This is a genomic window from Mycoplasma sp. 773 (assembly GCF_053851515.1).
This window is the reverse complement of record NZ_JBSQAV010000006.1, coordinates 1-57671: the sequence shown is the minus strand read 5'-3', so window position 1 is coordinate 57671 and position 57671 is coordinate 1. Positions and strand designations below refer to the sequence as shown.

General features: G+C 28.3%; 38 protein-coding genes and 8 tRNA genes (1 of these 46 running past the window's edge). 42 read left to right on the top strand and 4 right to left on the bottom strand.

The genetic code is table 4. The features are described from left to right. The 4 genes from rsmG to ACWXVJ_RS02060 all read left to right on the top strand — a co-directional run. Positions 1-539, top strand: the 3' portion of a protein-coding gene (rsmG, locus tag ACWXVJ_RS02075; protein ID WP_438340348.1) for a 16S rRNA (guanine(527)-N(7))-methyltransferase RsmG. It extends 166 nt beyond the left edge of the window; the window shows 539 of its 705 coding nt (coding positions 167-705); its start codon lies off the left edge, out of view; the stop codon is at positions 537-539. A gap of 124 nt (positions 540-663) precedes the next feature. Continuing rightward, positions 664-9030 (top strand): ABC transporter permease, encoded by an 8367-nt coding sequence (locus ACWXVJ_RS02070; RefSeq protein ID WP_455966372.1) that lies wholly within the window; start codon positions 664-666, stop codon positions 9028-9030. Next, positions 9030-9944, top strand: a complete 915-nt coding sequence (locus ACWXVJ_RS02065) for an ABC transporter ATP-binding protein (protein WP_444704803.1) — start codon at positions 9030-9032, stop codon at positions 9942-9944. The genes ACWXVJ_RS02070 and ACWXVJ_RS02065 overlap by 1 nt, the downstream gene beginning before the upstream one ends. A gap of 1 nt (position 9945) precedes the next feature. After that, positions 9946-10239, top strand: a complete 294-nt coding sequence (locus ACWXVJ_RS02060; protein ID WP_455966370.1) for a hypothetical protein — start codon at positions 9946-9948, stop codon at positions 10237-10239. A gap of 79 nt (positions 10240-10318) precedes the next feature. On the opposite strand, the gene ACWXVJ_RS02055 is transcribed toward ACWXVJ_RS02060, so the two are convergent. Further along, the gene (locus ACWXVJ_RS02055) at positions 10319-11080 is read right to left on the bottom strand and encodes a hypothetical protein (RefSeq protein WP_455966368.1); all 762 of its coding nucleotides are present in this window, start codon (positions 11078-11080) and stop codon (positions 10319-10321) included. A gap of 209 nt (positions 11081-11289) precedes the next feature. On the opposite strand from ACWXVJ_RS02055, the gene ACWXVJ_RS02050 reads away from it, so the two are divergent. The 27 genes from ACWXVJ_RS02050 (at position 11290) to ACWXVJ_RS01920 (ending at position 36574) form a co-directional block, all read left to right on the top strand. After that, complete coding sequence (locus ACWXVJ_RS02050; RefSeq protein WP_455966366.1) at positions 11290-13443, top strand: HinT-interacting membrane complex protein P80; 2154 nt, start codon at positions 11290-11292, stop codon at positions 13441-13443. Positions 13444-13470: 27 nt separating this feature from the next. Then, the gene (locus tag ACWXVJ_RS02045) at positions 13471-15201 is read left to right on the top strand and encodes a HinT-interacting membrane complex lipoprotein P60 (protein WP_455966364.1); all 1731 of its coding nucleotides are present in this window, start codon (positions 13471-13473) and stop codon (positions 15199-15201) included. A gap of 13 nt (positions 15202-15214) precedes the next feature. After that, positions 15215-15538, top strand: coding sequence for a histidine triad protein HinT (hinT, locus tag ACWXVJ_RS02040; protein ID WP_438340342.1), 324 nt, complete (start codon positions 15215-15217; stop codon positions 15536-15538). Between the two features lie 29 nt (positions 15539-15567). Next, positions 15568-17034 (top strand): lysine--tRNA ligase, encoded by a 1467-nt coding sequence (gene lysS, locus ACWXVJ_RS02035; protein ID WP_438340341.1) that lies wholly within the window; start codon positions 15568-15570, stop codon positions 17032-17034. Between the two features lie 83 nt (positions 17035-17117). After that, a complete protein-coding gene (gene whiA, locus ACWXVJ_RS02030; protein WP_438340340.1) occupies positions 17118-17972 on the top strand; it encodes a DNA-binding protein WhiA in 855 nt (284 codons plus the stop codon). Positions 17973-18221: 249 nt separating this feature from the next. Beyond that, positions 18222-20345, top strand: coding sequence for a P68 family surface lipoprotein (locus ACWXVJ_RS02025; RefSeq protein ID WP_455966362.1), 2124 nt, complete (start codon positions 18222-18224; stop codon positions 20343-20345). Positions 20346-20398: 53 nt separating this feature from the next. Further along, a complete protein-coding gene (locus ACWXVJ_RS02020) occupies positions 20399-21367 on the top strand; it encodes a thermonuclease family protein (RefSeq protein ID WP_455966360.1) in 969 nt (322 codons plus the stop codon). Then, positions 21368-23323: an ATP-binding cassette domain-containing protein gene (locus ACWXVJ_RS02015; RefSeq protein ID WP_455966358.1), complete on the top strand. Its 1956-nt coding sequence runs from the start codon at positions 21368-21370 to the stop codon at positions 23321-23323. Then, positions 23323-24333 (top strand): carbohydrate ABC transporter permease, encoded by a 1011-nt coding sequence (locus tag ACWXVJ_RS02010; RefSeq protein ID WP_438340336.1) that lies wholly within the window; start codon positions 23323-23325, stop codon positions 24331-24333. Before ACWXVJ_RS02015 ends, ACWXVJ_RS02010 begins: the two co-directional genes overlap by 1 nt. Continuing rightward, positions 24275-25309, top strand: coding sequence for a carbohydrate ABC transporter permease (locus ACWXVJ_RS02005; protein WP_455966356.1), 1035 nt, complete (start codon positions 24275-24277; stop codon positions 25307-25309). Before ACWXVJ_RS02010 ends, ACWXVJ_RS02005 begins: the two co-directional genes overlap by 59 nt. A 3-nt stretch (positions 25310-25312) precedes the next feature. Next, the gene (locus ACWXVJ_RS02000; RefSeq protein ID WP_438340334.1) at positions 25313-25504 is read left to right on the top strand and encodes a hypothetical protein; all 192 of its coding nucleotides are present in this window, start codon (positions 25313-25315) and stop codon (positions 25502-25504) included. Positions 25505-25599: 95 nt separating this feature from the next. Continuing rightward, positions 25600-28188 carry a preprotein translocase subunit SecA gene (secA, locus tag ACWXVJ_RS01995; RefSeq protein ID WP_455966354.1) on the top strand — a complete coding sequence of 863 codons (2589 nt, stop codon included), beginning with the start codon at positions 25600-25602 and terminating at the stop codon, positions 28186-28188. A 302-nt stretch (positions 28189-28490) separates the two neighbouring features. Further along, the gene (locus ACWXVJ_RS01990; RefSeq protein WP_455966352.1) at positions 28491-29273 is read left to right on the top strand and encodes a hypothetical protein; all 783 of its coding nucleotides are present in this window, start codon (positions 28491-28493) and stop codon (positions 29271-29273) included. Positions 29274-29476: 203 nt separating this feature from the next. Next, positions 29477-30274: a tRNA1(Val) (adenine(37)-N6)-methyltransferase gene (locus ACWXVJ_RS01985; RefSeq protein ID WP_444704791.1), complete on the top strand. Its 798-nt coding sequence runs from the start codon at positions 29477-29479 to the stop codon at positions 30272-30274. Further along, positions 30267-31832, top strand: coding sequence for a methionine--tRNA ligase (gene metG, locus ACWXVJ_RS01980; RefSeq protein ID WP_455966350.1), 1566 nt, complete (start codon positions 30267-30269; stop codon positions 31830-31832). The genes ACWXVJ_RS01985 and metG overlap by 8 nt, the downstream gene beginning before the upstream one ends. A gap of 102 nt (positions 31833-31934) precedes the next feature. Continuing rightward, a complete protein-coding gene (locus ACWXVJ_RS01975) occupies positions 31935-32969 on the top strand; it encodes a hypothetical protein (protein WP_455966348.1) in 1035 nt (344 codons plus the stop codon). 111 nt (positions 32970-33080) lie between these two features. Beyond that, complete coding sequence (gene obgE, locus ACWXVJ_RS01970; protein ID WP_438340328.1) at positions 33081-34352, top strand: GTPase ObgE; 1272 nt, start codon at positions 33081-33083, stop codon at positions 34350-34352. A gap of 65 nt (positions 34353-34417) precedes the next feature. After that, positions 34418-34494 (top strand) — tRNA-Pro (locus tag ACWXVJ_RS01965). 5 nt (positions 34495-34499) lie between these two features. Then, positions 34500-34576, top strand: a tRNA-Ala gene (locus ACWXVJ_RS01960). 4 nt (positions 34577-34580) lie between these two features. Continuing rightward, a tRNA-Met gene (locus tag ACWXVJ_RS01955) sits at positions 34581-34657 on the top strand. Positions 34658-34684: 27 nt separating this feature from the next. Then, a tRNA-Ile gene (locus ACWXVJ_RS01950) sits at positions 34685-34760 on the top strand. A gap of 1 nt (position 34761) precedes the next feature. After that, a tRNA-Ser gene (locus ACWXVJ_RS01945) sits at positions 34762-34852 on the top strand. 6 nt (positions 34853-34858) lie between these two features. After that, positions 34859-34934 (top strand) — tRNA-Met (locus ACWXVJ_RS01940). Between the two features lies 1 nt (position 34935). Beyond that, a tRNA-Asp gene (locus tag ACWXVJ_RS01935) sits at positions 34936-35012 on the top strand. A gap of 1 nt (position 35013) precedes the next feature. Beyond that, positions 35014-35089 (top strand) — tRNA-Phe (locus tag ACWXVJ_RS01930). A 185-nt stretch (positions 35090-35274) separates the two neighbouring features. Continuing rightward, complete coding sequence (locus ACWXVJ_RS01925; RefSeq protein ID WP_455966346.1) at positions 35275-36078, top strand: SemiSWEET family transporter; 804 nt, start codon at positions 35275-35277, stop codon at positions 36076-36078. Positions 36079-36313: 235 nt separating this feature from the next. Continuing rightward, entirely contained in the window at positions 36314-36574 is a 261-nt protein-coding gene (locus ACWXVJ_RS01920; protein ID WP_438340326.1) for a hypothetical protein, read from the top strand. 392 nt (positions 36575-36966) lie between these two features. Here the strand turns inward: ACWXVJ_RS01920 and ACWXVJ_RS01915 are convergent, their stop codons facing one another. Beyond that, positions 36967-39561: a hypothetical protein gene (locus ACWXVJ_RS01915; RefSeq protein ID WP_455966344.1), complete on the bottom strand. Its 2595-nt coding sequence runs from the start codon at positions 39559-39561 to the stop codon at positions 36967-36969. 880 nt (positions 39562-40441) lie between these two features. Then, complete coding sequence (locus ACWXVJ_RS01910; protein ID WP_455966342.1) at positions 40442-40789, bottom strand: YigZ family protein; 348 nt, start codon at positions 40787-40789, stop codon at positions 40442-40444. Positions 40790-40824: 35 nt separating this feature from the next. Here ACWXVJ_RS01910 and ACWXVJ_RS01905 point away from each other — a divergent pair, with 35 nt between their 5' ends. From ACWXVJ_RS01905 to ACWXVJ_RS01855, 11 genes are all read left to right on the top strand, one after another. Next, the gene (locus ACWXVJ_RS01905) at positions 40825-41721 is read left to right on the top strand and encodes an RluA family pseudouridine synthase (protein ID WP_438340323.1); all 897 of its coding nucleotides are present in this window, start codon (positions 40825-40827) and stop codon (positions 41719-41721) included. A gap of 67 nt (positions 41722-41788) precedes the next feature. After that, positions 41789-42745 (top strand): hypothetical protein, encoded by a 957-nt coding sequence (locus ACWXVJ_RS01900; protein WP_455966341.1) that lies wholly within the window; start codon positions 41789-41791, stop codon positions 42743-42745. 14 nt (positions 42746-42759) lie between these two features. Then, positions 42760-43935 (top strand): hypothetical protein, encoded by a 1176-nt coding sequence (locus ACWXVJ_RS01895; protein WP_455966339.1) that lies wholly within the window; start codon positions 42760-42762, stop codon positions 43933-43935. Positions 43936-43947: 12 nt separating this feature from the next. Next, positions 43948-44526: a hypothetical protein gene (locus ACWXVJ_RS01890; protein WP_438340320.1), complete on the top strand. Its 579-nt coding sequence runs from the start codon at positions 43948-43950 to the stop codon at positions 44524-44526. A 150-nt stretch (positions 44527-44676) separates the two neighbouring features. After that, positions 44677-45093, top strand: a complete 417-nt coding sequence (gene rpsL / locus ACWXVJ_RS01885; RefSeq protein ID WP_438340319.1) for a 30S ribosomal protein S12 — start codon at positions 44677-44679, stop codon at positions 45091-45093. Positions 45094-45121: 28 nt separating this feature from the next. After that, complete coding sequence (gene rpsG / locus ACWXVJ_RS01880; RefSeq protein ID WP_438340318.1) at positions 45122-45592, top strand: 30S ribosomal protein S7; 471 nt, start codon at positions 45122-45124, stop codon at positions 45590-45592. Between the two features lie 44 nt (positions 45593-45636). Beyond that, positions 45637-47730 carry an elongation factor G gene (fusA, locus tag ACWXVJ_RS01875; protein ID WP_438340317.1) on the top strand — a complete coding sequence of 698 codons (2094 nt, stop codon included), beginning with the start codon at positions 45637-45639 and terminating at the stop codon, positions 47728-47730. 336 nt (positions 47731-48066) lie between these two features. Then, a complete protein-coding gene (locus ACWXVJ_RS01870) occupies positions 48067-50421 on the top strand; it encodes a putative immunoglobulin-blocking virulence protein (protein WP_438340316.1) in 2355 nt (784 codons plus the stop codon). A gap of 32 nt (positions 50422-50453) precedes the next feature. Continuing rightward, on the top strand, positions 50454-53249 hold the full coding sequence (mip, locus tag ACWXVJ_RS01865; RefSeq protein ID WP_455966336.1) for an Ig-specific serine endopeptidase MIP: 2796 nt from the start codon (positions 50454-50456) through the stop codon (positions 53247-53249). Between the two features lie 557 nt (positions 53250-53806). Then, positions 53807-54751, top strand: a complete 945-nt coding sequence (locus ACWXVJ_RS01860) for a putative cysteine peptidase (protein ID WP_455966334.1) — start codon at positions 53807-53809, stop codon at positions 54749-54751. Positions 54752-54821: 70 nt separating this feature from the next. Next, positions 54822-55658 (top strand): hypothetical protein, encoded by an 837-nt coding sequence (locus tag ACWXVJ_RS01855; RefSeq protein WP_455966332.1) that lies wholly within the window; start codon positions 54822-54824, stop codon positions 55656-55658. Between the two features lie 172 nt (positions 55659-55830). Here ACWXVJ_RS01855 and ACWXVJ_RS01850 read toward each other — a convergent pair whose 3' ends face one another. Then, entirely contained in the window at positions 55831-57201 is a 1371-nt protein-coding gene (locus ACWXVJ_RS01850) for an amino acid permease (RefSeq protein WP_438340311.1), read from the bottom strand. Between the last annotated feature and the right edge of the window lie 470 nt (positions 57202-57671).

Genomic DNA, 57671 nt, shown 5'->3' with positions numbered 1-57671 from the left:
TTCTTATTTTTAAAAATATAAATAAAAATATTGCAAATCTATGTAATAAGGAGGTTCTTGACATTGGCTCAGGAGCAGGTTTTCCTATTATCCCTTATTTAATATATAGTCAAAATTTTAATCTTACAATTTATGAGCCGATGCAAAAAAGGGTAAATTTTTTATGGCTTGTAGTCAAAAAATGTAATTTAAAAAATGTAAGGATTCTTAAAATAAGATCAGAAGAATCATTAGAAAAGGAAAGATTTGATTTTATAAGCGCAAGAGCAGTTTCAGAATTAAAGAATCTTGTTGAAATATCTCATCATGTTGGAAAAATAGGCTCAATTTTTTGTTTTTTAAAATCAACTAATTTTCAAAAGGAAATTGATAATTCTAGAAATATTAAGAATATATTAAAAATTAAATTTAATACTTTATGTTTAAATAAATTTTTTACTATCGATAATGTCTTGGTTTATTATGAAAAAAAAATTCCTACCCCTAATTTTATCCCAAGAAAATGGTCGATAATTATTAAAGAAAATTCCAAAAAATAAATTTAAATTTTCTGCTCATTATGTACATGAGCAGAATTTTTTGTTGCATATTTAAAAAAATTTATTAAATAATAATTTAATAAACTATATAATTAACATTACAAAGTTTGGGAAGGGGTGAGAGATGAAGAGATTATTTAAAGAAGTTTTTAGGTCACTTGCTAAAAACAAAGTTACATTAATTTGTTTAACAATCTTAATTTTCTTAACAACATTTTTATTTACTTTGTTAAATGATGTTAAGACTTCATATTCACGAACAATAAATGCATATGATAAGGTTTCTAAATTGCATGATTTAACTGTTGATTTAGATATTAATCCTTCAGGAGTCATCCCTAGCCATGGATATAATCAAATTGATAAGGATAATCATAGTGTTATTACTTCGCCAATAAAATTCGAATCATCTAAAAATGGTTCGGATGTTTCTTATACGATTAATTTGCCGGGAAGCGAGCACAATTTTATTAACATAAAAGATACTATTGAAAATTGAAACACCAATCCTAAATATTATTTGAAGACTGAAGACTTTTTAAAATTATATTATGAACAACTTTCAGGTCAAGTTTCAAGTGTCAGATTCGAGATTAATAAAGAAAACCCTAATCCCCAAAAGATTAGAGAATTTACTTTTTCAGGTGAAAATAGAAAATTTAAAGTTTATCAAAAAGAGGGAAATAAATATTCTTTGGTAACTAAAGTAAACAGAGTTAATACCGATGACTTAATAAGATTTAAAACAAAAGTAAAATTAGGTGATATTTTAACTATATCATATGGTCCCAAAGGACCTTTTAATCAACAAACAATTAAAGATAGCGTTGTAGAATCCTCGCCTCTTTATATCAATACCGTAACTAAGCAAGCATCATTTTTGACCCAAGATTATGATGAATGAAAAGCAGAAGGTGTTTTATATGTTATTGAATCTAATAAAGTCCTTGAATTAATGGGATTTGAAAAAAAATCAAATGATCAAAAGTGATATTTTAATGAAGAAAAAGCTAAAAATGCAAAAATTAAAATTGCTGGCAACCAAAAAACAACACAATGAAATATTATTAATGATGATATCCTTGTTGATGATTTTAAATTCGGGACATTTGCAAATGTAAATAAAATAGTTTCTAATTCTCCTCTATATATCGAACTAGCTTCTAATAATACTTATAAAATTCCGGAAGGATGAATAAGAAGAGCTGAGCGAATGGTTTCATATAATTGATATCGTTACATTTTAAATTGAAATGAAAGCAATCAAGAAGATAAGTCCAATTGAAAAGGATCGTACTTTAAATTTATTGAGCAATTTAGCAAAAATCAACCCAAAGAATATGAGCAGCATTTATATTTCTCTTATTGAGATAAGACCATAACCACTGCCTATAGTATTGGAAATAAATATAAACAAACCTTTGTGCAAACGGTTCCAATTGATAAAAATGATATTGATGTTACCTTTAAACAGCCGTGAAGTGGAGGGAAAGAAAATACACGAATTCCTAAAAATAAGCAAAACCTTGATGCCTTTAATTTATGAAATATTAAGCAAGTAGAATTTAATAAATTAGGATCGCAGCCATTAAGTGATGAAGAATTTCAAGATGTATCAAATGTTGGCAAGCTTAATGTAGCTCAAAATTTTATTCGTAATAATGCTTTAAGTTTTGCTCGTTCTTCAATACTAGAAGATATTAAAAAAACTGTTGGTAAAGATAATTTAGGTATTAGAAAAACCATCACTGTTGAAACAGTTAATGAAGGCAATGCAAAAAAGAATGTATTTCATTTTGTTAATATTGGTGATAAGGATAAAAAAATACTAGGATTTGAAAATAATGTCGGTAAGTTATATAACGAAAGTCTTAATCCATCTATTTTGCATTCAAGTATTTCAAATGAAAATGTTGATAAATTCTTATTAAAGCCAGATAAAAATAGCAATCTTATAACTAAAATTCCTGCTGTTTATACTAGGTCGTTAGTTGAAACTATTTTTCGTAATTTTACGCCAAATAATGAATATTTTAATGCGGATATAAGATTTGAAAAGTACTATGATTTTCTTGAAAACACAAAAATTCCAACCCTAGTTGATGGAAAAATATTGGTTTTAACTACTGCTACGCCAGAAATAAAGCGCCCCGGAGGATCTACTGTCGTTGGGGCAATTGCAATGCCTAGACCAAATAAATATATATTTTTAGTTCAAAGCAATATTGATGGTTTTACAGATGATATCGTGTGAAATAAGGTTTTAGTTAATGACAAGGAATATTTAAGCTTGGATGAAGTTTATAATTACCTTGTTCAACAAGATTATACTGTTCGTGGTGAAATAGGTGCAAACGGTTGAGCCGTTGTTAATCCTCAATTTAGAAACGCAATAAGTTTACCAATATCATTCGGATCAATTTCACCAGATTTAACTCTTGAAATTACACAAAAAAATACAATTAAAACCTTAGTTGATAGATTGCGTTCAGTTCTTTTAGATACAGATTTTGGAAAATTATTTGATCGCCGTGATGTATATCGTATTTTCAAAGCTGTCACCGATTCTGTTGAAAGCAATGGGTTACATACATTGCTTGCCATCGGAAAAACTAACCGTTTTATTTTAGAAAAAACAATTTTAGATATTATTAAATTTTTAGTTAAACCTCTGCCGCAAGATAATAACCAAAATCTTGAATACATAAATATAAATGCAAATGCTTTCATTCATAATTTCTTTGCAAAGATATTTTTATATTTTAAAAAACAATATTTACTATCGGCTAAAACTAATGAAGAAAGGGAAAACTATCTTGTTTCACAAATAAATAATCTAAGCGGAATTTTAAATTTTTCTAATTTATACATTATTCCACAACTCAAGATTTCATTAAAAGATCTATTTGTTTATATAAGAGATAAAGAAAAAATTTTCGATATTTTAACCGAAATATTTTCATCAATTGATTTTGTTAAATTTTCAGCAATAATAAACGATTGATACGATCGCCATCCATATAAACCGTTTACTGCGGTAAATGATACATATTGAACAATGTCTCATGAACGGATGATTATTTCTTTATTAAGTTCATTGAATGAAGAAAAATTCAAAAAATCCATTAAGAACCTTTTTAATTTAGTAGATTTTAGCAAAATACTTGATCCAGAGCAAAAAAGCAGCTACTACCAAAAATGAGTTCAAGCATATAAAAATATAAATCAAGACTTAGATAAAAATACGAAGGATGAGGCTAAAAAATTCTTTAAAGCCTTAGACGCTAATAAAGATGGCTCATATAAGAATATTAACGAAGGACTATTTAGTATTTTTTCAAATATAAATATTGAACAATTCACTAATTCACTTAATAAATTAATTAAGATTAATAAATATCCAATTACAGCTAATAATAAAATTTATAACGATTACAATACTGAATATTTAAATCAATCTGATTATTTGGCAGCATTTATGTCCTCTCTAAACCTTGTTGGCGAAAATGAAATTTCAGCAAGCAAAATTATTCAAATTCAAAATGCGATTATTAAAATTTTTAACTTTTCAAACAAAACAGAAAGTTTGGTTAAAGAATTAAATATTTCTATTCCAACCAAAGAAGAAGGAAAAATTTCATTACTAGATTTGGCTATTTTGCCTAAATTAGCATTGCCAAATAATTTGTCTAGCAATTTTTCTATTCCTTCGTCATATAATGTTCCTATTAATGAATTTGATTTAGTTGATATCAAAAAGATTATTGCGAAGGTAAAACAAGCAATAAATTCTAAAACTTTATTAAAATTGACTAAATCTGAGTTTGATTTTGTTAAACAGCAAGCACTTGTTAATGATATTGAGCTAAATAATCTATCAAAATTACTTGCTAAACTTGAAAAATATTTTAATTTTGTATCTCTTTTAAAACTCAAATCTCTTAAACCAAGGGATAATAAGTTCGACTTTATATTAGAAGACAAAAACCAAAAGCCTGAATCATATGCTGATTTAGCCTATTTATCAGCAATTATTGATTCAAATGCTAAAGATAAAAAATCACAAATAGAAATTCTAAAAACCTTGCATAATTTTCTAGCTAAATATCTAGGTTCATCATTTCTTGCGAATGGTGAGGAATCAATTATTAAAAATATGTTTGTTTTATATAGCATATGGATTAAGATAGCTTATTTTTTGAATAGAATTGAGCGTATTGAAGATAAAATATCTATTGATCAAAATACTGGACAAAAGATTATTGAAAAGCAATATGCTAAAAAACTTTCTTATGCACAAATTAAACTTGTTCTAAATGAAATCTATAAACTAGCGCTAAATCCTGAATTTGTTAAGGCAATGCAAAACTTCGATAAAGTTATTAATCCAATTCCTAGTTTGGGAATATTGGGAAGCGATAATAAGTATCAAGCAACACTTTTAAAAATTCCTTATGCTCATGCACATACTAATTTAGCAAATCGTGAACTTATTTCTTTATTGAAAAAATCGCAAGGTATTAATTTATTTAAATCTAATTTAATTAATGCTGGAATTGACACTAAAACTATTGATAAAATAATTGACCTTTTAATTAAGAATTCAAATGAACTTACTTATAACTTTGGTTACATTGCAACAGCCTCGCAAATTCCAACTTATTACAATAATTCATTAAAAATGTTTCTTGATTCATTCCTTGAAACTAATGACAAAACTCCTATAAAACCGTTAATTAAAGATGATTATGAACTAGATTTGGCATTCAAAAAGGTTATTGAAAATTCAAGACTTAATAATCATTTATCATTGTTAAATATTCCTAATAATCTATTAAATCCTTTGACACTACTAAGCTTTCCTCAAATTCCTTTATATTATATTTTAAGTCCAAATCCAAACGAAGGCAATATTGCTTATATTGTTAAAAAAGTTTTAAATAATCTTAAGTCTTCGAATGTTAAGGATATATTTTATCAAATTGAAGCAATTACACAAAATTTTGAAAATTCTGCTTATTATGTTGAATCAAAAAACGATACTTCTATTGATTTAGACCTATCTAGATTTAATTATATTTTTAATCAAAAATTAAGAAATAGTAATGGTAAGGGACTTGATTTATTTGGTATTAACATTACCTCATCTTTAGAAAAATCAGTATATAAAATCATAGAACCTATTAAAATATCAAATTTAATTTCTTATTCAGATTCAGGCTCATATGTTGCTAAAGTTAATTATGGTTATGCATCTAAAAACGGTAAAGAAGTCTATAAAGGTGATATAAGCAAATATCTATCGAACCCTTATGCTATGCAATTATTTATTTCTTCATTAGATGAAAAGTACAAGGTTAAAGTTAATACGCAGGAGTATTTAATCATTGGTATTGATTCAACTGTTGATTATTTATATCCTGTTATTAATGAAGAAAATATTCAAGTAGATACTAATACCCAAGCAATTATTTATGTTAATTCAAAGGGTTTTGACCGTATAAATTCAGCATATCCAACTTTTGCTGTTAAGACTTATGCATTAGTTAAAGCGCCTGTTGATGAGAATGGAAAATATTTACATAATAAATCGCCAAAGGAATTGCAGGAGCAATTTAATAATGATATTAATCTTATTAATCCTAATTCATTTAACAAAAAGGTTTATTTAAAAGATGAATTAGACAATATAAATCCTGAAAGAAAGATAAGAATTGTAACCATTAGAACTATTGTTAATTCAATCAAAAATGCCACATTCTATTTAATTTCTGTTTTAACTATCTTAGTTGCATTCATCATATACTTTATTATGAAGAGATATATTGAAGCCAGAAATAAAGTTGTTGGAATATTGCGTGCTCAGGGTTATAAAACCTCAAAAATAGCATTTGCATTTTGTGCTTTTGGTTGAATCCCTGCTTTTGTTGGTGGTTTACTTGGTTATATTGTTGGTTTTGCCTTACAGGGAACAGCAATGAATGTTTTGTCTTCATACTGGACACTTGAAAATAATATAATTCCTATTCACACCTCCGCCATCCTTGGTACAATAATTGCACCGTTGTTATTTGTTAGTTTCTTAATTTTTATAATAACAGCAATTTCTGTTAGAAAAAAACCTATTGAGTTAATGAGTGGTCTTGTTGAGGTTAAGGTTGGGAATTTTGCTCAAAGAATTTCAGCAATGTTTAGAAAACTGCCAGTTAAAGCAAGATTTATCGCCTCTATGGCACTAAATAATTTCTGAAAAATGTTCTCGCTATTCTTAGCATTTTCAACCACATCGTTGATTTCTATGTTCTTTTTATCGTCAAACAACATTTTTAATAAGGCTATAACAAAAACATATAAAGATAGACTCTATAAATTTAAGCTTGATCTTGAAAGCCCGACAACTGAAGGTGGGCCTTATGTTACTTATAATAAATCTGATATAAATTCATTATTATATGTTCCTAATGATTTAGCTGGATCATCTTCATCAAATGGTAGTCAACTTGATTATGCCAACCCGAATTTCTTAAGACCAGGCAGTTCATTTAATACTGATGTCCCACATATTCCGTATGCACCAACAGTATTGACTAAATCATCACTTGATATCTTGATTGATTTATCGGTTGAATTAAGCCCTTGAGATATTACTTATGCTAGTTTGCCTGAAACGCAAAGAGCTAGAGTCGCGCAAATATTTAAGCGTGTATCAAAAGAAATGCAAGCTACCCAATATTTAATTGATATTTCTAAGTTAAAAACCGGTAAGGATTATTTAAATGTTGAAGATAGTGACATATCAAATATTATTGCCGTTACTGATTTGGAAAAATTTCAAAAAGATCTTGCCAATAATAAGCCAGAAGATATAAAAAATCGTACGAGCTTCTTTTATTTCACTTCGTCGTCTTTATATCAAAACAATCAATCCAACGGAAGAATTAGCGAACAGTTTAAATTTATTGAATGAGATCCCATTAATGAAACATACTTTAAACCAAAATCTGTTTCAACATCGAGATATAGACAGGAATATCGTAATTTCTTGGTTAATGCCTACCGTCGTATTGAAGGTCTTGATTTCTTTGTATCATTTGGTGGTATTTATTGAAATGATGTAACTAATGAAAAATATACTTATGCTAAAACACTATATAATAATAAAGAAATAAAGATTTATGGATATTATGGTGATAGTAGATTCATTTCAATGCACAATGCTAATAATGAAGATTTACAACAAAAATTAGCTAACTATCAATATAATGAAAATACTACAATCCCATTGATTGTCAATACTGTTGCCCAAAAAAGATACAATCTTTCTATTGGTTCAAAAATTGAATTTGATTTATTAAACCATGTTGATCGCTTTAGTTATCGTGCGTTAAATCAAAAGCCACCAAGAACTAAATATACCTTTGAAGTTATTGATATATCCGAAACATACATTAATAGTGAATTTATTACAAGAAAGGACATCTTAGACAAAATTTTGGGTTATGACACCTTGACTACTCGTTTGCAAAACGCACGTAAACAAGAACTAGAAAATGCTATATTCTTAAACCCACAAAATAAACAAAAAATTACTAGAGACTTTAGACGAAAATATGAAGCATTTAATGGTATTTTATCTAGTGATACAACACCAGTCCAAACAATCGATACCTTAACTACTTATTCATCAACCGGTTTTTGAGGCGCGACCTCTTCATTTGAAGTTGAAGGTGCAAGCGATCAAACTGTTTGAGAATTCTTTAAACGCATATTTATATCTAATAAAGATCTCAATTATATATCTGTTTATGAACACAATATTGATTCCTATAATGAAGCACACCCTGGAGCTAAATTAAGATATAAAGACGTATTATTTAGACTTCTTAATATAAATGAATCTCAATATGAAAAGATTGTAAAACAAGCTAATTCAAATGAAGAATTTAAAGGTTTAGCACGCAGTATTCTTACGAAATTTTATGGAATACAACCCGATACTATTTATGGTAAAAATATTATGTATGGTGCCTCATTTAACGTTAATAGTAAAGATATTGAAGCAGGTTTTATAGCTGATATTTCTGAAACTGTAAATGTTATTCTAATAGCCTTTATTGTTATGTCGCTATTGATTTCCATTATAATATTAATTGTTATCACTAATATTATGATTGCCTCAAATCAAAGAGCAATAGCTACGTTTTCAGTTTTAGGTTATACTAATCGTGAAAAGATTTCACTATTCTTTGCTAACTTTGTTCCGACTATAATATTTGCTTGTTTATTAATGATACCTGCAACATTACTATTGATTTCGGTATTTAATGCATTTATGATGGCTACATCTCAAATTGTCTTGCCACTTGTTTTACACTATTCAACAATTATTATCTCAGCAGCAATTTGCTTAACAGTGTTTATTCTGACCTCGATGGCTACTTGAAAGAGTTTAAATAAAATTAAGGCCATTGACACCTTGAAAGGAAAATAATGTGAAGAAGAAATAAAAAAGTTGAATCTAAAAATGAAGATTTAAATGTTTCCATGAATAATAAAAAAGAGACATCAATAGCTTCGAATGCTGATGGAATATCAGGACATCCATTAGATAGTGCAACGCTAAAAAAATATAAATTAGCAAATAATAAACCTCGAAAAAAAGATGGATTAGAAAAGGAAAAGAATAGCGATGGCAATATTGTTGAAGTTTTTGATGTTAAGAAAACTTATTTATCAGGAAACGTTGCAACCGATGTTCTAAAAGGTGTATCTTTAACCATAAAAAAGGGCGAAATTGCAATATTGTATGGTAAATCAGGGTCAGGAAAATCGACGCTTTTAAATATAATAAGTGCACTAGATAGACCAACTAGTGGTAAGGTTATTGTTAATAATATAAATTTGCCTTATCTAAATGAATCCAGACAAACGCTATTTAGACGTGATAATATTTCATTTATTTTTCAAAACTATAATTTATTGCAAAATCTAAATAGCTATGATAATGTTGAGACCGGCGCTTATTTGCAGAAGGACAAGTCAAAACATTTGGATATTAAGAAATTATTTAAGGATTTCGACCTTGAAGAATGTATGTTTAAATACCCTTCACAAATGTCGGGTGGTCAACAACAACGTGTTTCTATCCTAAGAGCAATAGCTAAAAATTCTGATATTCTTGTTGCTGATGAGCCAACCGGCGCTCTTGATGAGAAAACAGGATGAATTGTTTTAAAAATTCTTCAAGAAATCAACCGCGATTATGGAACTACGATAATTATTGTTTCACATGATGCTGATGTTGCACAAATTGCGGATAAAGTTATTTATCTTGAATTAGGACATATTAAGGATATAAAACATCAAGAACGAAAATGATTAATAAAAAAGGAAAAAGAAAATTAAAATGATTATAACTATATTATTTATTATATTTGGATTAATACTATCAACTGCTATTATTACTCTATCAGCATTTTTGCTATCAAAGAAAATTAAAAAATCTTACATAGTATCCTCATATTGCATGTTATCATCGTGTTTACCAATATGGATCGCTTTATTTATCTCTGCATTCACATTGACGAAAATAGTATTACTTGTATTCATATGTATTACGCTAATATTAATAATTGTTTCAGCAATTGTATTTGGTATTGCTAGAATAAAAGTTGCTACTCAAACCAAAAAAGAAGAATAGCTGAAAAAAGAGCGTAATTAGTTGAAGAAAAAAAGCCAGTAATAAACTGGTTTTTTATTTTAATTTAAGAAAATCTTAATTATTTATCATCGTTGTTAGAAACACTTTTTATAATGTCGATACATGAGCCAAAGTGATATGGAACTGCAATTTCTTTAATGTTTTTTCAATCACTTCCAAAGATGTTTCTTAAATAATTTTGATATTCACTTATAACATGAAGTTTTAGCCCATCTTTTTCAAAAATACGAATATTATAGTTAGTATTTGTTAATCATTTTGTTAGAAAAAAATGATTAATTATTGGTGATGTTATAACAAAACCTTCATACATATCATCGTTTAGATCATTTACTAAATCCTTATAGTTTATCGATTTTTTTAAAGCCTTTAGGAATTTAGAAATAATAATTTTGTTTTTAATTTTAGGAATATTTGAATAATTCATAGTGGCATAATATTGTATAAAGCTTTTACTTTTATTAGAAAATTTATACATCTTTTTTATTTTCTTAATTGTTGTGGGAATGATTAAATTAATATCAACAAAAGGGCAATCATTGTATATATTTTTACTATCTTCAACAAATTTATTTTGTAACGAATAATAGTCAGAGTGTTTGACCGAATCAATTACCTTGTGTGGATATAATTGTCTTAGTTTTTCATATGATTCAAAAGTCATCATTACTTCATAATGATCAGTTTCATTTCAATATTTCAGGTTATTAACCACTGCTAAAAGACTATTAAAATCAAGACTATATCAGAGCTCATGCTTACTACAAATATTAATAAATTCTTTCAAGATGTCAAGTTTATGGTTAAAAATTTTAGTCATATTTTAAAATTATAATTTAAATTTATTTTTACCTTAATTTATTTAATTTGCTAATTCTCTACTAAATATTGCTTAAGCTGCCTGTGTTAACTTGGTTTTGTTGTTAGCAAAATATATGTAAAAAGTGGTAAAATTTTGTTATCTTATTTAATTAATTAAATATGAATATTTTTATTTGTACATTACTATATTCAGAATGAAAGGCAAATATGTCAGAAAAATTTAAAAAACAAATAACCACTGAACAAAAAGCTAAGAGAAAAAAGGTCATTTGAGGAACTTTTTGAGCAACCGCCATTTCAGCTGTTTTAGCAGCTGGTATTTCTATTCCACTTGTTCAAGCTTCGAAGGCCCTACCTGCTCCAACTCCGATATTGGATGAAAAAAGCTCAATTATTAAAATCATTCAACCAGATGGTTCTATTAAAACTTTAACGTATGGCGAGCTAGACAAAAATCCTACTCTAACAAATAAAAACAAAAATATTTTTGATTCTATTGAAAAAAACATTGCCAAATATCTTTATGAGAAAGAGTATGAGGCTTCTTTATGATATCAAGCAGTTTATAATGCCGACAAAGCAAAAACAGATGAAAAATCTTTTGCCCTAGATTCGATTGATAAAATTAAAGAAAAAGTGCAAAAAGAAATTGATGATTTAAAAAGACAGTATCAAAAGCAATACGGCCTTGAACAAAAATGAGAAGAAAAATTCTTAGAAGAGATTTCGAAGCCATCATGAGGATCATCAAAAAATGAGAAACAAGCTTTGGAATACCGAGTTAATTTAGAAATCAACAAAAATGCTTATCGTAGATATAAAACCGAAGTTAATACTGATTGAACATATAATGAATTAAAAAATGGTATCCTAGCCAATAAAGATGTTTTTTATGAATACAATGGCAAAAAAGTTGAAATAGCTAAAAAAGGCCAAAAAATATTTTTGCCTTTTGCTCATGAAAACAAAAATTATGTATTGCCAGCAGAGGATTCGATTGAGTCACAAACAAATTCACAAGCTTCAATCAAAATTCCGATGTTTGTTACAACATCATTTGTTAAGGAATTTAGAAATCCTGAAAGATTTATCAAGCCATGAATCGACAGAAAACAAGCCATTTTATCAGAATTTTCATTATCTGCTCATCAAGATACAACTGGTGCTGAAAAACCATGGGTTGTAACAAAGGCTGAAATAATTAATCTTCTTAAGTTTTCAGCATATCCGCAAGATAATACGCACAATAAATTAAAACTTGCAATTGATGCATTAAATGATTTTAGAGGATTTAGCACATTAATAAAAAATGATAACATTACTTCAGATGATGAAAGACATGCAAAAAATGACCAGACATTAATTGAATATTTATCAGCCGATAAGGCAAATGCTTCAAAATTTGGATCAAAGGGTTTTGTTAATTTAAAACAAGCAATTTCTTCAAGTGAACCATCTTCATACTTTGGGCTACTATCAATTTTACTAGGTGACGCACAAACTGATAAAGGTATTTATAAATATACTGAAAAGAATGATTTGTTTAAGGATTTAAAGAAAAAGCTAATTGAGGTTTTAAAATCGCTTAGTGGTTATAGTAATCTTGAAACAGAATTTAAGTCAAAACTTGAGAATGCATTGAATGCAGATCCTGCTTCAAAAGAAAAAAAAGCTGATTATGTTGAAGAATATGCTAAGTATAATAACGAGGTTGAAAAAATAATTAATAACCTTGAAGATAAGGAATTTAACAAATTATTTGGTAATGCATTTAAAGATGTATTTGTTGAAGGTAATAAGGACAATAAAATTAACGCTATTTACAAGGTTGGTGAAAATTTTGTTTCAGTATCTCCAAAAGGTATATTAATTCAAAATTTACACAAGTTTGATACAGTGGAAGCCGTTCAAAAATTAATTGTTAAAGATTTAGCAATTAAATCAAAAGCAAATTACAAAAATACATTTACTAGTGAATTATTTAATTTAAATACTATTTTTGCGAATATATTAGATACTACATATCAAATCAACGATCTTCTTTCACAAGATACATTCAAAAAATATTTAAAACAACAAAAATTTACTCCTATTGATTCGGATAAAGAAAAAAACTTTGATGATGCAGATATTAAAGGAGCTTTAAACTATATTTCAACACTAGAGCAAACAAATAAGGCAACTATTGTAAATAAAAAATATGGTCAAATAAAAGATTTTATTAAGAAACAAATTAATGATAATCTTGTAGCTGACTTCGAATATGATACAAATACAAATAAATTTATAATTAAACCACATGATAATAAAGATATTATTTCTTATTTATTTGACATCATAGTTAAATATGTTTTAGAATAGAAAAATTTTTATAAGGAAAGGAAAAAAATGAAAAAACTTTCAAAAGTATTGCTTAGTTTATCACCTCTAATATTTTCTGGTGTTCCATTACTAGTATCATGTGCAAATAATAAATCACAAAATAATGCTGAAACCCCGGGTTATCAATCAGGTTTTTTAAAACAGCAAACATCAAAGAATCAAATGATTTTATCAGTTGTTGATACATATCTTGAAAAATTTTATGTTAATGATTTAAAAAATATTAATCAAAAAGACAAAATTGCTTTTGCGATTGAAAATAAAAATAATCAGCTTCATAAAGATTTATATGACTTATTTAAATATTATGCTTCTGTTTCACTAAATACTGATGCTCAAAAGTTTTGAAATCTAAAACATGATTTTATTCGATTAAATATTGATACTAGCGCCTATAATCCAGCCCCTGAAAATATTCCTAGCGAAGATGAATTTATATTTTTAATGAAGAATTCTAAGTTCTTGCAGGAAAATCTTAGATTAGAGTTAGAAAAAATGCTAGTTTCTAAAATTTATCTATTAAAATCAAGAGATGAGTTTAAAAAACTATCCGTTAATCAAAATGGCCTAGATAAATATCAAGTAAGTCTCGAAGAGGAAATAAAGAAAGATTCAACTACATTGTTAAAAAAAGATATTTATGATGCCCTTGATTTTTCAAGTAATAATCTTTATTTAATTAAGTATCTTCTTGAAAACCCCCTTATCCAAAGATGATCATTTACTGATACAAAAGATATGAATTTAAGAATTGGTAAGGCAAATATTTCAACCTTTAACGATTTTAACAATCTAGCATCATATAATCCTAAAAAAACTCAACAGTATGATTACAATCCGGTTGCCAAACATCCCGAATATATTTTAAAAACTGGTGCTTCAGAAGGATTTGAACTTAAAACATTAAGAGCATTTAACGGAATTGTTGCTAATTCAGAAACAACAGGCGATTTATCAAACTCATTTTACACAGCCAAAAAATTTACTTCACCTGTTTTTGGTTTTGTAGATCCAAAAACTAAAAAAGTATTAGACCAGGACTATTTTAAATTAGCAAAAATTCTTGCTCAAGAAAAGAAGTTACCAAAAATTAAGGCCACAGCATCGCTTCAATCTAAACAAGATAAGGAAGAAAATTTAAAAGTATTTAATGCTAAGGATATTGAATTCGAAGGCCTTACAAGACAAAATGATAATGAAAAAGTATTTACTAAAGAAATAACTTTAGAAAACAAAAAATATACCCTTATGTTTGAATTAAAAGACTCGATAACTTTTAGTGGTCAAATTCTAAGAGCACCAATGAGATTAAGTATTAAGGAACTTGGATCGAGACATTATTATGATTTTAGTGCTGAATTAGAATATAAGGATAAGAAATTTATAGACCAAACTAATGCAAATGATTATAACCTAGATAAGTATCCAACATTTATCGATGTTATTAATGATAAAAAAATTGATGCTTCATATGTAATTAAATTAGCACCATTATATTTATCTAAAAAAGTAAAAAATCTAAAAAATGAAATTGTTGATAAGAAAATTTTTACTTTTGAAAATACCCCATGAAATGATGCAACGCAACAAAGTATTATTGCTAACTATATTGTTGTCTCAAAAGGAAACACTTTGTTTAGAGAGGCTAATAAATACATAATAGACAATCTAGGATTTAAGTTAACAGAGCTAAACCCGATTGTTTTAGAATTATTTAAAGTGGAAGGATTAATTTAAAAAAAAGAAAATTATGGAAAAAGATACATTCCAGAGAATTATTGATAGAGAAATACCCGCAACAATTATTTATGAGGATGCTGATGTTATTGCTTTTCTAGATATTGATCCAGTAGAAAAAGGCCATTTCTTGGTTGTACCAAAAGAGTTTTCACAAAACTTATATGATATCGAAGAGGAAGACTTGGTTAAATTGGTTAAAAAAGCTAGAAAATTAGCTTTATTACAAACAGATAAGCTTAATGCTTCTGGTTTCAAATTAGTTATAAATAATAATGAAGCTGCTGGACAAGCAATTTTTAGAACACATATTCACATCATTCCTTATTACGATTAGGATATTATTTTGAAAGATTATATAAATTTATGGAAAGAAAATATTCAGAACAAGAACAAATAAGAAGAAACAAAATTTCAATCTTAGCGCAAAAAAATATTAGAGCATTTAATTCAACTATTAGACCAACAATTTCATCGCAAGAAATAATGAAATTGTATGAAAGTAAAACAAGAGAAGCAATTGATGCTGAAAATAAATTTGTTGTTTTTAATGGTAGGGTTGTCGCTCAACGTGGTCCTTTTTTAGTATTACAGGACCGCAATGGTAAAATGCAAATTTATATTGATAAAAAAATATTAGATGAATTTTCTCAAGAAGTTTTAAAACAATTAGATCTAGGTGACATTATTAGTGTTGAGGGATTTATCTCTAAAACCCATACTGAAGCATTAATGATCAAGGCCTCAAAACTTGTTTTATTAACAAAGTCATTAAAGCCATTACCTGATAAATACCATGGTTTAGTTGATGCAGAAGAAAGACGTAGACATCGTTATGTTGATACAATAGTTAATGAAGAATCAAAAAATACTTTTATCTTAAGAACCAAAATTATTAAAGGTGTACGTGAATTTTTTGATAATTTAGATTATCTCGAAGTTGACACTCCTGTATTGCAACCAATATTGGGTGGAGCTGCAGCTAGACCTTTTAAAACATTTTATAATGCTTTAAACCGTGAATTCTATTTAAGAATAGCCACAGAATTGCCATTAAAAAAATGTATTGTTGGTGGTCTGGAAAGAGTTTATGAAATTGGACGTATTTTCCGTAACGAAGGGGTTGATAGTACACACAATCCTGAATTTACCTCAATTGAATTTTATGAAGCATATTCAGATATGTGAGGAATGATGGAAAGAACGGAAGGCGTATTTAAACACTTAACCACAAAGTTAAATATTAAAAATGTTAAATTTAACGGCTATGAAATAGAATTTAAATACCCTTTTGCAAAGATTAATATGGTTGATGCCGTTTCACAAAAAATAGGAATTAATGTCCGCAATTTAAGTGATGCTCAGGCCCTTGAATTAGCTAAACAACATGGAATCAAGACGCAAAAATATTATAAGTTAGGTCACGTTATTAATGAACTATTTGAGAAATATATCGAAGAAACATTAATACAACCTACATTTGTTTATGGTCATCCCATTGAGATTAGCCCCTTAGCATTTAAAGAATTAGATGATGACCGTTTTACACAAAGAGCAGAATTATTTATTGGAACCAAAGAATTTGCTAATATGTTTACTGAGCTTTCAGATCCTATCGATCAGCTAGAAAGATTTGAGTCCCAACTTGAAGAAAGAGAAAACGGTAATGAAGAAGCAAACGAAATTGATTGAGATTTTGTTAACGCTTTAGAATATGGTCTTCCGCCAACAGGTGGCTGCGGAATTGGGATCGACCGTTTGGTAATGCTTCTAACTCAAAATGATTCAATTAGAGATATTCTCTTATTTCCACAATTAAAAGAAATAAAATAATTTTAAATAAAATATGTTCCACAATAAAGGACATATTTTATTTATTTAAAAATGTGTTAATATAATATAACTAAAATAAACTTATGGGAAATAAAACGTTTACTCAAACAATCAAAGAAGAAATTATAAATAGACCATTAAAAAAACAAGATAAATTAAACTTGTTAAGTGGTGTTTTTGCTACGTCAAAAATAGAAGAAAATGCTTTTAAATTAATCATTAATAATAAAATAATATTTGAATTTATTAAGCAGCTTTTAGTAGAACAATCAATTCCTTATTTTTTAGAGAGAAAAAATGAATTTGTTATTGAAATTGCAGATTTTTATAACGGAAAATTAAAATATGAACGTGAATATTTTTCTGGCATCTTTTTGGCATCGGGCTCAGTCTCAAATTTTGAGAGTTCTTCAAATCATCTTGAATTGAAGTTTTATAATTTTGATAACGCTTTACAATGTTTGACTATACTAAATAAATATAATCTTGAATTTAAATTATTAAAAAGAGAAAATAAATTTTTAATTTATTTAAAAAAAATTGAACATATTTGTGATTTTTTAAAAGCCATTGAAACGGTTAATTCATATTATCAACTTGAAGAATATAAAATTGAACGAGATTATTTTAATAATATAAATCGCATTACAAACTTTGATATATATAATCAACAACGAATTGCTAATGCTAATATCCAGTTTTTAGAAAACTATGATTTTGTGCAAAAAAATAACCTAACATTCCTTTTTACTAAGCAGGAATTAGCTTTTTTTAAAATTAAAAAAAATAATCTTGATAGTAGTCTATCTAACCTGGTGGAACTATTGGCTAATAAAAAAATTTATAAGTCAAGATCATCATTAAATCATTCGTTAATAAAATTAAGAACATTTGTAAAGAAATATAGTTCAAAAAATGTTAAACTAGCTAAAACCTAGAAAATATAATATATTTTAAAATTAATTTGCATAAGTTTCTTAGCAATTTAAATGCTATTTTTAGGTCTAAAATCGAATGAATTGATAAAAATCCGTCGCTTTTATTAAATTAATAAAATTTAAAAAGTAGTAAAATTTATATTGTGAATTACACAAATCAAAACTCACATTTCACAACTGAACAATAACGATTAGTTTTCTGATCGTTATTGTTTTTTGTTTTTAAGTAAAAAAATGAAAGGATAAATAATGAAAAGAAGTAATAAAATTTTATTCTCATTAAGTGGTTTATCACTTTTTGCAGTCCCTATGTTTTTGGCATCATGTGGTCCTTCACATTCTAGTGCTAGATATGACCAAGTTTATGATGGCAAATTAAAAATTGCTACTGGTTTTTCTGAAAATAATGTTCAAGGTATTGGATTAAAAACCATTGTTAGTGAATTTAACAAATGATTAAAATCTGGTTCAGCTGAAGAACAAGCTAAAAAGACTGAAAAAGGTTATTTACCTGTTGAAATCGTTTTTACACCAAATGGTTATTCAACAAATGCCTTAGAAACTAAATTAAGTGCAAAAGAAACAAAAGAATTTTGAAATATAATGATTAACTACCCAACTGCTGCATCTATATTGGCAAAGTTGGACATGAATTTGGCTTTACCAAATGATGTTTATGAAAATTTGAATATTGCCGAAGCATTTAAGCATGTTAATGATGAAATTGGCGGTAATCTAGAATCAAAAGAAAAATGAGTAGTTCCATTTTCAAGATCTTCTGAAATGCAATCAGTTAATAAAGTTCTTTTAGGTAAATTATTAAAAGAATTAAAAGAAGCTGGTGTAAAAATGGGCGAAGATGCTTCAACTACAAAAGTTAAAGAATATATTGATTATTATGGAAAGACATCGCAGAGTGATGCTAAATATGTAGACGCTGAGTGAGCAAAGAGCAAAGCTACTGATATGGAAGCTGCTAAAAAAAGTATCTTAGAACTAAATTTAACACTAGATGACTCAATTTTTCAAGAATATGATAAGTTAATTAATTTTGCTATTGCTGCCAAAAAATTATATCCAAGTGATTTAAATAAACCTATTTTAGGCATTGACTCATTAGCATCAGCTGTTAATGTTATGAATGTTGCTATCACTAAAGGCAATGCAAGTGCACAATATATTAATCCTTCATCAGGTCATGATCTTACTGGTGGGTATGATTATGAATCATTTAAACAAAATGGTACATTCCAAAATGAATTATTTAAAAAAATAACAAAAACTATTTTTGATGGCATTAAATCTGGAGCAGTTTGAATTGGCGGTGGTGGATCTTTTGGTTCAAGCTTATTAACTAAACATAATATGGCAATAAGCATTGGTTCAACAGCCGGATACTCACATACATATATAAGTGGTGATACAGAAACAATAAATTATATTAAGGATCAAAAAAATAAAGTTGAAAAATTATATGAACTTGTAAATAAAGGCGATAAAGATGGCAATGATGTTGTATTAAAATTCAAATCAGGAAAACATATAAATAGTATCTATGCAAATAAATTATCACAAGGTACTACTGTTAGCCAATATGATAAACAATTAGTATCTGATGAAGTCGGGATAAAATTAGCTGATGAATTTAAGAAAAATAATAATTATCGCTTATTAGCCGGAAGCGTTGAAAACAATAACCTAGTTTTATCAAGTACACTAAAAATTGCACTTAGTGCTGAAGAAATAAAGAAAGTAGTTCCATTAGGTACAACATTTGTTAATGATGGAAGTTCATATGTATTAGTTGATAAAACTTTAATTTCACAATTAGAATTGAGCGCTGATAAATTATTGAATTTTAAAGATGCTGATTGAATTAGTACTCCATTGGTTAAAGATGCTTCTAAAGATAAAAAATCAGTATTTATTCAAGGACCTTCACTTGTTTTGATTCATGCTAATGAAAAAGAAGATAATGCAACCCAATTATTTGTGCAATGATTGTTTAATACAAAATTAACATCAATAAGTTTTACAAATAAAGGCAAACCTACTGAATACAAAGATGTTAAGCCAATTGAAGCATTTAATTACTTTAGTAGCTATATTTCGCCAACTGCAGATTACATTAATCAAGATGTAAAAAAAATTAGAGGTTTAAATAAAGCATCAAAAATTGCATTTGAAAACTTCAAAAAAATCCAAACAAACAGCAATGAATACCAACCAGCAGAAGACGTTTATTCAACATCTTCTGATAAACTAAGAGAATCAATTGGTTCCGCTGGTAGAGCTATTGTTAACAAGGTTTTAAATAAAAAACCAGTTAAATTCGAAGATTTTATTAATGAAATTCTTAAATTATTTGCATAATATCAAAATAAAAAAATACAAAATTTTTGTGTTTTTTTAACAAAAGGGAAGAAATGAAAAAAATAAAATTATTTTTATTAGCACCAATTTTTACCTTTCCACTATTGTCCGTTTCTTGTCAAAATGAAAAAACAAAAGAATACTATGATAATTTAAAATTAAATGCTACTTTTTTATTTGAACCTAGCAATTATCACAGTGTTGGAAAAACATTAGATAATGTTATTGAAACTGAAATTATTGATGATGTGGAAAAAGGGACAACTAAAAAAATCGCTTTATCATTATGAGAAAACTTTGGGGCTGTTGAGGGGCAAGTAACTCAAGTATTTGATGGTGATACTATCGAAGTTACAATCAAAAAAAATCTGACCTCAAAAACAACCTTTGAGAATGGACAAAAAATTAAGATTAGAATTCCATTAATTGATACTTTAGAGCAAAATACTAAGGGTACAACAGAGCGTGAAAGAAAATTATCAAATCTTGATAGTGCTTATGTTGAGAATATTCTTCAAGGTAAAAATGTAAGACTAGTATCTGATAATTGGTCTAATAATTCATATAGTAGATACGTTGCATATGTATTCTTTGGCGATTCATTTGAAAAAAACTTTAGTATTGAAATGTTGGCTAATGGTTGGACATTACCAAGAATTGACGCTTTAGATTTTAAAACATTTGTTAATGATTATGAAAAAACCGAAAAGAGCGCAGTATTGTCTTATTTATTACCTTATGCTGCAAGGGCTTTTAATGACGGATATTTCAACAATAAAGGATTTTATGCTAAAGAAGGTGTTAATATTTCTGTTGGCGGTCAAGACCTTAACCTTAAATTTAAATTGCCAGTTGATTTGTCAAAAGAATATCAAGCTCATGGCTCTGATTTGATTAATGATGCATATCAATTTATGTATCCATTTAATATTGAGAAAAAAAATAAACAAAAATTTGTTAATCCACAAAATAATATTTTTGAATTTTTAGGAACTAAACAATCAAAGAAAGAAGTAAAATAAATGAAAAAGGAAAATAAAAAAATAACGCAAAGCCATATTCACGGTTTTTCTCAAGAACGTTATCAGGCTAAAAAATTAGTTCCTGCGATCGAAGTCAAGGATTTAGTCATTGACTTTGGTGAATCACTAGCTGTTGATAATGCTTCTTTTGCGATTGAAAAAGGAGAGTTAGTTACATTACTAGGCCCTTCAGGTTCAGGTAAAACTACTACTCTGAATGCCATTTCTGGATTATTGCGTCCTACAAGTGGAAAGTTATTTTTCTCTGGTGTAGATGTTACAAAGTTTTCACCTCAACAAAGAGAATTGGGGTTAGTGTTCCAAAATTACGCTTTATACCCTCATATGACTGTTTATGATAACATAGCATTTCCACTATTGAATGATAAACACTGAAAAGAAGAAATTATTGAAAAATCAAAATTAGCTCAACAAAAAATATTTGAACTAATATTTAAGTTCTATGGTGTTTCTGAAGAACTTATTTCTGAAACAAGAACAAAACTATACCACACTATTGATAATCCGCGCGAAACAAGAAATTATTTAACTGAGTTAAAAACACAATATAACAATATTATTGATAATGAAGTAAATAACTATAATTTCATTGTTACTAAAAAAACAGCTATCTTATCTAATCTAACTAAAAAAGTTTTAAAAGATATTAAAGATGTTAGGGAAGAAACAAATAAGTTACTTAATGACTTAGAAATTGAACGCGCTGCAAGAATAAGTGAAATTAAAGAACAAATTGAAATTATGATGGTTAGAGATAAGTCAGGGTGTGGCGACTTATTTGAAAAGCAAAAGAGTATTATAGTTGAATTTTCTAACAAAAGAAAAGAAATTAAACAACATCTTAAAGAAAAAATTAAGAATCTTAAAAATGAGTATGTTAAAAGATATAATGAAAGCAGACTTGAATATACTCAAAAGGTCAATGAAGCAAAACAAATTTTGAGAGAAAAAATTGTTGTTCAAAAGATCGATCCTATCGGAATGCAAATTAAGCAAATTAAGGAACGTTTAAAACATACGAAGATTGAGACGGAAACAGTATACAAAGAAGCTATTCGTTCTTTAATTATTCCAATTTTAGAAAGCAATAATATAAAAACAAGAAATTTAAAGAAGTCATTAAATGAATTAATTGCTTTATTGCCAGACGATTTACAAAAAGAAATTAGAATTTTAGGCAAAGATGTTTTAACAATAGAAGAAGCAATTATTAGAGATGTTTTAGATGTTGCTCAAAGAGTTGAAATTACTAAAAATTTACGTAAGAGACCAACGCAGTTATCAGGTGGGCAACAACAACGTGTTGCTATTGCTAGAGCTATTGTTAAGAAACCAAAGATTCTTCTATTGGATGAACCTTTATCAAACCTTGATGCTAAGCTACGTGTTTCTACAAGAAAATGGATACGTTCTATTCAACAAGAACTTGGAATTACAACAGTCTTTGTTACCCACGATCAAGAAGAAGCTATGTCTATTAGTGACAAAATTATTTGCATGTCTACTGCCAAAGTTCAACAAATTGGCGCTCCAATGGAACTTTATTTAACGCCTAAAAATGAATTTGTTGCTAAATTCCTTGGTGTTCCTGAAATGACTATTTTTGAAACACCAATTAAAGATGGATATGTATATTACGAAGGACAAAAATTAATTAAAGCCCCTGAAAATTACAAAAAAGCAACTATTGACTTAGGATTTCGCGGTGAATCGTTGGTTGAAGACGAAAACGGAATTATTACTGGTGATATTAAATTAGTTGAATATCTAGGAAAAGAAATCCAAGCCCAAATTTATATAAAATCAATTGATAAGATTGCTAATGTTTTCCTTTCAGCTAAAACAAAATATGAAATTGGTGAAAACGTTAGATTAAGTATTAAAAGAAAAGAATTGTACCATTTGTTTGATGTTGATACAAAGGAAAGAGTTTAATGAACACTTACTTTTGAAAAAAATATCGTATCAAAAAGACAGGGGAAGCTCTAAGTATATTAAATACTAAAACACCATTTTGAAAACCATTTTTATTGATGTTGCCTTCCTTAATTGCCTTGGCGTTTATGATTATTATTCCATTTATTCTTGTTATTATTGTATCATTCCGTGCCCCAACATCATTTAGAGGATTCGGATGATCAATAGCAAATTATTATCAAACAAAAGGAAAAGCAGGGGTTTTTAATGATCCTAAATTTGATGTAGCAGTTGTTAATTCATTGCTATATGCCGTTGTAGCTCTACCAATAGGGCTTTCAATATCAATATTAATAAGTTCTGCTATTACAACAGTAATTAGAAGATATGCACGTAGTTTTTGACAAACTGTTTTCTTCTTACCATACATGACTGGTGCTGTAGCTGTTTCGCTAACATTCTCAGCTATTTTTGGTAAAACAAGTGAAGGTGCTATCTTTCCGCTGTTGTATGGTTCAGGTAATAGATGAAATCCCTTTATAGTGATCTTGATCCGTGGGATTTGAGGAGGATTAGCCTTTCAAGTGTTAATTCTAACCACATCAATGTTATCAGTTAATCCTGACTTATATAAATCGTCAGCAATTGATGGCGCAAGTAGTGGGTCTCAATTCTTTAAAATTACCCTACCTTCAATTCAAAAAACAATTTCATTCTTATTTACGATAGGAATTATTAATGGTATTAAGGTCTTTCCGTTGGCCTTATATAATAACGATGCCTCAGCTTCTATTACAGAAAATGGTAGTACGTTATTGCTTTACATTTTTCAAGCAACAAAATCTGGAGAATTCGGAAGAACCGCTGCTGCTTCAGTGTTCTTATTTATACTAGGTACCTTAGTTTCATTTACATTGAAGAAATCAGTATCATCAATTTTTAAACTAAAAACTAAATTGGGAGAAAGAAATGTTATCAACAAGCTTAAAGCTGAGATACAAAAGAGAAAAATCAGCTTTAAAATCTAAACAAGAATTAATGTCCAAGCCTTATTCAACAACAAATGTATGAGGCAAAATATTCTCTTGATCATTTAAAATTACTATATTAACATTCTTTAGTTTCTTAGTTGTTCTTCCGTTTTACTTTATGATTGAGCAATCGCTTGTTGACCCAAGATTTTATGGCCAACCAGGTTCAAAGATTGCTTGATGACCATTTGATTATGAAAAATTCTTGTCAAATGGTAAAGAGTTTGGCGGCAATTTGGGAACTAGTTTTTACTTTAGTAATTTCCTACAATCACTACAGGAAGGTTATCTACAAGCACTAGTATTCACAGCTGGATTTACAGCTTTATCTGTTGTTGTCAGATTATTCTTTGCAACTACACTTGGTTATGCATTATCTCTTAGAAATTGAAGAGGAAAAAATGCATTTTTCGGAATGCTATTATCATTGTTAGTTATTCCTGAAATTACTTTATTGTCTTTACAATATACGTTAGTTTCTAAAGCCGGTTGAATCGGTACTAAAAATCCATTAATTATTATTTCAATGGTTGTCCCATTTGCTACATCAATTTTTAATGCATATATGTATAAAAACGCTTTTGAAGCTATTCCAAATTCAGTTAAGGAATCATCAATGCTTGACGGGGCAAGTGGAATTAAGTACTTCTTTAATGTAGCTTTACCTATGGTTAAAGCCACAACATGAACAGTTATTATTTTGACCGCTCTTGCTTCATGGAATTCATATACATGACCTGCATTATTGTGAGATGCAGCACCTGGTAAAACTGCTGGTTATTATGCACCAATTAACTTATGATTATTTACAACCGGTAGAGTTGAAGTAGATGGTGGCGAAGCACAAATAATTTTATCGGTAAGAATGGCTGCTACAATTTTAGCTATTTTGCCTATGATGATTGTGTACTTTGTTTTAAGAAAGAGAATTATGGCTGCTATTTCTAGACAAGGAAATGCAACAAAAGGATAAACTATGGATTATAAAAATTACAGTATTATAAATGATCAACAAAAAACAAAAAAAGTTGGAAAAAGAGTTTTGAGTTTTGTAGGAATTTTAACAGTTGTTGTTGCTGGTTTAGTTATACTAGGATTCATAATCTATGGTTTAATTGTTGGTGTAACTAATATATTCACTCAAGACACATTAAGATTATTGAGTTAAAATAGAATATACAAAATCTAATTAAAACAGATCTTTATAATAGGTCTGTTTTAATTTGTCTATTTTTTGCTAAATTTAATATAAAATATTAAATTATGAAATTTTTTAAATTCAAATCAACTGAAATGCGTATTGCAGAGCAAACATTAAAAAAAGTTAATCAATTAGAAGAAAGTATTGCCAAATTAAGCGATGAGGAACTGAAAAATAAAACAATTGAATTTCGCGAAAGAATTAGGTTAGGCGAGAGTCAGGATGATATTAGACCTGAAGTTTTTGCCGTTTCACGTGAAGCAACAAAAAGAATTTTAGGCAAAAGACCTTATGATGTGCAAATGATAGGTGGTATTATTCTTGACTTAGGTTCTGTTGCAGAAATGAAAACAGGTGAGGGAAAAACTATTACATCTATCGCCCCCGTTTATTTAAATGCTATTGGCGGCAATAGTGTTATTGTTTCAACAGTTAATGAGTATTTAGCAGAACGTGATGCTGAGGAAATGGGGCAAGTTTTTAAATTTCTCGGTTTAAGTGTTGGTATTAATAAAGCACAAATGCATACTAATTTAAAAAGAGAAGCTTATGCATGTGATGTTGTTTATTCGGTTCATTCAGAATTGGGTTTTGACTATCTAAGAGATAATATGGTTATGTCAAAAGAAGAAAAAGTTCAGAGAGGGCTTGATTATATTTTATTGGATGAGGTTGATTCTATTCTAATTGATGAAGCTAAAACACCATTGATTATATCCGGTGGTGATCATGAAGAAAGTACAATGTATACTATTGCAGATTTATTTGTAAGAACATTAAACCAAAATGATTACTTTATTGACGAAGAAACAAAATCTGTTTATCTTACTGATGAAGGAATTGAAAAAGCAAATAAATATTTTAATTTAAGAAATCTATATGATCTTGAAAATTCGGAGCTTGTTCATAGAATTCAAAATTCATTAAGAGCTCATAAAGTTATGAAGCTTGACGTTGAATATATTGTTAGAAATGATAAGATCGAACTCGTAGATTCGTTTACTGGTCGTATTATGGAAGGGCGCGCCTATTCCGAAGGTTTGCAGCAAGCAATTCAAGCGAAGGAAAGAGTTGAGATTGAATCAGAAACAAAGACACTTGCTACTATTACATATCAAAATTTCTTTAGATTATTTAAAAAAATTAGCGGTATGACTGGTACTGCCAAAACGGAAGAAAAGGAATTTATTGATATCTATAATATGCGTGTTAATGTTGTTCCAACAAATAAACCAGTTATTAGAAAAGATGAAAAAGATGAAATTTATGTTGATATGCATTCTAAATGAATGGCCGTTGTTAAAGAAGTAAAAAGAGCCTTTCAGCGTAAACAACCTATTTTGATTGGAACAGCACAAGTCGAAGATTCTGAGGTTCTGCATGAATATTTATTGCAAGAAGGCATACCACATACTGTTTTAAACGCAAAACAGGATGCTAGCGAAGCTGAAATAATTTCAAAGGCTGGCCAAGCAAGTGCTGTAACTATTGCTACTAATATGGCAGGACGTGGAACGGATATTAAGCCAACAAAAGAAGCTATTGAACATGGCGGTTTATACGTTCTAGGAACAGAAAAAGCCGAATCACGTCGTATTGATAATCAACTTAAGGGTCGTTCTGGCCGTCAAGGGGATATAGGTTATACTAAATTCTTTTTATCGTTAGATGACCAATTAATTTTGAGATTTTCTGTTCAAGATAGATGAAAGGAAATATTTAAGGAATATGGTTCAAATCCTATTCCTGGTGAATTAATTCGTTCAGCATTTTTAAAAGCGCAAAAGAAAATTGAGGGTTTTAACTATGATAGTCGTAAAAGTGTTTTAAATTTTGACGACGTTATTAGACAACAACGTGACCTAATATATGAACAACGCGACTTAATTTTGGAACGAGACGATTTGGGTTCAATTATATACAAGATGTTTAATGTGGCTGTTAAGCAAATTGTTAATAATCCTTATTTTGTTAAGAAAAATGACACAATGGATTTTGACAATTTTGCCGAATATCTAAATCGTAATTTTATGCTATTAACTCAGCATCAATTTGAACCAGGTGAAATTATAAAAATGGATCGTGAAGAGTTAAAAAATTATATAACAAATATCTGAAAAAAGGAATATGACCGTTTAAGACAAAACATAATTGAAAAATATGGTTTAACTTCATTAGTAAAATCAGAAAGAAATATTATCCTAAATGTTTTTGATTCAGGATGGCAAGACCATATTAATGTTATGGATAAATTGCGTCGTAGCACTCATTTAGTTCAGTATGCTCAAAAAAACCCATATCAAATTTACACTAAATTAGGTTCAAAAAAATTTAAGGAACTTACTGATAGAATAGCAATGGAATGTAGTATTAACTTATTGAATAACTATGAGGCGTTGCCTTCCTCAAATAGCCAAATTGATTTTCCTTGATTGGCAAATAATATTAATCCAAACAATATTCAAGAAAGCATTAATGCTGCAAATGAATTTATTAACTTTTTACTTGAATCAGAAAGAAAACGGCTAGTTTCTGAAGGAAAAAGTGCAGAAGAAATAGTTGAAATTCTTAATAATCAAAAGAATGAAGTTTTGCGTGAATTTAAACTAAAATTAGAGGGTTTTGATTCCACAACAAAAAGAACAAATTAAATTAATTTGTTCAAAAAAGTGGCTGTTTTGCCATTTTTTTATTTCTTAGTTTAATGATTGAATAACGAATTAAATAAAACTAATTTATGTTAGTGATATTTTCGCAATAAATATATTTTTATTAGATCAATGACGTAAATTAGAATAATGTTAAGTAGTAAAAAGTGCCTTCATAAATGCCTTGGTTTTGTCTAAATTTTGGTCATAATTAGAGCATTAATCGCGAAATTATGCCAAAACAAAAAAAAAAAAAAAATACTATAAAATATGCTTTATAAACTCAATTAAACATAAGGAGAAAAATGAAAAAAAGCAAATTACTTTTTCTAGGATTTTTACCTGTTTTGGCAACACCAGTTATAGCTCTATCATGTGCAAATCCTGCTAAACCAGAAAACCCAGAAAAACCAGCTGAACCAAAGAAACCAGAAAACCCAGAAACAAAGAAGCCAGAAACTCCAAATAAAGATAAAAATCAACAGTTTGGCGATAATATTAAAATTGTTTATGAAGATTTAAAGAAACATCATTCAAAAGAAGTTCTTACAGACTTAATAAAACAAAATAAACCAATTAAGGATCTATTAATTAAAAATGCAATTAAACTAGACTCAGTTGATTCAATCAATACTAACAATAATCTTATAAATAATATAAAAAATGAAGCACCAAAAATTGAAATTGATTTTGGTGATCCAACTAATGAAGAAATTAAGAATGTAATTGAAAACTTCTATTACAAGAATTTATATAAAGAATACGACAAAACTAAGGATGATGGCAATCATGGATTTGATTTTCCATTAGATGATGCATCTTATGGTGATTTAGATATTTTTTCAAAAAATAATGAAAAAGAACATAATGAACCATGGTACGAAGATGATGAACCTGGTATAGCAAAACCAATGCAATCCTTACCAAAAGCGCAATCTAAACAAGAACAAAAAAGTGATTCTAAACCGAAAGTTCAAGATTTAAGTGGGCCATCAAAATGAGATAATCTTTATGATCTTTTCTCAGGCGGAATTAAGGGTAAAGGTCCGATTATTGATATATATGACATCCCCGGTGAAAAAAAATAGAAATTCAAACTAAAAACCAGGTTCATTCTGGTTTTTAATTTGCTTAAGGAAAATATTTGTTTTTTTGATAACTAGTTTGTTGTTATTTATCATTATGTATAAGGCTTTTATAAATTATGAGGTTTTAAACATTTTATTAAAACAAAAAGATTAATCTAACTTAATGCAGTATCAAAAAAAATATTAATTTATAATTAGTTATTATGAAAAAAATCGGTGTTTTTAAAAATAACTTAGGATATGGTAATGACCTCTTTGTTTATCAAGATAAAGAGATGTTTAATTATTCAGTTGATACAATTTTATTAGGTAATTTCGTTTCAATTAATCGCAATGTATCGAATATGCTCGAGGTTGGTACAAATAATGGAGCATTATCAATCTTTATGGCCGCTAGATCCAAGAAAATAAAAATTGACGCAGTTGAAATTCAACCAAAAGCAGTTTTGTTGGCTAAGCAAAATGTATGTTTAAATAATTTGGAAGACCAAATAAAAATTTTTGAAGCTGATTTTAAAGAATATGCAAAAGATTATGCTTTTAAATGTGGGAATAATCTTGCTAAGAAATACTCTTCAATTGTTGCTAACCCACCCTACTACAATGAAAACTATAATCAAGTTAGAAAAACTGGTACATATGCGCAAAAACTGGCTACACATGAAATTAATTTAGATTTAGAAACACTTATTTCTTTATCTTCTAAAATAATTGAGCAAAAAGGTTATTTTAGTGTTGTGCTTCCAATTGCTAGATATATTGATTTAATATCATTATTGCGCAAATATAATTTTGAACCAAAAAGAGTACAACTAGTTTTCACTAGAATCAATTCTCAACCTAAATTTTGTTTAGTTGAATCACGATTTAACTCGGGTTGAGGCACGTATTTTGAACCAAATATTTATCTTCATAATGATGATAAAAACGATCATTCATATCGCCTAGAAACGCAAAAACTTTATATCCCAATGAAACAAAAAGGAGAAAAACATGAATAATTCAAAAAAAACATTTTATATAACTACTCCAATATATTATCCTAGCGGAAATTTACATATTGGTCATGTCTTAACAACGACACTGGCATGAGTTTTTGCAAATTATAAAAAAACTCAAGGATATGAAACTTTATTTGTGACCGGTATTGATGAACATGGTCAAAAAATTCAAAAAAAAGCTGAGGAATATAATTTGTCCCCTCAAGAATATGTTGATATTCAATCTCGGAAATTTATTGATTTATGAGGTTTATTGAAAATTAACTATGATTTCTACAGTCGTACTACAAGTAAACAACATGAACAAGCAATTATTAAAATTTTCGAAAAAATGTACGAAAAGGGATTTATTTTTAAAGATAAGTATGTAGGTCTTTATTCGGTTAGCGATGAAGAATTTTTTACTAAAACACAAGCTATCTATAAAGACGGAAGATATTACCACCCGACGTCAGGTCATGAGCTTCAAGAAATTAAAGAAGAAAGCTATTTCTTTGATATGAAAAAGTTGGAACCTTGAATAAATGAATTTTTTGATATAAATTCTAACTTTTTAACTAATAAAAATATTGCCAAGGAGCTAAAGAGTAATTTTCTTTCCAAAGGAATTGAAGATCTATCAATTACTCGGGTTTCCTTTGATTGAGGAATCAATGTACCTAAACAAAAAAATAATGATGAAAAGCAACATGTTATTTATGTTTGATTAGATGCATTATTCAGCTATTTAACTGCTTTGGGATATGAAACAAATAACGATGATAATTATCATAAATTTTGGCGTAATGGTAATGAACGTGTTCACGTTTTAGCGAAGGAAATTTCGCGTTTTCACTCAATTTACTGACCAATATTTTTAAAATCACTTGATATCAATCTACCGACAAAAGAAGTTGTTCATTCATGAATTATTACTCCCGAGGGTAAAATGTCAAAATCAAAAGGAAACATTGTGGAACCAATTCCCTTAATTAACAAATACGGAGCTGAGGAAATTAAATATTTCTTTTGTTCGCAGGTTAATATCGATAATGACTTTTCTTTTAGTGAGGAACTTTTAATTAACGTCCTAAATGCAGATTTGGCAAATAATTTTGGTAATCTTGTTAATCGTACTATCAAAATGGTTAATCAAAACTTTGCAAACGGTACATTCTTTGATAAGAATAATTTGCTTGAAATCGATCAAAAAATATTAGACTCATTAAGTGTTTATTATGAGGAATATAAAAAAGAATTTGATCAATTTCATGCTGATAAGGCAATTAAAAATGCTATTAATTTGTCTTCAAAATTAAATGAATATATAGATTTAACAAAACCATGATTGTTGAAGGAAGATTTAGAGAGACTTAATTGCGTTTTAAATACCTTGCTTAACGGGATTTATAGCATAGCCTTAATGTTATCTGTTGTCATGCCTCAAAAGATGAAAAAAATATTTAGTTTTATTAAGATAGATTTGATTAATTACGAACAAATAACTAATTTTGCCAAATTTGATAATTTGTATCCTGAGGCTAACGAGATCTTATTTGCAAGAGTTATTAAGAAATAAGACCATTTTTCATTTATAATATAATTGAAATTATGGAATATCTATAAAAGCAAAAAAGATTCTTTTTTATCAAAATAAGGAATTTAACAATAAGGAGAACAAGTGAAAAAATCAAATAAATTGCTATTAGCATTGACATCTATTTCGTTACCAGTCATTACAGGAGCTGCGTTGGTTTCGTGTTCAAATCCATCTAACCCAGGGCCTAAAAAACCAGAAAAACCAGCTGAACCAAGCAATCCGCATAGTCCCGGCAAACCTGGCGATCAAGGCAACCCTGAAAATAAGCCAAAAGAAAAACAACCTGGTAAGCATGAGACACCAGATCAAGGAAGTAATACTACTCCTCCAATAGTGAATCCCCAAAATCCCGGCGAAGGAAAGCAAGAAGATCAGTCAAGTAAAAATCCTCAACAAGATAATCCAAAACATGACAATAAAAAAGAAGAAAAAAATCCCCAAAAACCTGAACAAAAACCTGAACAAACACCCCTCCCAAATGATCCTATGGATAAACATGATGATAAACCAGAAAAGAATGATCAATCAAATATCAAAAAAGAAGATGATAATATACCAAATGATAAAAATGGCATTATAAAAAAATTTGAAGAGTTACTTGCCTATTATGAAAAAAAATGAAATGATGTTAATAAAAAGATTGATGATTTACAATCTAAACTTAATGGAGATGAAATAAATAAACTAACTAGAGAAAAAGTAGCTCAAGATAAAACAGAACTTTCCTTCTTGCTTAATTTAGCTAACGAAATAAATCTAAAAATTAATAGTAGATTCTCGGAACTTAAAGAAGAAAAAAGTATGCATAAAGATGTTGATGAAGAACTTCTTAGAAAAATAAAAGAACTTATAACGGAATTTTCAGAAAAAAAAGGCGATAAGTTAATTGAAGAATTTTCACAAAAAGCAAGAGCCAAAGCAGAAGAAACATGAACTAAGAACCTTGCAAAGCAGAAAGAATTATATGAAAAACTAACTAAGCTTCTAGAAAAAATAACGGATTCAGAAGCAAAAGAAGATTGGAAGAAAAATATCGAAGATCTTTATAAAAAATTGTCACTAACAGATGAATTATTGCAACAATTAAATAAAACCATTGAATCACAAAAAAAGTAAATTAAATAATAGAAAAGCAGCCTTGTTAATTTTGAAAAAGGTTGCTTTTAATGTATTTAATAATTACTCATAATGGCTAAATTTATCTAAATTTTTGATAAAATAAAACACATGAAATTTATAGATGAAGTTGATATTTTGGTTATTGCCGGAAAAGGCGGTGATGGGATCATTAGTTTTCGTCGTGAGGCTAATGTTGATAAAGGCGGTCCGGACGGCGGCGATGGAGGAAATGGAGGTTCAATATATTTTCAGGGCGATCCTGGGCAAAATACATTATTGCCATTTTACTACCAAAAAAAGATTGTTGCTAATGATGGAGAAAACGGCAAACCTAAAAATGCTTTTGGTAGAGGTGCTGATGATTTAATTGTTAAGGTGCCATTGGGTACTATGGTTTATAATGATGGCAAGTTAGTTGCTGATATTGTTACAGAAGAAAAATATCTGATTGCTAAAGGTGGTAAAGGTGGTAAGGGCAATTTAAGATTTAAATCATCAAGAAATACTGCTCCAAGAATTTGTGAAAACGGAACATTAGGTGAAAGATTTAATTTGCATCTAACATTAAAAGTTTTAGCTGATGTGGGCTTTGTTGGAAAACCAAGCGCAGGGAAAAGCACAATCTTATCTCAAATTTCTAATGCTAAACCCAAAATAGCCGATTATGATTTTACAACACTTGTTCCACAATTAGGTTTAGTTAAATTTTATGAAAATACTTTTGTAGTCGCAGATTTGCCTGGATTGATAGAAAAAGCTTCGGAGGGCAAAGGCCTTGGGATTCAATTTTTAAAGCATATTGAGCGTTGTAGGGTTATATGCCACATTATTGATTTTGGTGATTCAAATAAAAACCCAATTTTGGATTATGAAATTATTAATAATGAACTAAGATCTTATAATCTTAGACTTGAAAAATTACCACAGATTGTTGTAGCTAACAAATCTGATCTCGAATCATATCAAACTCATTTAGAAAAATTTAAAAGTAAGTACCCTAATATTAAATTAATAGAAAATTCATCATTGTTTGACTCGCATATAGAAGAAATAAAAAAGGTATTATGAGAAACTCTACAAGAAGCCAAAATTAATATTGTTAATGAATTAAAAGAATCTGAAGAAGTTGTTGTTATTTCGCTAGATAAAAAGAAAATAGAAATTATCAAACTGTCTGATGATACTTATGAAATTGTTGGCAGTGATATTTATAAGGTTTATGAAAAAATTCCTGTTATTTCTATTGATAATTTATGAAGATTTAATTACAAATTAAAATCATTAGGTGTATTTGATTTAATTAAAAATTCAGATATTAAAGATGGTGATACTATTAAAATTAAGGATTATGAGTTTATTTGAAACAACGAAGATTTTTAAAAAAATTAATAACTAACATAAAAAATAATATATAATAATAAAGCATTTAGCAAAAATTTCTGTGTGGAGAAGTAGCTCAGCTTGGTAGAGCACTTGACTTGGGCTCAAGCGGTCGCAGGTTCGAATCCTGTCTTCTTCACCATTTATGGGGGGGTAGCTCACCTGGCCAGAGCGCCTGCCTTGCACGCAGGAGGTAGAGGGTTCGAGTCCCTTCCTCTCCACCATTATGGCACTGTAGCTCAGTTGGTTAGAGCGTCCGGTTCATACCCGGAAGGTCAAGAGTTCGACTCTCTTCGGTGCTACCAAATGTAAAACCCAATAGTGAAATTTTAGGACCCATAGCTCAATGGTTAGAGCAACCGGCTCATAACCGGTCGGTTACAGGTTCGAGTCCTGTTGGGTCCACCATGGGCAATTACCCAAGAGGCTGAAGGGAGCAGTCTTGAAAACTGCCAGGGGCTTCACGGCCCGCGGGGGTTCAAATCCCTCATTGCCCGCCATAATATAGCGGAGTAGAGCAGGCGGCAGCTCGTTGGGCTCATAACCCAAAGGTCATTGGTTCGATTCCAATCTCCGCAACCACGGTCCAGTGGTAAAGTGGTTTAATACGCTTCCCTGTCACGGAAGAGATCGCGGGTTCAATTCCCGTCTGGACCGCCATGGCTCTGTAGCTCAGTTGGTAGAGCAACGGACTGAAGCTCCGTGTGTCGCTGGTTCGATTCCTGCCGGAGCCACCATTTCAGAAATGACTTAACACCAAATTGGTGTTTTTTTTTTTTTTTTTTGAACGTTCTAATTTTACATAGCAAAATTTAGATGATTTTTATAATAATTTTTAATAATATGTTTTTGCTATAAAAAAATATTAAAAACTAGGCAATATTATGTTTATAAATTAGTATTAATGTATAATTTTTTAGTTATGACAGCATTAGAAATATCTATTCAGTTTTTTGGAGCATTAGGAGCGATAGCGACAATTCTTTTAGGTGTTCCTCAACTAGTTAGGGTTGTTAAAACCAAAAAAGCTGAAAACATAAATTATTATTCATTTTGAATTTTTTATATTGGAATTATTATTTGGTTAATTTATGGTGTATTTACAGGTGATGAAAACGGTTGATACATTTTTTTAGCAAACTTAATTTGTTCTTTTATATATGCTTTTACAATGTATTTTTTATATCACTATAATAAAGCAATTACCAAAAATCAAAAAAAATTTGCAACGGCAGCTATAGTTTTAGTAGAATTATTTGCAACTTCGATATTCGCTGTATTTATAGTATTAGTATTTCAAAAGATTAATACTGGTTATTTTTATCCAATTGTTGGGAATAGAATTGCGGTATTTGATAAAGTTACATCACTTATTATTGGTTTAATTACGCCTGCGGGAACAACCTTAGCTTTTATGCCTCAATTAATAAAAGGATTAAAAACAAGAAACTTTAAATCAATAAGTCCTTGAATGCTATTTATTTTTATTTTAAATAACTTATGATGAATTATTTTCTTTATTTTGAGTATTGTAGATAAAAATATCAAAGGTGAGGAAGCTGCCTTGAATGGTTTAATCGGGGCTCTTGTATGGCAAATTGTATCATTAATTGTTTATACAGTGCAATTTTCATTTGTTATATCATATGAAGTGAAAATGAAAAAGTGCGAGGTTTTGCATAAAAGAACTATGATGATACAAGATGATGCAATGGAACAAAAATAAGATTCTATATTTTTAGAGGCCTTGACTTGAAATATATCGAAGTCTCTTTTTTATTTATTTTATAAAAAACCTGTTTTAATTTAATAGTGGACAATACAAAAAAAATTAAACAAAGCTTCAAAAACTATTTATTGTTTGTATGCTACTTCTAAAATATGTGCATGATGAACTGGCCAAAAAAAAGTTTATCATTTAAAAAACATATATAATTATTTTAAGATTGAAAGGAAAAAATATGGGTCATAAAATTGGTTGGGTAATATGTTTGATAATAAGCTTCCCAATACTTGTTGTTTCATCAATAATTGCTTCTATTACATTTAGTAATGAAGCATTATTATCAAATGCTACTACACCGCTCGGAAAACTAGTGTTTAAACTAAACGGCTTTTTGAAACTTGGTGATATAAGAATTATATCTTATGTTGGTATAGCGATAGCTGCGATATTTGGTATATTGTCACTAATATCATTAATAAGATTGATAAAAAAATAATGTGGTAGTGTAGATAATTTTGTGTAAATTTATCTCTGGCTTATTTTTAGTAAGAGATTTGAGAATAGCAACCACACAAATCTAAATTTATTATACAAAAACAACCAAGCAACATTATGTTGTTTGGTTGTTTTAATTATTTATTTTTTTCAAAAATAATTTGTAATCGATTAAAAACAGGCCCCAATTAGGAACAAACTTTATTTCATTTTTCTAACTGATTTTGGGTTGTGAAATAAACTCTTATTAAAGAGCTATCAAAAAGAAATAAGTTTTTTAAAAAAATTGCACAAAATTATTTATGGTAACACTTTTTTGCTTTTTATTAGCTAAAAATTGTCAACAAAAAAGTCTAAAACCTCATAAGAGATTCAAGACTTTCTTATTTTGACCTAATTTTTGTTTATTTCTTTTCTTTTTTGAATCTTATGACGTTTAACTGCATATCAAGTCCCAACACTTGCGCCAGCTAATGCTAGTATTACCACAAGAGGCCCTACAATCGCTGCTACATTTATCTTTGATTTGCCTTCTTTTTTAGATTTTGTTTCTTGCTCAGTAATTGCTTTTTGAATCTTCAATTTAATAATTCTTAATTCTTTTATATTTTGGGCGTTTTCTATCAATTTTTCTAACTCTTTTTTTGTATTTGAATTTATTAGCTTGTTTAGTTCTTCTTTTGTAGAATTAAGTTCCATATTAAATTCTTGTGTTGCTTTAGCTGCAATATCTTTTATTTTATTAGTATTTTCTTTGTTGCTGCTTAATTCCCTACCTAGTTGTTTTTTTAATTCAGAACCTTCTAGTCTGTCAATAGCATCATTCGCCTCTTTTTTTATTTGGGCATTTTCTTGAAGTATTTTTTCTTGAGTTATTTCTTTTAATAGAATTTTTAGATTCTTTATATTATTTGCATTATTAATTTTTGTTTGATAATCCTTTTTATCTAACAATTTGTTAAACGTATCTAATATTTTTTGCTTTTCTATGTTATAAATTTCTTCAGCTTTTTCTGCTACATTAGTAAGTTTAACAACATCATTTTTTGCATTGGCGAACAACGTTTTAAATTCTTCAAATCTTTCTGAACCTTCAGTTTGATCAACAGCTTTTTGCGCTCTTTTTATTAATTTGTTTAAATCTTGTTCTTTTATTTGATTCAATAGGGCTTCATTTAATTTATTTAATTTTTGAATATTATCAGCTTCTTCTAGCGCTTGTTCGAATCCTGTTTTATCATCTAAACTTTTTAGATTTTTTTCAACTTCATTTCTTTTTAATTTGTATTCAGCATTTATTTTTTCCGCTAACTTAGTTAGTTTGTTAATATCATCTTGCGCTTCACTATGTTGTTTTTTATATTCTTCATAATTCACTGAACCTTCAATTTTTTTCAGTGCTTTTGTAGCTTCTTCCCTTGCTTTTGTTAAATCTTCTACATTCTTAATTTTTTGTGCCTCTACTATTAATTTTTGTAGATCTTCAATGTTTTTTGCTTTTTTTAATTCTTCAAGTTTTTTAGTTCTTTGGTCTACTGAGTTGATGCTATTTATAAGCAATTTTGTTTTGTTGTTTTCATCAGAAAACAAATTAGTTGATTTATCATTAAGATCATTAAATTGTTCAATAGTAATCCTTTGGTTTTCTATTTGACTTGATAATTTAGTATTAAGTTCATCTTTTTCTTTTTTAATATCAATATTAATTTTAGTATGGTTACGGCCAAAATCTTTTCATTTTTTATCAAAAGCTTCTATTGCAACTTTTCTTTGTTCAATTTGCTGCTCATTTTTTTCTTTTATGGTACTAAATGTTCTCATAAAATCATCATACATGCTAGAACCCTTTGTTTTTTCAATTAATATCATTACATCGTTTTGATATTCCTGTATTTTTTTAGCCATAATATCAGCATAAAGTTCTCTTAAAATTCCTACATTACGTACTTTATTAATTTTTTCTTTAATATTAGGGTCTTTGTTTCTTAAATCTTCAAATGCCATATCGACTTTTTGTTTTTCACTAAGATAAATATTGTTAGCGGAATTTTTAAGATTTTCCAAAAATTCCATTGTGCTAGAATTTGAAACTAGTTTAACTAATGGTTTAATTTTTTCATCGTATTCGATAGAACCGTATGATTTTTGTGCCGAAATTAATGCATCATACATTAACTTATCATGTGAAAATTCTGATTCAACTTCTTTTATGATTTCTTCAATAATACTATCATTCGCTTCTTTCTTAATTTTTTCGAGAATTGGCAATGAATCTTTTAAGGTATTTAAATAAGCAGGATCTGCAGAATTAATGCCACTTTGCACCTTGAATAGATCTTTTATCAAATTTTTAATATTTGAATTTTCTTTGTGTTTAATCAATAAATTAATGGCTTCAAAATGAGCAATAATAGTTTGAACTATATAAATATCACTAATTTTTGATGAAAATTTTCCAGAAGTTACATTTGATCTTAAATCATCTGCAACCTTATAAACACTATCAATGTTTAATTTTTTGTATTCATTAAGCAAGAAAACATTATAGTCAAAATTAACATCTGATCATAATCTAATAAAGGTTCCCCAATGTAAAAAATTATGGTCATAAAAAAAGTATTCATTGTTAAAATTATCAAAAACACCATCAGGAAAAATCTTAAATTCCATTAATTTTTCTTTATATGGAAGTATGTCTAATTTCTCACCTTGAAAATTAATTAATTTTTTTAGTACTCTATATGCAAATAACATTTTGTAATGAGTTTTAAAAGCTTCAGTCTTTCAGTAAATGTTATAACTTTCAACATCATTATAGTCATCATTTGTGGGTATCGATATTGCCTCGGTTGCATAAACGCTAACATTATTGCTAGAATTTTTTTCCTCTTTATCGATATTGTTGGCCATATTGTTTTGAGCACTAATTACTAATGGTGTTGCAGCTATTATAACTGCACTTAACAATGGGCTTAACTTAAACTTCATATTACTCCTTTTAATGAAAAAATTTACTATAAATCAATTTATTATTATGCTATTTTAGGTATAAAATATATCTTATTATTATATTAATAAATATGCCAGATTAATAGAACAAAAAAATAGTTTTATTTCAAGAAAAAATAGGCAAATTAGTGTTTATAGTTTCTTAATAATCGCTAAATCTAAATAAATAAAAAATTATATATAAATAATTCATAATTTTTGAACATTGGGTGAAAATAGCATTTTTTGAAACTATTGTTATTTTAGTTGGGTTCTAAGTTTTTTAACACAAAATAAAATTAAAATCTAAGGATACAAAACAAATTAGAATTCAAAATTAGGAAAAATTTTATATTATTATATCTTTAAAAGGGGATTTTTTATCTTTCTCATTATTTCTTGGATTTGCAATTTTGGTTTTTTCTATACTAGTTTGTTAGTTATTTTTTTAGGATCTCAAGATGGAGTTTTGTTTTAATTTATTAAATAATTTTAATTCAAAGGATTGACTTAAAAGGTTCGAAAGAATTAGAAAAAGTATATTTGGGTTTTTCTTAGTTTTTATAATTGCTTTTTACTTTCTTTCATGTTACATTGATTTGTTTTGTTTAATATCTTAAAGATAGAATAGGTTATAACCATTGATAGTTTGGTAACTATAAAAAAACACTAATAAAACTAGTTATTATACAAGGATATGATTGATGTTAATTTTAAAAAAACATGTAGTTTCAACTAAATCTAAAAATAAATTCCTTAAATTTTTACTCCATTATTTTTGCTAAATTTCAATCTAGTGTAATGATAGATCTTTTAAATATTAAAATATTTAAAACATTAATTCTAAAAAACGATACTTATATTTGAATTTGAATCTTATTTACTCATTAAAAAGTAGTTTGGCTGCTTGCAAGTAAGCTCTTAATAAATTACTTCTTCCTAATTCAATACCACCGAAATAACGAATAACAACTAATAATTTATTTTTTAAATTTTTACTATTTAAATAGCTATAAAGAGGAATCCCAGCCACACCTTTTGGTTCACGGTCATCAGTATATCCATTGATAATAACATTATTGTCTTTTATAATATAAGCATAAACGATGTGCTTTGCTTTTTTATGTTCTTTTCAAAGAGATTCAATATTTTTTCTTACATCTTCTTTTGAATTGATATTAAATAAAATGGGGATAAATTTTGATTTTTTGATTTCCAAAAACTTCATGCTATTATTATAACATTTGTTATAATTTAAAAATTATGTTGAAACTTGTTGCAAACTATTCTGAAAGAATTGATAAATATATAGCAAATAATTCTTCAATAACTAGAAATGATATTCAAGAATTAATTAAAGAGGGGGCTGTTTTTGTTAATGGAATTAAAATTAATAAAAACAAATTTGTTATCAAAAACAATGATGAAATAGAAATTGTTAGAGTCATCGATAAACAAATAAAGATTGAGGAACAAGAAATCAGCCTTGACATTGTATATGAAAATGAAGATTATTTGGTTATAAATAAACCTTCGGGTTTAGTAGTTCATCCGGCCCCCGGCCACAGGAATAATACTTTGGTCAACGGCTTAATGTACCACTTTAAAAATAATTTAAGTAATGTTAATGGGCTTTTAAGACTTGGCATAGTTCATAGGATAGATAAAGATACTAGCGGGCTATTGATTATTGCTAAAAATAATTCAACTCACAATTATTTTGCTTCTTTGCTTAAAGAACATAAGATTAACAGGACATATATTGCTATAGTTGATGGAAGAATAGCTAACAAAAAAATGCATATTAATTTGCCCATTGGAAGAGATATAAAAAATCGTCAAAAATTTGCTGTTAGCGATCAAAACTCGAAAAATGCATATACAATGATTGAATGTCTTGAATATTTGAAAATTGATAATAAAGATAAAACATTAGTAAAATGTAATTTAAAGACAGGACGAACTCATCAAATAAGAGTGCATTTAGGATATATTAAGCATCCAGTTTATGGGGACCCTGTTTATAATAAAAGAATTGATTCTTTTAATCAAAGGCTTCACGCTGCACAACTAGATTTTATTGATAATAAGGGAAGAAACATACATCTTGAGGCCCCTATTCCCGAACTAATGCAAAGAGAAATCGAGCAAGGTAGATAAAATTTAGTTATAATTCTAATATATTTTAAAATTAAGTAAACTCATTAAAACCAAAAAGGAGGTGTTTATGAAAAATATTGATATAAATAAATACAACTCAATTGATGAACTTTACAAACACAACAAAAAGGCAATTTTAGTAAAATCAATATTATTTACAGCATTTTTAGTTGTGATGTTTTTATCATTAATGGCCATATTTATTGAGTATGCAGTTAGAAAACAAGTCTATTTATTGAATTATAAAGAAGCATTTGCAAATGCAAATCCTAGTTATGAGATATCTACCATTAATGCTTCAGTTGAAGATTTGTTTATAAGAAAATTTGCATTTTCTATCGTTGTGGCATTATTCTCTGGAGCTGTATTGATTTGACATATCGTTTCTTTGACACTTTCACTAAAAGAAAAAGATTTCACAAAATATTCGCCTTGGTTACTGACTTTATATAGCATGACTGTTATGATTATATTTATTAATTTATTTTTCTCAGCCGGTGGTATTTTTCGAATTAAACCATGGGATATAAACCAAATTTTAAATCTTATTGTTACAATCATATTTTTAATAGGATATTTCACAATATATTGGCCGTTTTCAAGAATTGTAAAATTATTTAGAATTGTAAGAATCAACAATGAACAAGGTAGAATAAATGAAATTTTTGGGCAAAAGTTTTCACAAACTAATCAACAAACTTATTCTACACAACCTTCTATATTTGATAATAATGAACAAAAAAACAATGATGAGATTATTGGCGAAAAAAATAATAAATCATATAGCTCACAATTAGAAACATTAAGCGATGAAAAACTAATAATTATGGCGCAAAAATTAAATATATTTGGTGCTAGCGAATTAAAGCGTAAGCAATTAATTGAAAAAATCAGTGCCATATTTGAAAATAATAATAGTCATAACGAAAAAGCTAATATGAGTAACAATGAAAATAATAAAGAAAATGAATCTGATAATGCCAAAGAAATAAAAGATATTGAGAATAATAATGATTATGATTAATTTTAGGAGGTAAAATGAGTCAGCTGTTTTTACAAGGACAGAATTCAAAGGTTCCCAATAATTCTGAAAGTGTCGGTTCTAATCCTTTTCTAATTTATGGTTTAATATTGACACTTTTGGCAATAGTTAATTTATATTTAATAATTAAGTTTTTTATTAATTTTAAGCGTAGCATTAATAAAACAAAAGCAGTACTAGATGGGTTTTTATTTAAAAAATATATACAAGGGTTAAATATAAAAAGTACCGCGTTTTATAATATAGTTACAATTTTAGTTATTCTAGTTATCCAAATTATTTTTTCATCTGTATCATTGTCAAAAGTATATTCATATATGGGAACTGCAACCCAGAAATTTAATTCAGGTCTTGTTACAGAAATGAAGTATCTAGAATATAAAGACACCATTGCCTCATATATTCCTTTATTTATAACATTTATTTCTTTTGCTATTGTTCTTTTGATTTCGTTTGGTATCGCATTTGTTGTGATTTATTACATAAGTTTTAACTATCCTCAATATAAGCATAAAAATGAGGCAGTGTATAATGAAATTATTTCCCTTAAGGAATTAAAAAAACAAGAATTAGCCAAATATCCTGAAAAAATTAATATAGAGTTTGATAAGTTAAAATCTTCTAATCTTTTATTATCCAATGTGTTATTAAGATGAATGAAATTTTATAATAATATGGATCAAATAAAATTCGAGAAACAATATAACTTATTTTTAAATCAATTATTTAAAGTAGAGTATTTTGCAGAAGTCCAAAACGAAATTAAAAGTAATGCTCAAAAAATTTCTGATATTGCGGAATTTGCTACACCAATTCACAATCAAGATTTATCTAAGATTGAACAGGAAATTATTTGGATGGATAAAATGGACAAAAAGGCTAAAATTCTTAACGAAACCAAGGAATTAGCAGCAATGTCAAAAGCTGAATTTAATAAAAAATATGAGGAATATGTATACACGGCTCGTGCTAATGATCCTTTATATCAAAGCGCCACTAAAAATTCATGATTATTTTATCGTGATAATGAAGTTGAAGATTTATTCTTTAATCCACATTCGAATGTTTCATATTATTATGAAGATTCAAATATTTTTTATGAAAAAGAACTTATTGATTTTATGCATGAATATAAACAATTTTTAATTTCAAAATTTTTAGCAACTAAATAATTTGCTTTTGCTATGGCTAAAAAAATAAAATTAGTACTAGGTTTTTTGCCAGTTATTACTATTGCACCCCTTGTTGCTTCATGTAGTCAAAATCTCGAAAAGTTAAAATATAATGTAATTAACTCGCTTAAGAATGATATTATAAATTTATTAGCAAATGTTGATGCGTTATTTGGAAGTTCTAAGAATGAAGAAGTTATTAAATTAAAGGATGAAATTAGCAATCTTCTAAGGTCTCTAAAAGAAGAAAAGATAACTCATGAAAATAATATTGACGTTTTTATAAATAAGGCTAAACAAAAATTTAAAAACTTAGTGCAGAAATTTGTGGATATGTACAATAATAATACTCGCCTTGTTTCTGAATTTTTTGAAGAACTAAGTAATTTTTCACAATGAACACTAGATAATTTGATTAATGTTAAATACACGCCCTTGATTTTAAAAATTAAGAAATATTTGCAAGATCATGTATTTAGATATGATTGAAATATTAGTCAAATCACCAAAGAAATAAGCAAACTTAAGGCATTTGAACAACAAATAAAGAAAGAAAAAGAGCAAATTGATATTATTACCAAGAAATTTTAGTAGCCTAATTATATCTGGCTGCTTTTTTATTAATAAAAAACATAAAAAAGTAAAAACACTGGTTTAGTTGTTGTATAATAATTTAGTATTTTTAAAATAAGAGTTAAAAATATCTGAAAATATGTAAAACAATGTTAAGAAAGGAAAAAAATGCCTACAGTTGCGCAATTAGTTAAACAAGGCCGTAAAGATAAGACAACTAAATCTAAAGCCCCTGCTTTATTAAAGATGTACAACTCTTTACAAAAAAAAGAAAAAGCAATTCCAGCCCCATTTAAACGTGGTGTATGTACTCGGGTTGCTACAATGACTCCTAAGAAACCTAACTCAGCTATTCGTAAATACGCCCGTGTTAGATTATCTAATGGACAAGAAGTTACTGCTTATATTCCTGGTGAAGGGCACAATTTACAAGAACACTCAGTTGTATTAATCCGTGGAGGTAAAGTTAAAGATTTACCTGGGGTTAGATATACTATCATCCGTGGTACTCAGGATGCCGCTGGGGTAAACAATAGAAAACAAGGTCGTTCTCTATATGGAACAAAAAAACCAAAAAGTAATTAATTAGAAAGTTAAATAGAAAGGAAAGAATATGTCAAGAAAGCATAAAGCACCTGTGAGAGATGTCTTAGCAGATCCAGTTTTTAACTCAAAAATTATTACCAAATTAATTAACACAATTATGCTAGATGGTAAAAAATCTGTTGCCGAGAATATTTTATACAGTGCCTTTGAAATTATTAAAAACAAAACTGGTAAAGAACCAATGGAAGTATTCAATTCTGCACTAGAAAATGTAAGTCCACAACTTGAAGTTCGTTCAAGAAGAGTTGGTGGTTCTAATTACCAAGTTCCATGTGAAGTTAGTGCTAAAAGAAAACAAACATTAGCACTAAGATGAATTATTCAATATGCCAGATTAAGAAATGACAAAACAATGGAAGAAAAGTTAGCACATGAAATCATTGATGCAGCAAATAAAATGGGTGGAGCTATCAAAAAGCGTGACGATACCCACAAGATGGCTGAATCAAACAAGGCATTTGCTCACTTTAGATGATAATTACCTATTTTTATTTAAATTATTTATTTTATTAGGAACAAAGTATGTCAAGAGAATATAAATTAGAAGATTATCGTAACATCGGAATTATGGCTCATATTGATGCAGGTAAAACTACAACTACAGAAAGAGTTTTATACCACACAGGAAAAATTCATAAAATCGGTGAAACACATGAAGGTGCTTCACAAATGGATTGAATGGTTCAAGAACAAGAACGTGGTATTACTATTACTTCCGCAGCTACAACTGCATATTGAAAGAATAAAAGATTAAATATTATTGACACACCTGGACACGTTGATTTTACTATTGAAGTTGAGCGTTCGTTGCGTGTTTTAGATGGTGCTGTCGCTGTTCTAGATGCTCAATCAGGTGTTGAACCTCAAACAGAAACTGTTTGGAGACAAGCAACCAACTATAAGGTTCCAAGAATTGTTTATGTTAACAAAATGGATAAAATGGGTGCTAATTTCAAAGCATCTGTTGAGTCACTAAGAAAGCTATTAGGTGCTAATGCACATGCTATCCAACTTAATATTGGTGAAGAATCACAATTTAATGGAATTATTGATTTAGTAACCATGAAAGCCTATGAATTTGATGGTGGTGTCGACGAAAATATGAAGGAAATCGAAATTCCTGACTATCTAAGGGACGAAGCAAATTTAATGCGTGCTTCTCTTGCTGAATCACTAGCAGATTTTGATGAAGAAATTACTGAATTAATCCTAACGGAACAAGAAGTTTCGGCTGAATTAATGAAAAAAGCTATTAGAAAGGCTACTTTAACTTCAACATATTTCCCAGTTGTTTGCGGAACTTCGTTTAAGAATAAAGGTGTTAAGTTAATGCTTGATGCTATTGTTGAATATTTACCTTCACCATTGGATATTACCGCAATGAAGGCATACAAAGGTGAACAAGAAATTTCAATTCCTGCTTCTGATGATGAATTTTTCTCAGCATTAGCATTTAAAGTTATGAATGACCCATTTGTTGGTAATTTAACCTTCTTTAGAGTATATAGTGGGGTTATCTCAAAAGGCTCATATGTAATAAATTCAACAAAAGGTGAAAAAGAAAGATTTAGTAGAATTTTATTAATGCATGCTAATTCAAGAACTGATATTGATGAGGTTAGAACTGGTGATATAGGTGCTGCTGTTGGGTTAAAATACACAACAACTGGTGACACACTTATCGATGAAAAACATAAAGAAATTGTTTTGGAAAATATGAATTTTCCTGAGCCAGTTATTTCGCAAGCAATTGAACCTAAAACAAAAGATGCTTCTGAGAAACTTTCATTAGCTCTACAACGTTTAGGAGCAGAAGATCCTACATTTAAATACTATACAGACGAAGAAACTGGGCAAACTATTATTGCTGGTATGGGTGAACTTCATTTAGACATTATTGTTGATAGACTAAAACGTGAGTTTAAGGTTGAAGTAAGTGTTGGGGCTCCACAAGTATCATATCGTGAAACAATTACTAAGTCAGCAGAAGTTGAAGGTATTCATAAGAAGCAATCTGGTGGTAAGGGACAATACGGACACGTGTGAATTAAATACGAACCAAACCCTGATGGTGGATTTGAATTTATTGATAAAATTGTCGGTGGTAAAATCCCTAAAGAGTACATTAAATCGATCGAAAAAGGTCTTAAAGAAAAAATGGAAATTGGTATTCTTGCCGGTTATCCAATGATCGATATTAAGGCAACTCTATTTGATGGTTCCTACCATGAAGTCGATTCATCAGAACTTGCTTATAAAATTGCTGCTTCAAAATCATTGACCAAAGGCCGTGAACAATTGGGGACTGTTTTATTAGAACCAATTATGGATGTTGCTGTTGTTGTGCCAGAAGATTTCTTTGGTGATGTTATGGGAGATATCTCTCGTAGAAGAGGTCAAGTTAGAGATAATGAAACTCGAAACGATGGAGCGCATGTTATTAAAGCATACATTCCATTAAACGAAATGTTTGGATATGCAACTCAATTAAGATCAATGACAACTGGACGTGGTACATATCAAATGTGATTTGATCATTATGAAAAATTACCTCGCAATTTAGCTGACGAAATTATTAAGAAACGTGGCGGAAAAGTTTCGGTTGACGAAGATTAATTTAAATAAATTTTAAAAATAATAAAAAGGTCTAGGGCAAAATTGCCTAGGCATTTTTATTATACTTGTATATTCTTAGTATATTTGCAAATTAACAAGCCTATCTTATTTGCAATATAAAATATGATAGGAATTAAAAATAAAAAAACACCTTAAATTAAGTAGTAAAATCTCTTTTTATTATTTTAGACTAACTATTGTTAGTTTGGAGAAAATAGATAGTAGTTAACTTATGCTTATTTTTGTGTATTATTATATAAATTTTAGTATAATGTAGGTTAAATTAAAGGTTCATAAGATTTTTTTTATGAATTGAAATTATTTTAAGGAGAAAATATGAAGCTTTTAAAGAGTAAAAAGAATAAGATCGTTTTATTTACCTTAGGATCAACAATATTAGGTTCAGCAATTATAGGTAATGCTATTTTTGCTGCTAACCAAAAGAATAAAAATGGTATAGAATTTAACAATATTTATGGTGAAAACTCTGAAATATTTCACAAAGGTACACCCGATGTAACTAAAGCTGATGTGTCTATAACTGATAAGAATTTAAAAGAAATTCCAAAACCTCCTGTTGTTGTGCCTCCACAACCCAAACCCGAACCAGAACCTATCCCAGTTCCTCCACAACCCAAACCCGAACCAAAACCTGAACCCAAACCACAACCAAAACCCGAACCAAAACCCGAACCAAAAACAAACCCAGTCCCCCTTCCACAACCCAAACCAAAACCTAAACCTATCCCAGTTCCGCCGAAACCTGTTCCGGTTCCACCGAAACCAAAACCAACTCCCAAACCAGCGCCAAAGCCTGCCCCTGCCCCTAAGCCTGCCCCTACACCTAGAAGTGAAAGAATTACTATTACAATTAATGGTGTTCAGGTTCTAGCTGAAGTAACACCACCTCCAACTAGACCATTAGACCCTCGTGATGTTGCTGCAGGAATTACTAATAAAAATCCTTATGTAAATGAAATTGTTGGAAATGTTAAAAGTGTTGAAGTAACAGAAGAGTTAAGAAAAGCAACTCTTAAACAACTTATTAATAATAATGCAGATGGACTACAAAACTATTTCCCAAGCCTTATCGATGATGTACTACTTGAAGAAACTGAATTATTTGACCCTGATAGATATATTGAATTAAATAGTCAAGTATGAACTCAATTAATTGATAAATTCAGACGTCTTTTAGATAGCCCTAATGTTGTTAATTTCTTAAAAGAGGATGCAAAAAAACAATATCCTAATAAACAATTTAAGAGTAAAAATGTTAAATATGCTTGATTAATTAAAAATTTAGATTATACAAAATTTACAAAATTAGGTAAAGGAGCAGAAGAATATCTAAAACAAGGTTATACTGCTTCTCCTAATAATGCATATATTAATGAAAATGGAGAAATCGACTCATATAGCTATTCACCAGCTCCTGGTTATAACGGCGAGATAGCTAGACGTGAAAGAGATAATCGTGACCGTCGTGCTTTTGGCATTGAGGGATATTTTGGTCGAAACCCAGAACAAATTCAAAATGGTGTATATCCAGGATGAAATAAAAAAGATGTTACCCAATCTGAACAATTTAAACAATTTAATGTCGGAAATAATGATGGTATAACCATAACTGAATTAACAAGACAAAAACCACAAGAAGGTAAGTTAAATAAAGGCTACATTGTGGAAATTGATGCTGCTAACTATGATGGTTATGAGAAAACTAAGAATTTAATTGAATCATTAAAGAATAAAGGTATTGAAATTACTTCATATCGTATAAAAAATATGGGTAAAAAAGATCCTAACCAAAAATTCAAAGATATTTTAAGAGCCTTACCTGATAACTTGCCGCAATTAGAACTTTTCTTTGATCATAGAGCAACTAATACATCAGCATTAGTCGAATTAGAAAAGAAAAACATTAAGGAACTAGCGTTATTTACCTTAGGTAATTCTCTACTTGATGATTGATCGATTAACCCATGAGCATTGCGTAATGTTGAGTGAATTAATACTATTGATTACAATGTTAGTTGAGATACAAGACCCGGAGCCGAAATTGCTTCAAGAATTACATTTAACACCTTAGCATTTGAAGAGTCTGATTTACTAAAAGATGAATCGGATCCGCAAAAGAAATATGAAAGAATTAACAATGGTTTAAGAATGGCTTATTACACTAGAAATAATGAAGGAATATTTCAAGGTGGGTTCGGCCCTGGTCTAAATCCAGATACCAATGAAGGTGGAAATAGTTATCCAACAAGAATTGATTTCTCAAGAGCCCCTTCTATCAGATCATTAAAAGGCTTAATTTTTTATGATTACATTAAATCATCAAATAAACCAAGAAAACTAAAAAATGCTAAATTCTTTAGTGATAAAGCCTGATACGAAATTAGTGGTGATGATTTAGATGGTGCACAATTTGACACCGTAATGTCACGCGGTGAACCTGGATTTCCTCCAACTAAAATTGAATTTAGTAATGGTAGTGTTACGCAAAATGTTAGATTGACAACTAAAGATAATTTGACCAGTTCAGCCTTAACAAATTTAAGCATCTTAATTAATTTATCAGGAATTTCGAGGGAAGTTCAAGTTCCACAGGGGGCAAGTTCATTGAAGAGTCAACTTGAATCTAATGGTTACAAAGTAAGTTTTGCTAGTGATGAAGCATTTAACTAATTTTAGAAAAGTATGTAAGGAATCTTAAAATTATGAAATTAACAAAAAGAAACAAGGCAATTATTACTTCGTTTTTTGGAATGCCGTTACTTTTTTCTCCAACATTTGCATTGATATCATGTCAGGATGACATAACATCACTAAAAGACAACATTAAAAAACAATTAACCGAATTAGAGACATCTTTAAGAGAATTAAAAGATACCCGCAGTGATGCTAAACAATCGAGCGCTTATGCTGAAGGGATAAAAGTTCAAAAAGAAATTAATGATATTCTAACTAATGAAAGCAGTGGCGTATTTGATTTGCGTAAGGCTAAAAATAAGGCAGATCAAGCCATTAATGCCATAAAAAGCGAAATTGCAAATATTAAGGAAAACATTAAGAAAAATCAGTCTAGTGAGACACCGGACACAAGCATAAAATATTCGGATAATGAATTTAATGATGATTTTAACAAATTAATTGTTAATGCAAATATTGAAGATAATTTTGAACTTATTTTTAACAACTTTTTAACAGGCAATACCAAGTCACAGCTATTTGCTAGTGAGCTACAAAAGAATGTTTCCAATATAAAAATTAATTTTAAGGATGTAAATCTAAATAATAAAATCAACATATCAATTGAAGGTATTATTTTAGAAGATGACGCTAATACTACCGGAAAAGCTAAATTTAATGTTGTTTTTAAAAATAAAGCAACATTAACAAGAAAAAATCATATATTTGAATTATCAGGTTTAAAAACTTCACCATTTAATAGTGATTCAAATGGTGATAAACCGAATAACAAAATTGATTCAAATCTAGAAGATAATGAAGTTTCAAAATATATTGGTTTAAGCCAAACAGAGCGTTTTAAATATGATAATGATAAATACGTCGGTTCGCTAAAGCAATATTTAGCTTTTTCTGCCGGTATTGATGATTGAACTAAATTAAGAGAAAATACTAAGGCAACTAGTGAACAAATTAAAAAATATGATGAAAAAGCAAAAACGTTAGGTCAAGATTCTTATGAAAATGCCGCATATAAAGGTTTTAGCTTGCCTTCATATAAAGCAAATGGGGAAGTCGATGGAATTGAACTATTTGAGTCTTCAGAATTAGGAAAACAACCTTCATGAGTTGATACACTAGGTAAAAATGATCCCTTTAAAACTAATGGCTTAGCAAGAAAAATTGTTAATCAAAAATATCTTGATATAGCCAAACAGACTTTTACAATTGCTTTAACAAGAGTTAATGATTTTAAAGATGAAATAGCAAAAATTAATTTAGCTATTAAACATTGGAAAGATCCTAATAATGAATCAGAATTTAGAAAATTAATTGACAAAAAGGTTGCTGAATTAAAAGAACAAAAAGAAGCTCTAAAAAAAGAATTAGATGACAAAATTGCTAAGAACACTGATGTTCATTTAACTGAAAGTCTTCAAAAAGAAAAAGAAACTGAACTAAAAAAATATGATGACGCTATTGCAGAATATCAAAAAAGAACTCGTGAAATCGAAATTAAAAAGCAACAAGCAGCTATTCTTGATTTAGAACTAAAAGCAAAATCAAAAAAACATGTAATTGGCGAAAATGGAACCACTTGAATTCTTGATTACCAACTTGATAGTAATGGTTATCCAACAAAATGATATTTAGGAACTAATTCTCACGTTGCAAGGGCATTAACTGATAATTTGACAAGTTTTTCAATAGCTAAGATTGACAATAAATTGCAGGTTGGGCAAAGTTTGCGTATTTCTGAATTAGATGATAATATTACTCGCTTTTCGTTTGAAAACCCTAGCGCAATTAGAAAGGTTTTTGATGGAACTGACTATTTAAAATCTCATCCATCTGATTTCTTATCTGAGCGTCAAAAGAAAAAATATGCTGATGTGGAAGAATTTGTTGATTTTGCTGTTTTAGAAATTGATTTTACTAAGATTAATAAATATTATGCAACTTCAAATGACCAAAATGTAACTAAAAGATATCCACAAGTCGGTAGCAAAGATTTTGCACGAAATCTAGCAAAAGAAATTACTAATGATTATGCTAATCACGCTGATAAACAAGTTAAATTTAAACAAAAATCATACTTAAACGATTATTCAAAAATTGATTTTCCTCTAAAATCTAAATTACCTCAAGATATAGATTTCTTGTATGCTGTAGGGTGACCTTCATCACGTGAAGATTATTATTTGAAGAAATATATTGATGATGATCAAACTAAAAGAAAAAACAATAGTTTTAGCTTGTGAATTAATAGCGAATATGAATATTATGATGCAAAAATAACTAATGGCGAAGATGGTACACCTTCTTCATATTCAAAAGAAAAACTTGATCGAGGAAGTTTTCTTTCTTACCAAATTGGTTATCGTTCGTTTATTGATAAACCCGGTGTTTTAGATACATTTATAGCGGCTCCAAAAATTGGCGAAGATTTTTACTATGTTAATGGTAAAAGATATGTAAATATGGGCTTAGCTTATATTCCACGTAGATATGCACCGATTGGTGGTTCTTCTGGAACTTCTATTCGAAATCAAAATAATGAGCTAGTTTCAATATTTTATGCATCAAATACTTTGGCACGTGTCGGCCTATCGGTTGCTTTTAGATCTGAAGGTTATAACTATGATGGTTTATATGGAAAATATAATCTTCCAGAATATGATCTAATTTATGGCGGTGGTAAAGAACAAAAAAATTCATATCGTGAAGCGCTAAAAGAAATCTATTCAGCCTCGGATTTTAAAACCAACCTATTTAAAAACGGATTGAGTGAAATACCTTCTGAATTTAAATTTAATAATAATTAAGAATTAAGCAAGAATTATTTCTTGCTTTTTATTTTCCTTTTGATTTTTCCAGTTTTATTATACAAAAATAACAAATCTACCTAAATTTGAGGTATATTTGTTATTTTTTAACTATCTTTTAACATCGTTTTTAATATCATCATAAATTTAACAAATGTCTTTTTTGTATTAGAATCCTCTTTTTTGTATTTCATAATTTCTTTTTTGGCGAATTTATATCAACCCTCTTTCCAGGCTTTGAAAAAATATCGACCAAATTAGATTCTTTTGACATGACTATATTAAATTAAAATGTTGTTAAAAAAATAAGAAAATAAAAACAACCTATACTATAAATAGTATAAACAGATTATTTGGTTTGAAATTCTGTATTTTTTATGCCAAAACTGGGAAATACAAAAAAATAAATATGAAAATATATGAGTATTTTAAATATAAATTTAACACTATTTCTTAAAAATAATACAATAAAGATATGAAGAAACAAAAAAGGAATATATGAAAAATAAATTATTTAGCGTTTTTTAGCTACGATAGCTAGCATTATACCATTTACAATGGTTTCATTAAAAATAATGCCATATGAGGATACAAAATATATTGAGGAAAAGAAAGAAAGACAATATAAAGAAAAATTATCCTCATACTGTTTATATGATTTTATAAAATTAACTGGAAGAAAAGACGCAAAAGTAAAATTTGTAAGTAGAAATTATCTAGATCCGGAAACAAATAAATATTCATATATAGTAGGATATGAGAAAGGTGGTTTTTCAATATTTGAACAAGAAAAAGAAAAAATAATAGAGGTTAATCCAAATTGAAACATATCTAATTTAAGTTCAGAAATCATGTCCAATGATAATTTGGTATATTACAGAGAAACCATCGGAGATATATCAATATTAAATAAAAATGATCGAGATAAATTAATGATAGGGGATCATAGAAGACCAAAAAAGAAGACTAATAACGAGAGCATAAATGAAGATTGAAAAAATAAAAAAGATAGCAAAAAGAGTAAAGTAAATTTCAATAATTTCAAATACCTTAATTTATTAGAACTGCAAAATGCAAAAAAATCGGAATATTCTAATCTTGGAATAAGAGATGAGTTGAATGGCTTTTTATATGCCGATAACGAAATAAATCATTCTTGAATTTTTAAAACAGAACCAAGAAAAACATTTGGAGAAAACGACACTTTTAATTATATATATGAAGAATGAGGAGGAATATGTGCATATATTACTGTGAATCAAATGATGCTATACAATCATTATTTTTTAGGTTCTAATTATATGACGATAACAGAAAGCGATAAATATATAAACAAAAAAGAAGACTTTCATATTGATATAACTACATTAGGACCAGAAGAATGAAGTCCAAGACATAGAAAATCTCCATCAATAAAACTAAAAGAAGCAATGGAAAGTTATTTATCGGATATCTATACGAAAATAAGTTTTCACCTGAATTGAAAAATATTTATATGATAGATATGTTAAAAAAACATGTAACTGGTGACGAAATGACAGAGTCACTTAAATTATGAGGATTTATAAAATAATGAAAAAAAATAAATGAATAAAAATAATAACTATCGTTCCATTTTTAAGTACTGTTTTATTATCTACAAGTTGTATAATTCACAAAATTGAAGATAATGAACAACATGAAGACATTATAAAACCAGGTGGGATTTATAAAGCTGAATACTCTCATAATCCGCTTTTATATTCAAAACTTCGCAATAAAGATAAAGGCGAAGTAATTAAAAGACCTTTTAGAAAAATAACTTTTAAAACAGAAAATAAATATCAAGAATTAATAGATTTTGTTAATGAAAATAAAGTTAAAAACTATTATATGCTTGCTATAAATGTGAAATTGGAAAATAATGATACGACCAATAAAGAACGATACGAAAAAGAATTTAAAATTTGGCTTACAAAAGCTAAAGAAATTACATTTTTGTACTTTCCTCATTCTGTAAAATTGCTAATTCCAGATCAATTTAATAATACAAGTGATTATTTTGCATTTCCTCTTAAAAAAAATGAAGAATTTATAATACCGATATCAAATGTAAGAACTATCAATGATGAAATGAAATTTAGAAATCCATTATATTTCGATACATGACAACCAGGAGAAGGGAAATGGTCCCTTTTAAAGATTTTAAGAAAAAATAAAATTAAGTATAGCGCAGATAAAACTTTGGATGTTATTGATGGATTCACAATATGAGTTAATCATTATCATGAAGAGGCTGAAGCATCTATTGTTTTTGAAAGATATTATCCTGAAATGGATAATAAAAGCGATGACGAATATATAAAAAAATACGAAATCGATGTAAAAAAATTAACTCATAAGAATAAACTTTTTACACTTGATTATTAATATTAAACCCAGCTACAGTTCTGGGTTGTATTTTTTATTTTGTTAATTCTTATTTAAATTGCAACATTTTTATAGTTTAAAAATGTTTGTTAAACTTACGATATCAAATTTATTTTTTAAGACCTAAAAATTCAAACCAGTAATCAGGAAAATTAGCAAAGTGATAATATAGCTATATTTTGAGCTCATAAGTTTTTGAAATATTTTTCTTTTTACGTCGTTTTACTGCTGAATATATTCCTCAAATGACAAAGCCAATCAACATTACACCTAGATAACTAGGTGCTAAAAATATAGTTCCTTTTGTGTATTCATCACCTACAATCGGAGGAATAAAATTAACTACTAATATAAAAATTATTAAAATAATAGACAAAATAAATATTGTAGTTTCTCATCAAGTAAGCCTAAATGTTCTATGTTTGAATGCAATAACTAAAATCGAAATTATTACTAAAAGGTACTGCATTAAGAAAACCACGTTACCAGCATTAAGGATAAAACTAAATTGATCTTTTATGCCTAATGCATATGGTATTGCTGTAAAAATAATCATTGATATAACACTAAAACCTGTTGCAAATAATAATGCGTTTCTATATTCCCCATGCTTGTTTTTCTTGCCTAGTTTTGAAGGTAAGAATCCATCATGAGCTAAAGGAGCAACAATTCTTGAATAGTATATGTTTGCCGAAAGAGTGCTTGAAATTCTATTGAATAGTGTACCTATCATAAAAATTATAAGTCCAGCTAAACCTCATAACGATTGAAAGAATTTTGAAAATGAAGTGGATTCACCAATAAATCCTTTTTGCAGTCCTAACAGCAAGAGATATAAAGTAAAGTAAATTGCAAGTACAGCAGCAAAAATTAGTAATAATATTTTTTTAAAGCGTTTTGTTTCTACGTTAGCGCTTATTCCTGCAAGACCTTCTGCACCACCAAATGCATAAATAAAATTCAATACATTTATAGTAATTATTGAGACTGAAACTTTGCTATTTGTCAAGATGTTATTAGCAAAATCGAGTGAACTAAAGGATAAATAAATACCTAAAGATACACCTAATATTATCGTTATTCATTTTACTGATGCGGAAAATAAAATAAATCATTTAGATGTCTTTATTCCAAACGTTGCAATTAATGTCAAGGAAAGAAAGAATACAAGAGAAACAATTTGATAGATTAATTGATGTGATTTATCAAATTCTGATAGCAATGTTGAAAAAAATAAAATTGTCGTGGCTGAAAAAAGCGGTATCTGTGAGAATTGATTCCAGCCATTAAAAAAGACTCAAAATTTATTTGCTGAAGCCTTTTTGGCATAAACATATGAACCGCCGGCCTCATTACCAAATGCTTGAGCTCCACGCGCAAATGCTAAAATAACACTAAAACTGATGAATGATGTTAGTGCAAAAACTAACATACCTCATATACCTTGAGCAATTATTCCTGTGATTGTTGTTATAAAACCAAAACCAACTATAAAATTAATACCATATAAGAAAAAACTTTTTTCACTAAATTTATTTTTCATTTTAAATACCTAATGCACCTAATTATATACATTATTTGTTAAATATAAAACGAAAAAGTGCATCTTCACTAAATTTTATTAGAATAATTTTATGTAAAAAAAATGCAAAAGCATTCCTAAAAAAACGCGAATTTTTAATTAAAATCAATAACAAAATAATCAATTTGCATTGATTTTTAATATTTAAGGATTTGAGAGTTGCATATATCTAATTGCTTTTTTGTTTGCATGGATAACTAATCTAACATACAATTTCGTTCATTAAACTTTTAATTATTTTGAAAGAAATTTTGAGCTGCATTAACCGACATCAGAAATGGAAATTGCTTAATATTATGCCGAACAACGTTATTAATTTTGTCCATCATGGATCAGTTTTCATCATTGCTGTATCAGTCAAATAATTTTTTCTTTTAGAATATAAGTTTATGCATATTCTCAATCTAACCCTTTTGAGATGAAGCAAATGC